The following is a 57,671-nucleotide window of genomic DNA, read 5'->3' on the forward strand; positions in this document are numbered from 1 at the left end:
GCGCCATGTGCCAGGGGCCAGGCGTCACGGTGGTTGCGTTGGTGCCGGTTGCCGGGCCGGTACCGCCGCCGATCATGGTGGTCACGCCGCTCATCAAGGCTTCTTCGATCTGCTGCGGGCAGATGAAGTGGATGTGCGTGTCGACGCCGCCCGCCGTGAGGATCATGCCTTCGCCAGCAATGATTTCAGTGGAGGCGCCGATGGCGATGGTCACGTCGGGCTGGATGTCCGGATTGCCCGCTTTGCCGATGGCCGCAATGCGACCGTTCTTGAGGCCCACGTCGGCTTTGACGATGCCCCAGTGGTCGACGATCAAGGCGTTGGTGATCAGCGTGTCGACGACTTCGGCGGCGAGTAACTGGCCTTGGCCCATGCCGTCACGGATGACCTTGCCACCGCCGAATTTCACTTCTTCGCCGTAAGTCGTGAAGTCTTTCTCGACCTCAATCCACAGCTCGGTGTCGGCCAACCGTACCCGGTCGCCCACGGTGGGGCCGAACATGTCGGCATAGGCTTGTCTGGAAATCTTCATGGCGATTCCTTGAATTCAAAAAGTGCAGTGCTGAAACGCGGACTGTAGGAGCGTGCTTGCCCGCGATCGGCTGCGAAGCAGTCGCAAAATCAGTGAACACACCGCCGCAGGAAAGTCGTTCCGACTTTATCGCGGGCAAGCGCGCTCCTACCGGGGTTAGAGATCACCCATCACTCGCCCGGCAAAGCCGAACACCCGGCGATGCCCGGCCAGATCCACCAATTCCACATCCCGCGACTGCCCTGGCTCGAAGCGCACGGCGGTGCCGGCCGGAATGTTCAGGCGCATGCCGCGGCTGGCGGCGCGGTCGAAGGTGAGGGCGTCGTTGGTTTCAAAAAAATGGAAATGCGAGCCGACCTGAATCGGCCGGTCACCGCTGTTAGCGACGTTCAGGCTGATGGTCCTGCGCCCGGCATTGAGTTCGATTTCACCGGGTTGAATCTGGTATTGGCCAGGAATCATGCGGGTTGTCCCAAGGTCTTGAAGTAGATAGCGGTCGGCGTATAACGGCCGTCCGGGCTTTGGCAGTAGTTGGGCAGTTCGCCGACGCGGGTGTAGCCCAGCGAAAGATAGAATGCTTCGGCGGGTGATCCGGCTTCAGTGTCGAGAAACAACAAGCCGCGCTTGAGCTGACGCGCCGCCTGTTCCAGCGCTTGCATCAATTGCTGCCCCAGGCCGCGCCGTCGCGCTTCTTTGAGCACCATCAGTTTTTGCACCTCGGCACGGTTCAGGCCATTGGCCTTCTGGCAAAGAGCGAGCTGAGTGCTGGCCAGTACCTGCTCATCCTCAACCACAACCCACAACAGCAGGTTGCCGTTGGCGACGTCTTCCCGAAGTCCGTCGCACCAGGCGTACGCGTCTTCGAGGGTCAAGTCGGCCATGAAACCCACCGATGCGCCGTTGTTCACAGCGTCCAGCAGTAAGGTCGCCAGTCCGTGGCGGTAGTGAGCAAAACTTTCATCCGTGACGCGGCGTAGCTGGGCAGGATTCATGATCGCCTCTCAGTTGGAAACGGGAGCTTGTGACGGTGGGGCCGATGCGCCGGGTGACAAATCCAGTTGCATGAATGTCAGGTCCAGCCAGCGTCCAAATTTAGTGCCGACCTGTGGCATCTGGCCGGTCGTGATGAAGCCCAGTCGTTCATGCAGGCTGATAGAGGCCGCGTTGCCGCTTTCAATCGCCGCGACCATGATGTGTTTGTCGCACAGGCGAGCGCGGTCGATCAGAGCGTTCATCAACTTGGGGCCGAGGCCTTTGCCGCGCTGATCGGCGCGCACGTAGACGGAATGCTCTACGGTGTGACGGAAGCCTTCAAAAGGGCGCCAGTCGCCAAACGACGAATAACCCGTGACTTGGCCGTCATCATCAATGGCGACCAGAATCGGATAACCCTGAGTCTGGCGCGCATCGAACCAGGCCTGACGATTGGCCAGATCTACCGGTTGCTCGTTCCAGATCGCGGTGGTGTTAAGCACTGCGTCGGTATAAATCGCCAGGATGCCCGGCAGATCAGCCGGGAGGGCGTCGCGAATCGTATGGCTCATGATCAGTTCCAGAGTCTCGTTCGGGGTCAGGCGATAGGCTGGTGCACGGTGACTAGCTTGGTGCCGTCCGGGAAAGTCGCTTCGACCTGAATTTCAGGAATCATTTCCGGGATGCCTTCCATGACCTGTTCGCGAGTCAGCAGCGTTGTGCCGTAGTGCATCAGATCCGCGACGGTTTGCCCGTCGCGCGCGCCTTCAAGCAACGCCGCCGAGATGTAAGCCATGGCTTCCGGGTAGTTGAGCTTCACGCCACGGGCCAGCCGCCGTTCGGCAACCAGGCCTGCGGTGAAAATCAGCATCTTGTCTTTTTCGCGTGGGGTGAGATCCATGTGGGTTCCGTGTGTAAAAGTTTGATTTGCCAGTAATCCCTGTGGGAGCGAGGCTTGCCCGCGATATGGTCACCGCAATTCTAAATTGAATCGCGTCCAGCCTTATCGCGGGCAAGCCCAGCTCCCACAAAAAACCGTGCTCCACAGATTTGCATCAAGTACTCCAGATCCTCGGCGCCACCGCTTCGCGGCCCAGCATCGCCGGGCGCAGCAATTTCCATAATTCGATCATCCAGGCCCGGGCATGCAGCGCCTCATCAGCCAGACAACGGGCAACCAGCAAACCGGGCAGTTGAGTCAGATCACCGCGTACCGGATTGGGCACCGATCGGCAGGCCTCAAGCAATTCGCTGTCAATGTCGCCGGTGACCAGCAACGTGCCAAATACGGTTTTGCCATCCAGACCAATCGGTGACTGGAGCAAGCCGTCGCCACCGATGATGCGTTGCCGTTCATGCCACAGCAACTTGCCGTCGCGGCGCACATCCAGATGCGCCTGGAAATGCCCGGTCTCGAAGCGCTCGCCGCTCGCCGGTCTGCCCAGCGCCACGACGTCCCAGTACAGCAGCCGCGCATCGCCTTGCAGATTGATGCGCGTGGTCAGTTCGGCCTGTGCGGCACTGAACACGATGGTTTCCTGCGGCAGCCATTCCAGCGTCGCACCGGGCGCGACAGTCAGGTCAAGTTGCTGATACGCCGGACCAGCCGCGCGATACCACTTGGCTGCGCCGGGGCTGGTCAGTTGTGCCCAGGCATCAGGGCCAACGCTGGCACTGATGTCCAGTCTGTCGCCGCCGGCAATGCCACCGGGTGGATGAACAATAATGTGCTGGCAAACTTCCGGGCCTTCGGCGTACAGGTGTTTTTGTACCCGTAACGGCCCTTTGTGGCGGCGTTGGGTGGGTCGCGTGCTGTCGCCAAAACGCCCATAGCCCAGCTCCAGCTCGGCATGCCAGCTGGGCGTGAACAGCGCGGTGTGGGCGGGAAGATTCATGTGATCGCTTTCATACTTTAGGAAAACAGCAGTTCTGGAAGACTGCACCTTAACGGAATACCGCTCAGATGGTCACCAGACCACGCACGCCTTCGGCTTCCATATTCTCGCCCCGGCCTTGCTGAACGATCTCGCCACGGGACATCACCAGATACTGGTCGGCCAGCTCGGCGGCGAAGTCGTAAAACTGTTCAACCAGCAGGATAGCCATGTCGCCTCGCTCCGCGAGCTTCTTGATCACCACGCCGATTTCCTTGATCACCGACGGCTGAATGCCTTCGGTGGGCTCATCGAGGATCAGCAAGCGTGGACGGCTGGCCAGCGCACGACCAATCGCCAGTTGCTGTTGTTGACCACCGGACAGATCACCGCCGCGTCGATGCTTCATCTGCAGCAACACAGGGAACAGCTCGTAAATGAATGCCGGGACTTCCTTTGCTTCAGAGCCCGGGAATCGCGACAGCCCCATCAACAGGTTCTCTTCCACGGTCAACCGGCCAAAAATTTCCCGGCCCTGTGGCACGTAAGCGATCCCGGCATGCACCCGTTGATGAGGCTTGAAACCGGTGATCTTCTTGCCTTCCCATTGCACTGCGCCTTCTTTTGCAGGCAGCAGGCCCATGAGCACCTTGAGCAAAGTGGTTTTGCCCACGCCGTTACGGCCCAGCAGGCACGTTACTTCGCCGACCTTCACATCAAAGGACAGCCCGCGCAGGATGTGGCTACCGCCGTAGTACTGATGGAGCTTTTCGACCTGGAGCATGTTCGTTTCCCAAGCAAATGGATAACGGTAGGAGCGAACTTGTTCGCGAGGCGTCAGATCAGGCAACGACTGTGGATCTGAAATCGCCTCGCGAACAAGTTCGCTCCTACCGGGGAGCTCTAGCGCCCCAAGTAGACCTCAATGACCCTTTCATCCGCCTGCACATCCGCCAGCGAGCCTTCGGCCAATACGCTGCCCTGATGCAGTACGGTCACGTGGTCGGCGATCGAACCCACAAAGCCCATGTCATGCTCGACCACCATCAACGAGTGCTTGACCGCCAGGCTCTTGAACAGCTCGGCGGTGAATTCGGTTTCGGCGTCGGTCATGCCTGCGACTGGCTCGTCGAGCAGCAGCAATTGCGGATCCTGGACCAGCAACATGCCGATTTCCAGAAACTGTTTCTGACCGTGTGAAAGCAGACCGGCCGGGCGCTGCATGGACGATGTCAATCGTATGGTTTCCAGTACTTCGTCGATGCGGTCGCGTTGTTCGCCGCTGAGTTTCGCCCTCAGGCTGGCCCACACCGATTTATCAGTCTTCTGCGCCAGTTCGAGGTTTTCGAACACGCTCAAGGCTTCAAACACAGTGGGCTTCTGAAACTTGCGTCCGATGCCCGCCTGAGCAATTTCCACTTCGCTCATCTGCGTCAGGTCCAGGGTTTCACCGAACCAGGCCTTGCCGTGACTTGGGCGAGTCTTGCCGGTTATCACGTCCATCAGCGTGGTCTTGCCCGCGCCATTGGGGCCGATGATGCAGCGCAGTTCGCCGACGCTGATGTACAGATTCAGGTCGTTGAGTGCCTTGAAACCATCGAAACTGACGCTGATGTCTTCCAGCGTAAGGATCGTGCCGTGGCGCGTGTTCAGCCCTTTGCCGACGCTTTGCCCCAGGCCAATCGCATCGCGACTGGTGCCTGCATCAGCATTGGGGTCGAGAATAGGTTCGAGCATGAATGCCGGTGTCGGAGTGGTTTTCATTGTTCGCCCCTCTTCTTGAGCAAACCGATCACGCCTTTAGGCAGATACAGCGTGACGATGATGAACAGCGCGCCGAGGAAGAACAGCCAGTACTCCGGGAAGGCTACGGTGAACCAGCTCTTCATGCCGTTCACGAGGCCGGCACCCAGCAGCGGGCCGATCAGCGTTCCGCGCCCGCCAAGTGCTACCCAGACGGCGGCTTCAATGGAATTGGTCGGTGACATTTCGCTCGGGTTGATGATGCCGACCTGCGGCACATACAGCGCGCCAGCCAAACCACACAGCACTGCGCTCAATACCCAGACAAACAGTTTGAAACCACGCGGGTCGTAGCCGCAGAACATCAGGCGGTTTTCGGCATCGCGCAGGGCGGTCAGCACCCGGCCAAACTTGCTCTGCGCCAGACGCCAACCCACATACAGGCTCGCCACCAGCAGGATCACCGTCGCCAGAAACAGCGTGGCGCGGGTGCCTTGAGAGCTGATGCTGAAACCGAGAATGCTGCGGAAGTTGGTGAAGCCGTTGTTGCCGCCAAAACCGGTTTCATTACGGAAGAACAGCAACATACCGGCGAAGGTCAGGGCCTGGGTCATGATCGAGAAATACACGCCTTTGATCCGCGAACGGAAGGCGAAGAATCCGAACACCAGCGCCAGCAGACCCGGCGCCAACACTACAAGACACATGGCCCACAGGAAGTTATCCGTACCTGCCCAATACCACGGCAGTTCGGTCCATGACAGAAAGGTCATGAATGCGGGCAAGCCATCGCCCGCGGCTTCGCGCATCAGGTACATGCCCATGGCATAACCGCCGAGTGCGAAGAACAGGCCATGGCCCAGGGATAGCAAACCGGCGTAACCCCAGACCAGATCCAGTGCCAGCGCGACGATGGCGTAACAGAGAATCTTGCCCACCAGCGTCAGGGTGTAGGCCGACACCTGAAAGCTGTTATCGGCAGGCAGCAAGGACAGCAGTGGCATCGCCAGCAGAATAGCCAGCACAATAATGCCAACTGCCACAGTACCCTTGGGGCCGACTTTTTGCGCGGCAGTGACCATCAATGGTTGATTCATCAGTCGATCACCCGTCCTTTCAATGCGAAGAGGCCTTGCGGACGTTTCTGGATAAACAGAATGATCAGCGCCAGGATCAGGATCTTGCCCAATACAGCGCCGATTTGCGGTTCGAGAATCTTGTTGGCGATGCCCAGACCGAAGGCCGCCATGACGCTACCGGCCAGTTGCCCGACACCGCCGAGCACCACCACCAGGAACGAGTCAATGATGTAGCTCTGGCCCAGGTCCGGGCCGACGTTGCCGATCTGACTCAGGGCTACGCCGCCCAGCCCGGCAATGCCGGAGCCGAGCCCGAAGGCCATCATATCGATGCGCCCGGTCGGCACGCCGCAGCAGGCGGCCATGTTGCGGTTCTGGGTCACTGCACGCACGTTCAGGCCCAAGCGGGTTTTGTTCAGCAGCAGCCAGGTCAACACCACCACGAATAGCGCAAACGCAATGATCACGATGCGGTTGTAGGGCAGTACAAGATTGGGCAGTACCTGGAACCCGCCAGAGAGCCATTCAGGGTTGGCCACTTCAACGTTCTGCGCGCCGAAGGCCAGACGCACGGCCTGTATCAGCATCAGGCTGATACCCCAGGTGGCAAGCAGGGTTTCCAGTGGTCGGCCATACAGATGGCGGATCACCGTGCGCTCCAGTGCCATGCCGATGGCCGCCGTAACGAAAAATGCCACTGGCAAGGCAATCAGCGGGTAATACTCGATAGCACCCGGCGCATAGCGCTGGAACATCAACTGCACGACATACGTGGAGTACGCCCCAAGCATCAGCATTTCGCCGTGGGCCATGTTGATTACGCCCAGCAAGCCGAAGGTGATTGCCAGACCGAGCGCTGCCAGCAGCAGAATCGAGCCCAGCGACATCCCGCTGAATGCCTGACCGAGTAACTCGCCCACCATCAGCTTGCGTTTGACTTGAGCCAGGCTGGTTTCGGCCGCGATACGCACGCTGGCGTCAGTTTCGACGCCTGGTGCCAATAAAGTTTCCAGACGAGTGCGGGCCAGCGGATCACCGGTTTCACCGAGCAGGCGCACGGCCGCCAGGCGGACGGTCGGGCTGGAGTCAACCAGTTGCAGATTGGCCAGTGCCAGTGTGAGTGCGTCGTGGACGTCATCATCTTTCTCATCGGCCAGTCGCACGCTCAGGAATGGCAACTGAGCAGGGCGGGCTGATTTTTGCAATTGCAGCGCCGCTGACAGACGCAGCTTTGCATCCTCAGACAGCAGTTGGTGGCTGGCCAGTGCGGTATCGACCAAACCACGCAAGCGGTTATTCAGGCGCAGTTTGCGCGGCTCATCGGTTGTTGGCGTATCAGCATCGACCGCGACGTATTTGTCGCCGGTTTCGATAAATGCACGTTTGCTGCTGTCAGCAGCGACTCGGCCTTCCTGCAGGGCATTGATCAAATCAATGCGTTCCGGAATGGGCTGGGCGGCCCATCTCTCAAGGAGTTCGGCCTGTTGTGCGGAACTGGCCGCCACGAAATCACCGGCATCGCTGGCCTGTGCCGCCATGGGCAGCAGCAGGGCGAGGGTGAAGATGAAGCGGTACAGAATGTTGGGCATGGCGGGTGTCCTGAAAGGCGTCCAGATCGGGTGGATCTGGTGATCCCTGTAGGAGCTGCCGAAGGCTGCGATTGCGGTGTGTCAGGGGAACCCTATCGCAGCCTTCGGCAGCTCCTACAGAAGATGTGTTCGACCGCACCATAGCGGCGGTCGAACATCCAGCGTGTTAGTTACTCTTCACCGCATGATCCGGCTTCTTGTCGTTACCCGGGATGTACGGGCTCCATGGCTGGGCGCGGATCGGCTCTTTGGTCTGCCAGACGACGTTGAACTGACCGTTGTCCTCGACTTCGCCGATCATCACTGGCTTGTGCAGGTGATGGTTGGTTTTGTCCATGGTCAGGGTGAAGCCCGATGGCGCGGCGAAGGTCTGGCCTGCCATGGCTTCGCGGACTTTATCCACATCGGTGGACTTGGCTTTCTCGACCGCTTGCGCCCACATATGGATGCCCACGTAAGTGGCTTCCATTGGGTCGTTGGTCACGGCTTTGTCTGCACCCGGCAGGTTTTTCTTCTTGGCGTAGGCTTTCCAGTCAGCAACGAACTTGGTGTTAACCGGGTTCTCTACGGACTGGAAGTAGTTCCAGGCGGCCAGGTGACCCACCAGCGGTTTGGTGTCGATACCGCGCAGTTCTTCTTCGCCCACCGAGAACGCTACAACCGGAACGTCGGTAGCCTTCAGGCCCTGGTTGGCCAGTTCTTTGTAGAACGGCACGTTGGAGTCGCCGTTGACGGTCGAGATAACAGCCGTCTTGCCGCCCGCAGAGAACTTCTTGATGTTGGCAACGATGGTTTGATAGTCAGCGTGGCCGAACGGGGTGTAGACCTCTTCGATGTCCTTGTCCGCTACACCTTTGGAGTGCAGGAACGAGCGCAGAATCTTGTTGGTAGTGCGTGGGTAAACGTAGTCGGTGCCCAGCAGGAAGTAACGCTTGGCTGCGCCGCCGTCTTCGCTCATCAGGTACTCGACCGCAGGAATCGCTTGCTGGTTAGGCGCTGCGCCGGTGTAGAACACGTTGGGCGACATTTCTTCGCCTTCGTATTGAACCGGGTAGAACAGCAGGCCGTTGAGTTCTTCGAACACCGGCAGCACGGATTTGCGTGATACCGAGGTCCAGCAGCCGAACACCACGGCAACCTTGTCCTGAGTCAGCAACTGACGACCTTTTTCAGCGAACAACGGCCAGTTGGACGCCGGGTCAACGACTACTGCTTCCAGCATCTTGCCGTTGACGCCGCCCTTGGCGTTGATTTCATCGATGGTCATCAACGCCATGTCTTTGAGCGATGTTTCGGAGATAGCCATGGTGCCCGACAGCGAATGCAGAATGCCGACCTTGATGGTCTCGGCAGCTTGAACGGTCCATGTAAGGCCCATGGCCGCGATGGACGCGGACAGGGTAAACGCTTTGATCAGACTGCGACGCTTCATTGGGCTAGCTCCGTTATTGGTATTCGATATTGGTATTCGATGGGGCACACGAGATAACGCATATCTGATTGCTGTTTAGCAAAGGCTGGGCCAAGGCGCGAAATAGCGCGCCTGAACGGGAAGTTGTCTTGTTGGACAGGAATGTTGCGCACCAGTGTGGAACTTGTCCTGCGCACTGGTGCGTGGCATTGCGCCTTATTGGTGCTTGATCGTCAGAGCATCAGTTCGGTATTGCCGGAATAAAGATCAAACATTTTTTCCGGAATGGCGGCCGGGCTTTTGAAGTAAACGTAAAAACGCTTGCCTACCAAGCGGCTTGCCACCAGTTGCAACGGCGTGGAAGGCGCAATCGCTACGTGGTCTCCCAGAAAGCTGGTGAACAGGTTTTTCTTCGGCACAGACTCATTGAAAATGACAAATACGGTGCTGTCTTGACTGCCGGCCGCCTCGCGGATGAATCCGTCGCGGCTCCACTGCTCGCTGCTCCAGCGGCTGACAGAAGCAGACTGAATACCGTTATCGACGAACACCTGTCCGATCTCGGTGGTCAGTTTTCGCAGCCCGGCGGCGCTGACCAATGCTGCGCGATAAGCCCGCCCCTGATATTCGTTGAGGCAATAGAACTCGTTCAGAAAACGAAGGGTCCACGGTGTGCGCATTCTCGCGCGCAGCAGGCTGTTGATGGGCTGCGAGCCGCCTTCACAGTAATCCAGTATTTCAGGCAGTTCGCTGGCGTTGGAGGTTTGTGCCAGACGCAGATAGTTACGATTGAATGCCAGTTTAGAGACGGTGCTGACCTCCTCCGCCGAGCTCGGCCAATCCCTTGTCACATCGCCCAGTTCCCGATCCGACTGCCTCAACAGCAGGCTGCTTATCCGGGTGCGCAGGGTTTCTATTTTGCTCCAGACGCCCGGGCTGGATTCCACGGCGTAGGCGCGCTCTGCAATCAGCAAGTCGGGATTAGTGACGTCTACCCGATAGAGCCGACAGTGGCCGAACAGCCAGGGCTGACGTTTGATGAAGTATTGCTGCTCGCCTATCTGGACAGCGTGGAACTGGTTAGCATCGTAGGGCACAACGGCGTCAAGGTCTGTGCGTTGCGATGTAGGGCTGGATGATTCCAGATAACCGATCTGCTCCTCACCTTCAGAAGTGGTGCGCTGTACCAGTGGCGTGGCTGATCGCAGATCCTCCAGCGGCGTGAAAGGCTCGCGATTTATGACCCAGCGACCCAGTGCAGCAGCGCCAAGGTAGCCAACCGCACACAACAACTCGAAGGCAGCACCATGGTAATCACCTTCTCTGAGATGTTGAAAAGCCTCCCAGAGTTTGAACAGCCCTACACCCGCCGCCAAGGCAATGAGTACCGGTGATGGAATGAACAGCATGGCAATATTCAGCGCGATGCTGCCAAACAATGAACCGTGTTTTTTTATCACCTCGGGCCGGAAGTGAAGCTCATGCCTGCGGGTATGCTTGAGGTCGTGATGGGTCATGAGGTAGTCCTCGCCCTCATCAATGTAGTCAGGTTCGCCAAAAATAAAGCTGGGCAGTTTGGCTGGCGCTTTCAGGTGTTTGTACGTTTCCTGTGCACGAAAATGCTTGAGCCATTGCTCGTACTCTTCGGCGCTGCATTCAACCGGGCGACTTTCCTCGGGTAACTGGCGTAGCAGGTATCGGGTGAAGTCGGGATGATCCAGAAACTGCTCACGCATGGCCTTCTCGTTGGGGTACCAGCGAAATACCCGACTGTCCGGGGCATTGAGGGTGCACAGCAACATCGGATGATCGGCGGTTGAGCCTTGCGGTGCGATACGCATGACGTCAGGGATCGGGTGTTGCTCAAGGATCATGAAGTCTAGGTTGATCGTTTTGCCATCGACCTGCTGCCGGGTCTCGACGCAGGGGTTATCAATGATGACCTTCATCCACGCCCTGGCCGCGTCGGGTAGCGGGTCAGCCTGAGCCTGTACCTGGTCCATGCGCAGTTGGGCGATGGCGAGGCTTCTCACGTTCTCAAGCCAGGCTATTTGATGAGTTCCCTGAGGTTGCGGGCCATCGGGTATGTTTTTGCACAGATGATGCAGCTGGATGATCGATTTACTGTAATCCTGCGCGGCAGCCACCCAGCGTTGCTGGTGCTCGTGGCTGACTGTTGACCACCAGTGCGGCATGTTGCCAGCGATCAGTCGATGGTCGTTGCGATCAAGCATCAGCGCATTGTCCAGATGCGCAGCCTGCGCAAGTCGCTGCGGCAGGGTGCGCGCAAACTGATCTGCGTCCGTCTTCAGCGCTTTTGCCTGGCCTAACAGATAACTGAAATCGGCCTGTTGTCTGGCTAACTGTTGGTCAAACAACACCTGCAGTACCTCGCCATGCATGACCGACAAGCGCCACATTGGGGCTTTGGTCGGGAATGTGAGGACTTTAGCCCGAGACGCGGCGGTGAGGTTTTGCAGTACAACCTGTTTTTGTATGGCGTCACTAAAGCGCATCTCCAGCGAGTGGACCATCGCTGCAATATTTGCAAAGCCTTCCAGGCCTTGATGTTCAGTACGCAGCAACACCTCCCCCAGACTGCTGTCATTCAATGCGGGCGGGACCAGACTATGGGTGTGCGTGAGGACAAACGCCCCGGGGAAAATGTGCACTTCGCCTTGGCCATCTATCAGTGACAGTTGAAAGGCCCCGTATTTCTGGACGTTGTCGCCATCGGCGGTACGTGGCCTGTTGAGTTGATCTTCAAGCATGGCGTGCTGGCTAATAGTGAGCAGGTTTTGCTCGACTGCCGCTTCGGACTCCAGCCGTAATGCTTTTTTGCGCTCGGTGATGAATCGCTCGCGTCGGCTGATGCCCTTGTCCAGGTAGCTCCAGTAGTCAGCCAATTGCTGGCGATAAGCAGGCTCAAGGGCAATGTTGAAGTGCTTGTATAAATCCAGAATATGCTGGCATTCGAGATGCGCGATTTCGTCGGATCCAGCCACTGTGTCGGCGGCTTTGTAGAAGCCTGCGTGGGCCGACAAATCGAAACTCTTGCGACCCAGAGCATGATCGAGGAGCGTGGCTCGAACCGGTTCCGAATACCGGAACTGACGCAGTGAGCGTTCGATGGTGGGGTGGTCTTGTACGGGTAACTGGGTGAAAGGCGGGATCGTCAGGCTTTTCAGCATGTAGGACGTCAGCCAGGTGTGGTTGATGTCGATGCTGACGCCAGGGTGATCGCGCTTGAGCAGGCGCAGAAACTCCTGTTCGGCGACGGTACGCAAATCGGGTGGGTACGCCGCGTTGCTGGCAGCGGATGAAGCAGATTGAGTCGTCATGATTCCGTTTCGTTTTGTGAAAGATGCAGCTCACGAAATCGGATTTAGGGGAGGGTGTCTGTCGGCTGGAGGGCTTTTCTTGTTGGGGTTATTCTGGAATGGTTGTAGGCGTTCAGCGGTTTAAACGCAGGAAATTAGACTGTCCTTGGCACCGCGCTGTCTCGCGGCAGATATTGGACCTGTAGATATTGGACCTGTAGGAGCTGCCGCAGGCTGCGATGGCGGTACATCAGATGGAATGCTTCGCAGCCTTCGGCAGCTCCTACAAAGGTCGTGCACATTCAGCAATATGAATCTGCCTGGGGTGCGCCTGTCAGTGACTGTGCGCGGATGCCCCAGGCGGCTGCTTCAGCACTTCGACCTCTACCGTGACCGCACCTGACTTCTCGAAATGCAGGGTCAACGGGAAGCTTTTACCCTCCGTAAGCGAAGCCTTGTCCTTCAGGTCCAGCAGCATCACGTGATAACCCATTGGCGCGAATACGGCGTCGCCACCCGCCGGGACTTCCACGTTTGGCACTTGCTGCATCTTCATCAAACCGTTGGCGTGAACATGTTCGTGAAGCTGAGCCGTGCCTGCGATGGGCGTGTCTACGCTGAGCAGGCGGTCTGCGCTCTGCCCATTGTTGTGAATGACAAAATAGGCCGCGACGTTGGGCGCATTCGGCGGCAGCTCCATTGACCATGGGCTGGCAATATTCAGCTCGGCGGCGCGATAGTCATTGGCGTTGGCGTAACTCACTGGCAGCAATAATGCGGTCAGCATGAGCAGGTGCTTCAACATTAAAGAGACTCCTGTCGATTGAGCTGCCATTTAGCCTGAACAGCCTGGCGATGTAAAAAGCCCGGAATGTGGCGCGGTGCCGCGCTGTCGCAAAGCAACGTAGGACCTGCAGGAGCGCGCTTGGTCTGGGCCGCATCCGGACGATAACGTCAGCACAGCCGATATATTTAGTGACTGACACACCGAATCGTGGGCAAGCGCGCTCCTACAGGTAAAAAGCATTTCAAATCAGATGTTTGAAATTTTTTTGATAGATGCATTCTATTCTGACCTGCGAACGCAACTCATATGGGCCGGTACATCCGCAGCCTTTGTATCGTCTGGGTTGCCGTGTTCCCGAATAAATTCAGTCCTACAGAATCAGCATCAGAGCTGATACTGATCCAGCGCCTCAAGCAATGCCGCCGCAGAACCAAACTCCCGATCCACCTGCGGTAACTCCGGACGCTGGAGTATCAACACCGGCACTTTCAGTTCCCGCGCGACTTCCAGCTTGGCTTCGGTCGCATCGCCACCGCTGTTCTTGCTGATCAGCACATCAATGGTGCGCCGCTGAAAGAGCGCGCGCTCGTCCTCAAGCAGAAACGGACCACGCGCACCGATGACTTCGCAGCGCTCGTGCTGCGGCACGTCGCGCAGGGTATTTTCGAGGGCGCGTAACGTCCAGAACTGATGTGTGGGGATTTCATCCAGATGCTGCAAGGGTTCACGACCCAAGGTGAACAATGGACGCTTGAAGGGCTGCAGCGCTTTGATCAGCCCGGCCCAGTCCGCCACTTCGCGCCAATCGTCGCCCGGTCCCGGTTGCCAGGCGGGCCTGCGCAATGCCCAGCACGGCACGTTGGCGAGCCCGGCGGCGCGGGCCGCGTTCTGGCTGATTTGGGCCGCGTAAGGATGGGTCGCGTCGACCAGTAAATCGATGCCTTGCCCGGTAATGAACTGCGCCAGCCCTTCAGCGCCGCCGTAACCACCGACTCGCACTTCACAGACAAGATCAGTCGGTACCCGGCCTACGCCTGCAAGGCTGTAAATATGCTGCGGCCCCAGCGTGCGGGCGATGGCCAGTGCGTCGGTCACTCCGCCAAGCAATAACACGCGCTTCAAGCACTGACTCCGGCTGTTCCGACGATGCCGCCCTGACGATCAATCGCGAAGACTTCCACTTCAACCTGCGATGGCACAACGCTGCGGGCGAAGTCCAGTGCGTGCTGGCAAACGATGTCACCCAGCGGCACCTCTGCTGCCGAGCACATCGCCAGAGCCTGCTGGCTGGTATTGGCTTCGAGAATGGCCTGCTGCAGTGCTTCATCGGCTCCGCCATCCGCCGCCCAGCGCGCCAGTTGCGGCAGGTCGATGCTGGAATGACGGCTGTGCAGGTCCATATGTTTTGCAGCCAGTTTGCTGATCTTGCCGAACCCGCCGCAGATACTCAGTTTGGCCACTGGCACCTTGCGCAGGTGTTTGAGCACAGCCCCGACGAAGTCGCCCATCTCGATCAAGGCGATGTCCGGCATCTGATAGAAGCGGCGCATGGTGTCTTCGCTGGCGTTGCCCGTACAGGCAGCAATGTGTTGATAGCCGTTGGTTTTGGCGACGTCGATGCCCTGGTGAATTGACGCGATGTAGGCCGCGCAGGAGAACGGCCGGACAATGCCGCTGGTGCCCAGAATCGACAGCCCGCCGACAATTCCGAGGCGCGGATTCATGGTCTTCAGCGCCAGGGCCTCACCGCCTTCGACATTGACCGTGATTTCAAAACCGCCGGTGTAATTGAGCTCGTTGGCCAGCGCTTGCAAGTGTTCGATGATCATCATCCGCGGCACCGGATTGATCGCCGGCTCACCTACCTTCAGTACTAGGCCCGGTCGCGTAACGGTGCCTACCCCCTGACCTGCGATAAAGATTACCGTCGCCACATCCAGCAGCCGCACCCGGGAAAAAACCAGTGCGCCATGGGTGACGTCGGGGTCGTCCCCGGCATCCTTGATAGTACCGGCTTCTGCACCGTCCCCCGCCAATCGGCAGAACTCCAGGCGCATTTGCACGTGCTTGCCCTTGGGCAGGACGATTTCCACCGCATCGTTGACTTCACCGCCCAACAACAACCGCGCCGCCGCCAGACTGGTGGCGGTTGCGCAACTGCCGGTGGTCAGGCCACTTCGCAAGGGGGCGGGTTGTTCTGCGGTTTCGTTACGCATCAGGGTTTGACCACATCCAGCAGAGTGATAGGCAGAGCCTGACGCCACGTATCGAATTCGCCCAGCGGTTTGGCGTGGGCGATGTGGATACGGGTCAGTTCACCGCCATGTAGATCACGCCAGGCCATCAACGTTGCTTCGCTTTGCAATGTGACGGCATTGGCTACCAGACGGCCGCCGGAACGCAGTTGCTGCCAGCAGGTATCCAGCACGCCGGGGCGGGTCACGCCGCCGCCGATAAAAATCGCGTCGGGACGTTCCAGCCCGGCCAGCGCCTGAGGCGCACTGCCGCGCACCAGTTGCAGGCCCGGCACGCCTAGGGCATCGCGATTGAATTCGATCAGTTGCTGGCGGCCTTCATCGGCTTCAATGGCCAGGGTTCGGCAGGTGGGGTGGGCGCGCATCCATTCGATGCCGATAGAGCCGCAACCCGCGCCGACGTCCCACAACAACTCGCCCGGCACCGGGGCCAGGCGTGCCAGAGTGATCGCCCGCACATCGCGTTTGGTCAGTTGGCCGTCATGTTCGAAGGCTTCATCGGGCAAACCAGCCAACGGCGAAAGACGCAAGGCGCTGGCATCGGCACGGCAATCGATTGCCACTACATTCAGCGCGGCGATTTCGGGGTTGGCCCAATCACTGGCCAGCCCGTCCACGCGACGTTCGGCCGGACCGCCCAGATGCTCAAGCACGGTCATGTGGCTTGGGCCGAAACCACGTTCACGCAGCAAACCGGCAATCGCCGCCGGGCTGCTGCCGTCATTACTCAGAATAAGCAGGCGCACACCGTGATGGAACCGGGCATTCAACGCGGCCAGCGGTCGGGCCACCACGGACAGCGTGACCACGTCCTGCAACGGCCAGCCCAAACGGGCCGCCGCCAGTGAATAGGAGGAGGGCGCAGGCAGGATCAGCATTTCTTCGACAGGCACAACACGCGTCAGGCTGGCGCCTACCCCAAACAGCATCGGATCGCCGCTGGCCAGCACGCACACCTCAGCGCCGCGTTGTTCAAGCACTGGATTCAGAGAGAAGGGGCTGGGCCAGGCGCGGCGTTCAGCCTTGATGCAAGGCGGCAGCAACTCCAGCTGACGCGGCCCGCCAAACACCTGATCGGCCCGCAATAGAGCGTGCCGGGCGTTCTTGCCAAGGCCTTTGTAGCCGTCTTCACCAATTCCCACGACCGTCAGCCAGGGCGACATTTGCGTACCTCAATCCGATCTTCCGACAGAGCGGCTTTTCATGCCTGCGGACAAAGCAGGCATAATACCGCGCCTGATAGACACAAGTGCCTATTCAAACCAATTGATGGTGATCCATTGACCGAGCCGAAGTTCGCTCGCACGCCTCTAACGTCCTTACGCCCCTCGGCTTGTCCGGGGTTGCTGCGTATCGTCCCGGCACTGGATGGCGGCATCTGCCGGATCAAACTGGCAGGCGGCTCGCTCAACGCGGCTCAGGCTCATGCCGTTGCACAGGCGGCGCACGCCTACGCCCATGGGGTGATCGAAGCCACTAATCGCGCCAACCTGCAGATTCGCGGCATTGGTGAGCAACAGGCGCAACTGATCGACACGCTGCTCGCGGCCGGGCTCGGCCCGAACAACCCCGACAGCGATGACGTGCGTAACCTGATGCTCAGCCCCGTGGCGGGCCTTGACCCGCAGATGCTGCTGGACGTGCGACCTTTGGCCGCGCAGATTCTGGCTGCGCTGGAAAGCAATCCGCGCTTTCATGACCTGTCGCCCAAGTTCGCCCTGTCTCTGGACGGCGGCGAAGGTATGGTGATGCTCGAACACCCCCATGATCTGTGGCTGTCGGCGTTCAACGTGGACGGCGATATCATGCTGGGCTTCGGTCTTGCGGGTTGTCCTGCTCAAAGTTCGCCCTTGGCAGCGGTTCCGGTGGCTAGCGGGCTGGAGCTGGTATTGGCGGTTCTGGAGCTGTTTCTGGATCTGGCGCGTCCCGAGCAGGTGCGCATGCGACATCTGTTGGAGGAAGTTTCGGCGCAGCAATTGCTTGAACAATTACAGCTGCGTCTGAGTGTTGAACTGCGAGCTGATCAAAAAGTGACCACCTGGCGTCGTCCTGCAATCAGCCCGAACCAGCACTTGGGAATTTATCCACAGCGGCAAACCGGCCTGGTAGCAGTAGGCGGTGCTGTGCCATTAGGGCGCATTGATCCGGCGATGCTGAACGCTGTTGCGCAACTGGCGACCGGGTTCGGCGATGGCAGCTTGCGCCTGACCCCTTGGCAAAGCGTGCTGTTGCCGAATATCCCGAGCGGACAGGGTGCACAGGTGCTGTCGGCGTTGCAGGACGCCGGGCTGTTGTGCTCCGCCGATCAGCCGTTGGCACAGATCATCGCCTGCACCGGTTCGACCGATTGCGCCAAGGGACTGGCTGACACCAAGGCCGATGCAAGGTTGCTGGCCGGGCAATTGCAACGCAGCGGAGTCAGCCGACCAGTACATCTTTCGGCCTGCAAGCGTTCGTGTGCAGCGGCGCATCGGGCCTCGGTGACGTTACTGGCGGTTTCTCCCGGCCACTATGACCTTTATTTTCGCGATGCAGCGCAGCCCGGTTTCGGTGCCCTGCAAGCGCGTGACCTCACTATTGAAGCAGCCGGCGCATTGTTGATCGCCGACTCACGGAGCAGTACCCATGATTGATTACATCCGCGATGGTCAGGAGATTTATCGCAACTCCTTCGCGATCATTCGTGCGGAAGCGCGCCTGGATACGATCCCTGCCGACCTGGAAAAACTCGCCGTGCGCGTGATCCATGCCTGCGGCATGGTTGAGGTCATCGAAGACCTGCGTTTCTCGGAAGGTGCTGGCAAGGCCGGGCGCGACGCGCTGGCCGCTGGTGCGCCGATCCTGTGTGATGCGCGCATGGTGTCCGAGGGCATCACGCGTACTCGCCTGCCTGCCAACAATCAGATCATTTGCACATTGCACGATGAGGGTGTGCGGGAGTTGGCTCTGGAGCTGGGTAACACTCGTTCCGCCGTAGCGCTGGAGCACTGGCGTGAACATCTTGAGGGCAGCGTCGTGGTGATCGGCAATGCGCCGACCGCGTTGTTCTATCTGCTGGAAATGCTTGATGCGGGCGCGCCTAAACCGGCCTTGATTCTCGGCTTCCCGGTCGGTTTCGTCGGCGCGGCCGAATCCAAGGCCATGCTTGCCGCCGACAGCCGTGGCGTACCGTTCGTGATCATGCAGGGGCGTCGTGGCGGCAGTGCCATGGCCGTGGCTGCCCTCAACGCACTGGCCACGGAGATCGAATGATGCAGGCACGCGGTCGATTGATTGGCCTGGGCGTCGGCCCTGGCGACCCCGAGCTGATTACCGTCAAAGCCCTGCGCTTGCTGCGTGAGTCGCCAGTGGTCGCGTACTTCGTGGCCAAGGGCAAGAAGGGCAATGCGTTCGGCATCATCGAAGGTCATTTGCAGGACGCCCAGACCTTGATGCCGCTGGTCTACCCGGTGACAACCGAAGCGCTGCCTGCGCCGATGTCCTACGAAAAAGTCATCAGTGATTTCTACGATGAGGCCAGTTTCGATGTGGCGGCCCATCTGGACGCTGGTCGTGACGTGGCGGTGATCTGCGAAGGCGATCCGTTCTTTTACGGTTCCTACATGTACCTGCATGACCGCCTTGCCGATAAATACGAAGCTCAGGTCATACCGGGGGTCTGTTCGATGCTGGGGGGCGCATCGGTGTTGGGCGCGCCGCTGGTGTATCGCAATCAGAGTCTGTCGGTCTTGTCCGGCGTGCTGCCCCATGAAGAACTCAAGCGCAAACTGGCCGATGCCGACGCAGCGGTGATCATGAAGCTGGGTCGCAACTTTCCAAAAGTCCGCCAGGTGCTGGAAGAATTGGGCCTTGCAGAGCGGGCGCTGTACGTTGAGCGGGCGACCATGGCCAACCAGAAAATCGTACCGCTGGATGAAGTGGTGCCGATGTCTTCGCCGTACTTCTCGCTGATCATTGTTCCTGGCGAAAGGTGGCGGGGCTGATGACGCACAACATTCCAGCCATTGTGATTCTGGGCAATGGCAGCCTGGCGACTGCCCGACGCATTCAGCAGCTCTATCCGGACTCGCTGATTTACGGCTTGATTGATCGAGTACAGGACGCGGACCGGACCTACAGCGAGTTTGGTGCAACCTTGCGTCAGTTCTATCAACAGAACACGCCGATCATTGCCCTGTGTGCGGCGGGTATCGTGATTCGCACCCTTGCACCTTTGCTGCTGGAAAAAGGCGCTGAACCCGCCGTGCTTGCCATCGCTGAAGACGCTAGCGCCGTTGTACCGCTGCTGGGCGGCCTCGGCGGGGTCAATGTCATGGCCCGGGAAATCGCTGCCGGTCTGGGTATCGCGCCTGCGATCACCACCAGTGGCGAGCTGCGTTTCGGCACGTGCCTGCTCAATCCTCCAAGTGGCTATGCGCTGGGTGATCTGGAACTGGGCAAGCGTTTTGTCTCTGATTTGCTCTCCGGAGAAAGCGTACGCATTGAAGGTTCTGCGCCCTGGCTGGCCGATGCAAAACTGCCGGAGGACGAGCGGGCGCAATTGGCAATTCACGTCAGCTGCACCGAGCGTGAGCCGTCGGCCCATGAACTGCTGATCTACCCGCGCAGCGTAGCGGTGGCTGTAACGGTAACCAGCACTGAGCTGGCTGTTGGCATCCGCGCTGCGCTGCACGATGCGGGTATCGCTATTCAGTCACTGGCCTGTCTGTTGGCGGCTGATTCACAGATGGCCGACCCGTTGCTGCATCAGGCTGCCCGCGAACTGGACGTGCCACTGCGTTTTGTTCCTGCGGCTTCAGCGGTTGATATGGCTGCGCAAGCCGTGCCGCAACTGCTGCCGCCGATCAGCGTCAACGAGGGGTTGGCAATTACTGTCGCCCCTCAACCGCTGGATGTTGAAAAGATTGGCAAGGGTCGCGGCAGGCTTGCCGTTATCGGCCTTGGGCCGGGTGCCGCAGAGCTGATGGTGCCCGCCGTCAAGGCCGAACTGGCCCGGGCCAATGACATCCTGGGTTACGAAACCTATGTGCGCATGGCCGGGCCGTTTCGGGCTGATCAGGTCAGGCACTGCACCGATAACCGTGAAGAAATGCAGCGCGCCCGACATGCCTTTGAACTGGCAGCTTCCGGGCGCTCAGTCGTGGTTGTGTCGTCCGGCGACCCCGGTGTGTTTGCCATGGCCGCAGCGGTGCTGGAAGCGCTGCACGAATCGACCGATGCCGATTGGCACAACGTCGAGCTGGAAATCCTGCCCGGAGTCTCCGCGTCGCTGGCAACCGCCGCTCAGGCAGGGGCGCCGTTGGGCCATGACTTCTGCGTGATGTCGCTCTCGGACAATCTCAAGCCGTGGGACATCATCGAAAAGCGTCTGGATCTGGCCTCTCAGGCTGATCTGGCGCTGGCCTTCTACAACCCGATTTCCCGCTCCCGTCCCTGGCAGCTGGGGCGCGCGCTGGAAATCGTGCGCCAGCATCGCACGCCTGAAACGCCCGTCACGCTGGGGCGAGATATAGGCCGACCGGGGCAAACCTTGCGGATTCTTACGCTGGGCGAGCTGACACCTGATCAGGTGGACATGCGCACCATGGTGCTGATTGGCTCTTCGACGACCTGCACATTTGCCCGGGCAGATGGCAGTCAATGGGTTTACACGCCCCGTTGGTATGGCGAAAAGCCGACTGGCTAGCGCAGGCATTCGAGTGGGCAGCATCCCGGTTTGTATGCTTCCAGCACACAGGATCGGGAGCTGCCGACAGCAGCTTCCTGCTCGTCAGATCACCTCCTGAAGCAGCAGGCGCTATCTTTCAGTGCCCGGACTACTATTTCCCATTTCTATTATGTATTCATTTCGTGTAGGAATATACGACTTCTGACCGGCTTTCTATAACTTGTCCTGTCCGAAAGTTATTTTGTGGAAGTAAGTATCTAGTCTCCAAGCCCTGTTTGCTGCAAGTTGCCAATGTAATAAATTATGTGTCATGGATGATCGACAGTTGCTATCGGTAAATGACTTGCCTAGGCTGAGCGTGTGGTCTTGATGTTGCGGATGTTATGAGTTTGACCATTTGATTTGTTACCGCTTCTGAAAGGACATCCCATTATATTTATTGGCTTTATGTCGATGAGGTGAAATTTGACCTTGTCAGTCCGCATGGCCTGAATACGAACTCGTGGACGAGTCGTTAACTAAAAGGAATTTTTTATGAATGATGCATTGGACTTTCGTGAAAGTCCGGCTGAACGGATCAGTTTTGTACAAGGGCTGGACTTCGATACTGCTTCACCGGTCGCCATGAACCGTACACGAATGACGCGGACGCTGGACCTTGATCCAAAGAACGATGAAGCGGCCGTGGTTGCCAACACTATTCTGGGGTTCGTCGCGGGGATGTCGCGAGAAAACAAGGATGCCGTGAAAAAGACGGTATTGCTGGCGGTGCTCGTTGCCGACAACGCATTTGGTCTGGAGCGCGGGGGCGAAAACTGGTTCAACAAATTTTACAGCGTCATGAATGGCGTGGGCTGGGTTCCGGAACACTGGGATTACGCTCAATACCGGACGACCGATCAGCGCTTCACCATGGAGCAGGTCGGGCTCAAAATTCTCGGTTCGGCTATTGCCACCATGGCAGGCTCAGGTCCAGCCGCAATGATATTGGCCAAAGTTGCAAAGGACGCTATCGAGGCGCTTCAAGTCAGCAACGAGCCAGTGGAACTGTTCAAAAGGCATACCCGCGACTACGACAAAGGAAATTTCTGTATTGGCTCGTGTATTGAATCTCAAGGGGAAGTTTATTTTGCATTAGGTGCGCTGCGTTGCAACGTGCGGATCAATACGGTCGACGTGTTGTTCACGGAGTGGCATAACTCCACGATCAATATTTCTCGCGGGGAGGCTGCCTGGATTCTCGATCAGGAAGAGTACAGCTTCCACCGTGGGGCTATTGTCAGCAAGTTGCGTGACAAAGCAACGCGCGATATTGCCAGCTATCCGATCTGAAGTTATCAAGGGGGGTGTGAGCCCCCCGTCTATTTTATATTCAGGAGGAATGCCATGTGTGATATCACACTGGATGCTTATGTTAATGCCCGGGATTTTATAATGTTCGACCGGCGGGTTGAATCGACCGTGAAGTCGGATATTCTTGCGTCGACACTTTATACGCAACTTGCAGCCGATAACAAAGTACCGAGCGTTTCCGATTATTCCAGGTGGCGGCAAACTTACCTGGACGCAATGACCACCTTTGGCTGGCGGTTATCCACCAGCAAGGCGTATAGCCATGCGCCGGATACTTCAGTCGGGTTTAGCGTCTGGACGCTGATCACTGATATTTTTGCGCGGTCATGCGTGGCCAGGTTACCTGATGCCGCGCCAGGTCTGGCTGCTCTGGCCAGCCCGTTGCTGGCGCAGATGAGGCAAAGGGAGGGGACCGCTCGCATCGCTCATACAACACCGATCGGGTTGTCCAGCCAGCAGGTTCAGGTCAGCTTTGTGTCTGCAGAGCACATCCTGTACTCGGTATTGGTTTCGATTAATACAACGCAACCTCTTGATGACCATCCGCTGCTGAAGTCGCTTGATCCAGCGCTCATTGTCGGTGCCATTGATGTCATGTTCTTTTCCGCAGAACTGCTGGATATCCACTACGAGATGTACCGGGACGCTTTCGAATCGGCCTTGGCTGAGAGAAAGAAGACGCTGACTGTAAGAGTAGGGGTGGGCGATGAGTGAGATGACATCGAGTGTCGTAGTCGCTGGCAGTAACCTTATTTCCTTCATGGCAGGGCTCACGCGTGAAGAAAAGAAAGATGTCTCGGATTTGCTGAGGTACGCCGACTACTTTGCCAGCCAAACCTACGACCGCAGTGAGTTATGGACCAGCTGGATGGGGTACTACCGTAACCGACTGGAGAAATTCAGCACGGTAAAGGCTCGCATTGTAAAAGAGCCCATGGTGATAACCGACGCTGAAGAGCTGGAGCAGATCACCGCCAGCGTCGTAGGGACGGCTGGCTCGTCCAGCCTCGCCAGGCTGATGCAACACAGCCTCAGGACGGTCAGAATCGACAAGGACGCTCAATTGTTTTTCCAGCATGGCCGGGGCAGTGGTCGTCTGCGTACGTTCCAAGTGGTTGGTTGCGAGAAGACGCCTGCCGGCCAGATCTTGATCGTGCTGTGCGCCTTACACGCCAATGCTTACACCGAGGTGGATATTCTGGGCCTTTCCGAGCGGATCCAGCGCGACATTGTGCTGCGTATCAGCGGCGGAGTGTATGAGTTGGATCGTGAGCAATATGCGATGCAGCGGGAAAGCATCACGTCGAAACTGAGGTACGTCACCCGCCTTGCAATTCAGGACATATGATCAAGGCACGAGATAGCCGCGAACGCCGGTAAAGATAATCTGCGCGGCCAGCGCACAGACAAACAAACCCATCAACCGGCTGACGATCTGCAAGCCTTGTTCGCCCAGAATGCGTTCAATGTTGTTGGCCAGGTACAGCACCACGCCAACAGTGAGACTGGCCAGGGCAATACTGACAATAGCTGTCAGCTTGTCATCCCAGTGAGGCTGGCTCACGCCCATCACCAACAGCGCACCAATAGTACCGGGGCCGACAGTGAGCGGAATTGTCAGCGGGACGATGGTCACGTCCTGCTGAACATTGTCGGTCTGTACCGCCGATTTGCCTTGCGCCATGCCCAGCGCCGAAATGAACAACACGCTGCCCGCGCCAATCCGGAAGGCATCAACGGTGATGCCGAATACACTGAATATCACTCGTCCAAACAGATACAGCAGCACGCTGGAAATCAGGGTTGCCAGCGCCACCTTCCACGCCAGACGTCGTTGCTCTTTGCGGGAGTGGCCACGCGTCAGGCTGATGAAGCAGGACAGGACGAAGAACGGGCTGTAAAGCACCAGCATCTTCAGATAAACGCTGAACAACACATGGAGCATGGCTTGGGCTCGGCAGCAGATAAGACGGGGCGAGTCTATCAGGGCGCAATAGACGTCGATGACAACAGATCAGTTTTGTTGGTACAAGTCACCGGCCGAGGTCAGCGTACGAACCTTCTCACGTTGTGCGACCCAGTGCTCCACCAACTCGCGCAGTTGCGACAACTCCACAGGTTTGGCCATGTGTCCATCCATGCCCGCCTGACGGGCGCGATCCTTGTGTTCGGTAAGAATGTGCGCAGTCAACGCTACCACCGGTGTTCTGACCCGTTGATTGCCGACTTCCCAGGCCCGTAGCTGTTCGGTGGCAGAGAAGCCATCCAGAATTGGCATCTCGCAGTCCATCAACACCAGGTCATAGCGCTGGGCCTTCATTGCGCGCAATGCCTCTTCGCCGTTGCTGGCGGTGTCCGGGTTCAGGTTGAGTTTGCCCAGCATGCCGCGAATCACTTTGGTGGAGATGTTGTTATCTTCTGCGACCAGAATGCGGAAGTCGCTGGGTACCTTGACCGGTATGTTTTGGATCGGCGTCACCAGATGCGCCGTTGCACCCTTGTTCAGTTGGGTGAGTTCGTCCGCCAGCGTGGTCTTGAGGGTATAGCCTGCAACGGGTTTGGCCAGAATTCTTTTGATTCCCGCGTTGCGGGCGATAACCTTGCTCGGCGCGTTGCTGATGCCGGTCAGCATGATCAGCAGGATGTCGTGGTTCAGGCTCGGATCTTCCTTGATCTTGGCCGCCAGTTGCATGCCGGTCATGCCGGGCATGTTCTGATCCAGTAGCACCACATCAAAGTAATCCCGCAAATGTGCCTTGGTTCGCAACAGAGCCAGCGCTTCTTTGCCGGACGACACGGCACTGACGTTCAAGCCCCATGCGCTGCATTGCTGGACCAGTACCTTGCGGCAGGTTTCGTTGTCATCGACCACCAGCACGCGAGCGCCCTTGAGCGGGCTGTCGAGATCCAGTGGCGGCTGCTCCAGACGATCAGCATCCAGTGGCAGGCTCACCCACAGGGTGCTGCCGTGAGTGCCGCCGGACTGGATACCGAATTCGCCGCCCATCAGTACGATCAACTGGCGAGCAATGACCAGGCCCAGATGCCCGCCCAGTTTGCTGGATGCCATGAAATTCTTGCTATGCAGTTCTGCGTGAAGCAGTGCTTCGCGCTCATCGCTGGAGAGTGCTTCGCCGCTGTCCTGCACGGCAATGCGCAGGCGAGGTTTACCGGCGCGTGAGTCGAGTGCGACCACCACCAGAATTTCGCCCTCGTCGGTTTTCTTCAGGGCGTTTTCCAGCAGGCTCAAGACGGTCTGGCGCAAGCGTGTCGGGTCGCCGCTGATGACACGAGGCACTTGTGGCTGAATCAGGCTGATCAGCTCCACCTCTTGCTGCTCGGCCTTGGCGCGGAAGATATTCAGGCAATCTTCGATCAGTGCGCTGAGGTCGAATTGCACATCATCCAGCTCGATCTGGCCCGATTCGAGTTTGGTGATGTCGAGAATTTCGTTGATCAGGCTGAGCAGCTCGTTGCCTGCGCTGTGAATCGTCTGCACGTAGTCGCGCTGTTTGACCGACAGCGGAGTGCCCAGCAGCAGTTCGGTCATGCCCAGCACACCGTTCATAGGCGTGCGGATTTCATGGCTGATCTTGGCTAGAAACTCTGCTTTGGCGTTGATTTCTGCAGTACTGGCGGCCTTGTCACGGCTGATGCTGAAGTTATCTTCGGTGAAGCTGCGGTGACGCTCGCTGATTGCCACGCTCATCAACAGGCCGCTGAAGCAGAACACCGCCAGCAGTGTGAGGATCAGCCATTGCGGGGAAATCCAGGTCAACCACAGCAGCGCGGGCAGAATGACCAGGCAGCCAATGTTGAAGGTCACCATCGATAGCACGAACAGGCGGGCGGGCCAGTAGCCTTTTTGCCAGTGGTAAGCAGAGACGAACAGAATGCCCACGGTCGCGAGTGTCACCAGTCCAAACGTGATCACGTTGAGTGGCAGCGTGTCGACGAACAGTATCAGCAGGCAGCCCAGAGCTATGACCACCAGACTGCCCATCAACAGGCGATTGAGTGCGACGACATTGCGATGGGCAAAGAAGGAGTGCGCGTACATCAGGCCCGCGAGTGCTGCGAACAGCAGGGTCAGATGCGCCGCGGGTGTCTGGGCGATGTGCCAGGTCTTGAGCCATGGGGTCAGCAGGTTGAGCAGGAGGGCCGCGCTGAGCGCCAACAATCCTTCGCAGCTTGCGAGCCACAGGTTGCTGCGTGAGCGTGTATGAGCGTAACGCGTCAGATTCTGCAGAATCAGCATGCCCAGCGAGCCAAACAAAAGGCCGAACAAAAATGGCTCGCGCTCATCGGCGGCGCTGTTGATTGCCGGTTGCAGGCTGATATTGGGGCGAAGTTGCTGAGTTGAGACCAGCCGCAGATAGATATCCACAGGGGCGTTACTTTGCGGGATTGGCAGCATGAAGTCGCTGGACCGCAGGACATCACTCTGAGGCGCGACGCTGTTGCCGGTGCGCGTATGGTTGAGCAGTTTGTCGCCTTCAAGGACATAGAGGTCCAGGCTGGCAAGGTCTGGCGCGAAGATGCGCAGGAGCTGTTCGTGATCGCCGGGTTGCAACTGATAGTGCAGCCACAGAGCGCTATTGCGATCGGCCGCGGTGACCTGATCAAGGTCAGTCGGGCTGAGCTGGTTCTGATAACGGGCCGAACGGACGTCGCTCAATTGCAGGTTTGCCTGCGTGTCGAGCAATGTTGACCAGCCCGCACTTGGCTGGGCATGCGCCGACAGCACGAAGAGCAGGGTCAACAGCCCTACAGTTAAACCTTTGGCAATCCTGAGCCAGCGCACGTTGAGATCCCTTCGTAAGATGAATGCCCGATCACTCTAAACTCTATTTTTAATCTTTGCGTGTAGTCCTGTGAGGGCCGGCCGGACCCGACAGGCCGGGAGAACGCTGTTGCGCTCGTCCCGGCCTGTCGAAGCCTGGCTGAAGGCTTATTACAGGTCTTCACCACGCTCGCGGGCAATGGCGCGATAGCCGATGTCACTGCGATAGAAGCAACCTTCCCAATCAACCTTTGCGGCCAGAGCATAGGCGTGTTTTTGAGCATCGCCCACTGTTTCGCCCAATGCAGTCGCACAAAGCACGCGACCACCACTCGTGACTACCTGACCGTCTTGCAGTGCTGTGCCTGCGTGGAACACTTTACCCGGCAGTTGTGCGGCGTCATTCAGGCCTTTGATCGCTGCGCCTTTGGCGTAATCGCCAGGGTAGCCGCCAGCGGCGAGGACGATGCCCAGACTCGGGCGTGGATCCCACTGAGCTTCCACTTTATCCAGCGCCTGGGCCAGAGCAGCTTCCACCAGCAACACCAGGCTCGATTGCAGACGCAACATCACCGGTTGGGTTTCCGGATCGCCGAAGCGGCAGTTGAACTCGATAACCTTCGGGTTACCCGCCTTGTCGATCATCAGCCCTGCGTACAGGAAGCCGGTGTAGACATTACCTTCGTCAGCCATGCCGCGCACGGTTGGCCAGATGACCAGATCCATTACGCGCTGGTGAACCTCGGCGGTGACGACCGGGGCAGGGGAGTAAGCACCCATGCCGCCCGTGTTCGGGCCACTGTCGCCGTCGCCGACGCGTTTGTGGTCCTGGCTGGTGGCCATCGGCAACACGTTCTTGCCGTCAACCATCACGATGAAGCTGGCTTCTTCGCCATCAAGAAACTCTTCGATGACAACCCGCGAACCGGCTTCGCCGAACGCGTTACCAGCCAGCATGTCGCGCACGGCGTCTTCGGCTTCGGCCAGGGTCATGGCGACGATTACGCCTTTGCCTGCAGCCAGGCCGTCGGCCTTGATGACAATCGGAGCACCTTTTTCGCGCAAGTAGGCCAGCGCAGGCTCGATTTCAGTGAAGTTCTGATAGTCGGCAGTCGGGATCTTGTGACGAGCCAGGAAATCCTTGGTGAACGCTTTCGAGCCTTCCAGCTGAGCAGCGCCAGCAGTAGGGCCGAAGCAGTCGAGATTGCGGCTGCGGAACAGATCAACCACGCCGGCAACCAGTGGCACTTCCGGACCGACGATGGTCAGTGAGACGTTCTTTTCAGCGAAATCCGCCAGTTGCTCAAGGGCCAGCACGTCGATGGCGACGTTCTCGCACTTCGCTTCGATAGCGGTCCCGGCATTGCCCGGTGCAACAAAAACCTTCACGACGCGTGGGTCCTGAGCGACTTTCCACGCCAGAGCGTGTTCGCGGCCACCACTGCCAATGATTAATACGTTCAAAGAAAGACTCCTTCGGAGAAGCTGCAAGCTAAAAGCGGCAAGTAAAAGCAGATTGTGCGGCTTTTAACATGGCTCATGGCTTTGAATTAGTAAGGCTGCAAGGGCGGGCAAGAGGATCGAAAATCTGCTTTTGCTTGCCGCTTGCAGCTAGAAACTTGCCGCTGACACTTTAGTGTCTGAAATGCCGCATCCCGGTGAACACCATGGCGATACCGGCTTCATCAGCCGCCGCAATCACTTCGCTGTCACGCATCGAACCGCCCGGCTGGATCACCGCAGTGATGCCCACCTTGGCGGCGTTGTCGATGCCGTCACGGAACGGGAAGAATGCGTCGGAAGCCATGACCGCGCCCGCTACCTGCAAACCGGCGTGTTCGGCTTTGATTGCCGCGATGCGGGCCGAGTTTACGCGGCTCATCTGACCTGCGCCGACACCGATGGTCTGGCGATTCTTGGCGTAGACGATGGCGTTGGACTTGACGTATTTGGCCACTTTCCAGGCGAAGATCAGGTCGTGGATTTCTTTCTCGCTTGGCGCACGTTTGGTGACCACTTTCAGGTCATCAGCGGTGATCATGCCGATATCACGGCTCTGAACCAGCAAGCCGCCATTGACGCGCTTGTAGTCCCACGCGGCGCCGCGTTCGGCGGCCCATTGGCCGGTGCTCAGCAGGCGCACGTTGGCTTTGCTGGCAACAATGGCCTGTGCTTCGGCGCTGACGCTCGGGGCAATGATTACTTCAACGAACTGACGCTCGACGATGGCCTTGGCCGTTTCGGCGTCCAGCTCACGGTTGAAGGCAATGATGCCGCCAAATGCAGATTCGGTGTCGGTCGCGTAGGCCAGTTCGTAGGCCTGACGAATGCCGCCTTCGTTGTCCAGCGCGACTGCAACGCCGCAAGGGTTGGCGTGCTTGACGATAACGCAGGCTGGTTTGACGAAGCTTTTCACGCATTCCAGTGCAGCGTCAGTGTCGGCCACATTGTTGAACGACAGTTCTTTACCCTGTAACTGGGTTGCAGTGGCGATACCGATTTCAGCCGGGTTGGCTTCAACGTAAAACGCCGCGCTCTGGTGCGGGTTCTCGCCGTAGCGCATTTCCTGGGCTTTGACGAACTGGCTGTTGAAGGTGCGCGGGAATTCGCTGCGGCCTTCGGTGCTCAGGGTCTCGGCCTTCTGGTCAATGCTGCCCAGATAGTTGGCGATCATGCCGTCGTAAGCCGCGGTGTGCTCAAACGCCTTGAGCATCAGGTCGAAACGCTGTGCGTAAGTCAGACCGCCAGCCTTGAGGCTTTCCAGTACCTGACCGTAATCGCTGGCATTGACCACGATAGCGACATCTTTATGGTTTTTTGCTGCAGAACGGACCATGGTCGGACCGCCGATGTCGATGTTCTCGATGGCAGTCGGCAGGTCGCAACCCGGTTTGGCAACCGTGGCCTGGAATGGGTAGAGGTTCACTGCAACCAGATCGATCGGGTTGATGCCGTGCTCGCTCATGATGGCGTCGTCGATGCCGCGACGCCCCAGGATGCCGCCGTGGATTTTCGGGTGCAGGGTCTTGACCCGGCCGTCCATCATTTCTGCGAAGCCGGTGTAATCAGCGACTTCTACCGCTGCGACGCCATTGTCCTGCAACAGCTTGAAGGTGCCGCCAGTGGACAGGATCTCAACGCCAAGGGCTTCCAGTTCACGGGCAAATTCAAGGATGCCGGTCTTGTCGGAAACACTGATCAAGGCGCGGCGAATCGGCAGGCGGGTAGTCTGGTCGGTCATTTCAATTTCCATCAAGGCAAAAGCAAATGGATTCAGCAAAAAAGGCGACCTCGATAAGGGTCGCCTTTTTTGTATGGAATGCTTAAAGCAGGTCGTACTGCTTGAGTTTCTTGCGCAAAGTGCCGCGATTCAGGCCCAGCAGTTCTGAGGCCTTCGTCTGGTTTCCCTTGACGTAGTTCATCACGCACTCGAGCAGCGGGGCCTCGACTTCCGACAACACCAGGTTGTAGACATCAGTGACGGAAGCGCCTTCAAGGTGGGCGAAATAATTGTGCAGCGCCTTCTCAACGTTGCCGCGCAGGGTCTGGCCCTCTTCGCTCGGCGTGTTGAGGTGCTGTTTCAAATTGACGTTGTCGCTCACGGGTGTCGTTCCACTCACTAAAGTCTCAGTCATCATCGTCATGCGGCCACCTCTTCTTCTTGCCCTGTTTTCGGGCTTTTGTAGCGTTCGCTGAAGAACTCGCGAACGTTGGCGCACTGTGCTTCTGTATCTTGCAAACGATTGAAGTGGGCGCGAAACTCCCTGGCGCCCGGCAAGGTTGCGAGATACCAGCCAACATGCTTGCGTGCTATTCGCACGCCCAGCACATCGCCGTAGAAAACGTGAAGCGCTGCCAGATGCTCTAGCAGAATGCGTTCCACTTCCTCCAACTGCAGCGCCGGCAATATTTCGCCAGTGCGCAGGTAGTGTTCTATTTCGCGAAAAATCCACGGACGCCCTTGAGCAGCCCGTCCAATCAACAATCCATCGGCACCGGTGGCTTGCAGCACATGCCGGGCTTTCTGGGGTGAATCAATGTCGCCATTGGCAAACACCGGAATCGAAATGGCCTGCTTGATCGCGGCAATCGTGTCGTATTCGGCTTCACCGGTGTACAGGTCGGCGCGGGTCCGTCCATGAACGGCCAAGGCCTGAATGCCTGCCTGTTCGGCGATTTTCGCCACTGTCAGGCCGTTCTTGTTGTCCCGGTCCCAGCCGGTACGAATCTTCAGGGTGACCGGCACATCGACTGCGGCGACGACGGCCTGCAGGATCTCGCTCACCAGTTGTTCGTCTTTCAATAACGCTGAACCGGCCGCCTTGTTACAGACCTTCTTGGCCGGGCAGCCCATGTTGATGTCGATGATCTGTGCGCCCAGTTCGACATTGGCGCGCGCTGCATCGGCAAGCATCTGCGGATCACCACCGGCGATCTGTACCGAGCGTGGCTCGGGATCACCTTCGTGGATCATGCGCAGGCGCGATTTGCGACTGTTCCACAGGCTCATGTCACTGGTGACCATTTCCGACACCACCAGACCTGCGCCAAGCTGGCGACAAAGCTGACGGAAAGGCTGGTCAGTGACGCCCGCCATAGGAGCGAGAATCAAGCCGTTCTGCAATGTATACGGACCGATGCGTACCGCCGACATAGGTGTGCCTGTTGTGGGGCCGAATCATGGCAAACCGTGTGTAATGTGTTATCTACACGGTCCGTTCGAGCCCGGCCTGACAAGTGCTTGCGCGCCTTTCAGACCGAATCCAGAGTAAGAAAAAGGGTTGGCATGATACCCGCTCTCGATGACTGGATAAAGGCTGAATTGGATAAAATCTGAACAGTTGTTGCCGGGCAGATCACGGTTTTTCGGTCGACTGCACTGCCGTTACGTGCTGCTGGCGATTTTTGGGGTGAATAGCGTCCGATCAGCGGCTGTTCATTTCGTCGTTCGTTGTAGCTGGACGATTACTCGGGCGAGCGGAAACTGAGGCTGTAGTTCACGGCTTTGGCGCCCGGATCGAGGATGTCCAGCGCGATATGAATCGGCGTCTGCGGTGGCATCTCTTCTTTCCCGGCGATTTCGCCGCTCAGGTATTCAGCGGGTTTGAAGCGACGACTGGCAATCAACTGACCGCTGGTGTCGGCGAAGCGCAACTCCAGCAGCGGGAATGGCTGAGAAAATGGCGCGCGGTTGTAGATGATTGCATCAACGACCAGCGCGCCTTTGAACTCGGGATGGCTGCGCACTACCAGATTGCTGCTCTTGAGCTGTTTGATATCGACCTTGGACGGGACCTTGCAGTCGATCTGCGGGCAGATCATCTGGAACCATGGCCGGTACTGATCCTGGCGTGCCAGCTCGTCGAAGTGATACCACACGTATTGCCCGGCCAGTCCGACCAGGGCGATCAAGGTGAGCAGGGTCCAGACCAGTTTGCGGCCCCATCGGGATTTGGGAGGCTGCCAGTCCAGTTGCAACGGATCGTCGGTCAGGTCCAGCAGCGCCTGATCCCGCACGCCGGGCTCGGTGCGATCGCGGCGTGAACGAGGTTCCGGTTGCGGCTCGTCCAGCTCCTCGTCACTGTCGTTATCCAGCGCCGAAAAGCGTTGCTGCTTTTCATTGCCCGGTGTCTTGCGTGGAGCTGGAGCGGGGGCCGTCGGTTCGTCGTCATCCAGATGACTGTCGATGAGCGAAAACGACGGTTCGGTCCTGCCATCGCGGGAATCGGATTCTGTCTCCGAGAGGATTTCGGGTTCCGGAATCACTTCAGCGTGCAATTCGGGCAGCTGACTGACGTCGTCATTGTGCAGGCTGTCGACCCAGTCATCAGAGTCGGTCTGTGCGCCGTCGCGACGCGCGGACAGTGCCGAGTCATCGTTGCGGGACGACTCCCTGCCAAACGTCTCGGGTAACTGGATTTCACGCTGTTCAAGACGGGCGAGTTCTTCGTCCAGATCCAGATTGTCCAGATCCATGGCGTTGCCGCGCCATGACTGCGGAGCCTGAGCGGGCTCGGATGCTGGTGGCTGAGTTGCAACCACCTCGCTTTGCACAATCGGCAGTGTTTCAACGACTACCGGAGCAGAGGGAGCGGGCGTTACCGGCAATTCTGCCTGTTGCGGAGCTGGCTGCTGATTGCTGCGCTGTTCCAGCAGTTGCTTTGCAGCATTGAAAACCTGCAGGCAGGCACCGCAGCGCACCACGCCGCGTGCCACGCTCAACTGTGCGTGGCTGACTCGGAAACTGGTCTGGCAGTGCGGGCACTGAGTGACAAAACTGTCGGTCATGCGGCTATCCGGTTAAAGCGGCTATTAACTAACGGCGACGGCCAGTGATGCGAACCCAGCCATCACGGTTGGCGATCGGATCCAGCTCGAAGGTGTCGGCATAGGCAGCGGCAACTTCTTCGCCCTGTTCGGCAAGAATGCCGGAAAGCGCCAGGCGACCACCGGTTTTAACCAGTGTGGCCAGTTGCGGCGCCAAGGCGACTAGCGGACCGGCAAGAATGTTGGCGACCAGCACGTCGGCCTGTTGTGGCGGCATGTCTTCAGGCAGATACAGCTCGAAGCGCTCCGGCGCAATATTGTTGCGACCGGCGTTATCGCGTGATGCTTCCAGTGCCTGCACGTCGATGTCGGTGCCCACTGCCTGCTTCGCGCCCAGCAGTAGGGCGGCGATGGCCAGAATGCCTGAGCCGCAACCAAAGTCCAGCAGGTCGCAACCGTTCAGGTCCTGGCCGTCGAGCCATTCCAGGCACAGCGCGGTGGTCGGGTGGGTGCCGGTACCAAACGCCAGACCTGGATCCAGCAGCAGGTTGACCGCTTCGGGCTCCGGCGCGGCGTGCCAGCTTGGCACGATCCACAGACGTTGACCGAAGCGCATCGGCTGGAAGTTATCCATCCAGCTACGCTCCCAGTCCTGATCTTCGATGACTTCGCTCATGTGCTCCGGCAGCTCGGCGTCGGTCAGCAAACGCAGGTGCGCCAGAACGTGCTCGGCGTCAGTGTCGGCTTCAAACAATGCCAGCAGATGCGTGTGGGACCACAGCGGCGTGGTGTTGAGTTCCGGCTCGAAGATCGGCTGATCTTCAGCGTCCATGAACGTGACCGATACGGCGCCGACTTCGAGAAGGGCGTCTTCGTAGGTTTCGGCTTGTTCAGGACTGATGGCGAGACGGACTTGCAGCCAGGGCATGGCGGGTTACCTTCGAATGAAAAATGATTCTGCAATTGCGTGCAGCGGGAAACGCGCAAGTTTACTGCGCCGCGCCACAAACAACAAAGCCGCTTTGAAAGCGGCTTTGTTGTTCTGGAGCAAGGAGGCTTATTGATTGGCCAGCTTGTGTTCCAGGTAGTGAATGTTGACACCGCCTTCGCAGAAGCCTTCGTCACGGGTCAGATCACGGTGCAGCGGAATGTTGGTCTTGATGCCGTCGACCACGATTTCGTCCAGAGCGTTGCGCATGCGGGCCATGGCCTCATCGCGGGTTGCGCCCCAAGTGATCAGCTTGCCGATCAACGAGTCGTAGTTCGAAGGAACCTTGTAGCCGCTGTACAGGTGCGAATCGACCCGCACGCCGTTGCCGCCTGGCGCGTGGAAGTGCTTGACCATGCCTGGGCTTGGAATGAAGGTTTTCGGATCTTCAGCGTTGATCCGGCATTCCAGCGAGTGCCCGTGAATGACAACGTCATCCTGGGTAAACGACAGTTTGTTGCCGGCGGCGATGCTGAGCATCTCCTTGACGATGTCGATACCGGTGACCATTTCCGAAACCGGGTGCTCTACCTGAACGCGGGTGTTCATCTCGATGAAGTAGAAACGACCGTTCTCGTAGAGGAACTCGAACGTGCCAGCGCCACGATAGCCGATGTCGATGCATGCTTTTACGCAGGCTGCGAACACGTCTTTACGGGCTTGCTCATCGATGAACGGTGCCGGCGCTTCTTCCAGAACCTTCTGGTGACGACGCTGCAGGGAGCAGTCACGGTCGCCCAGGTGGATCGCATGGCCCTGACCGTCGGAAATAACCTGGACTTCCACGTGACGCGGGTTGGTCAGGTATTTTTCCAGGTAGACCATCGGGTTGCTGAACCAGGCAGCCGCTTCAGCGCGAGTCTGCTTGGCCGCTTCGATCAGGTCTTCTTCCTTGTGCACAACGCGCATGCCGCGACCACCGCCACCGCCAGCGGCTTTGATGATCACTGGATAGCCCACTTCGCGGCCAATACGCAGCGCGGTTTCTTCGTCTTCCGGCAACGGGCCGTCAGAACCAGGAACAGTCGGTACGTTGGCGCGCTTCATGGCGTCCTTGGCGGAAACCTTGTCGCCCATCAGGCGGATGGTTTCAGCTTTCGGGCCAATGAACGCGAAGCCGGATTTCTCTACCTGTTCGGCAAAGTCGGCGTTTTCCGCGAGGAAACCGTAGCCTGGGTGAATCGCTGTAGCGCCAGTCAGTTCTGCAGCAGAAATGATGGCCGGGATGTTCAGGTACGACAGGTTGGCTGGCGCCGGACCGATGCAGACAGTTTCGTCCGCCAGGCCCAGGTGCATCAGCTCACGGTCTGCCGTGGAATGGACCGCGACGGTCTTGATGCCCAGTTCTTTACAGGCACGCAAGATGCGCAAGGCGATTTCGCCGCGGTTGGCGATCAGGACTTTTTCCAACATCGCAGGCTCTCCCCGGTTCAAACGATGGTGAACAGCGGCTGGTCATACTCAACCGGCTGACCGTTTTCTACCAGGATCGACTCGATCACACCGCTGACTTCAGCTTCGATGTGGTTCATCATTTTCATCGCCTCAACGATGCAGATGGTGTCGCCTTTCTTGACGGTCTTGCCGACTTCAACGAACGCTGGCGAGCCAGGCGCTGGAGTGCGGTAGAACGTACCTACCATTGGCGATTTGACAACGGTGCCGTTCAGTTTCGGTGCCGAAGGTGCTTCAGCAGCGGCAGCAACCGGAGCAGCAGGCGCTGCAACTGGCGCGGCTACCGGGGCAGGCGCGTAGTACGGTTGTGCTGGAGTCTTGCTGTGACGGCTGATCCGTACGGATTCTTCGCCTTCACGAATCTCCAGTTCGTCGATGCCGGACTCTTCCAGCAGTTCGATCAGTTTCTTGACTTTACGGATATCCATTAATCATCAACTCCCAAAGGTCGGTCAGGGGTAAAAGTTGTTAGTGGTTCGGGTCATGCAGCGCAGCCTGTGGCTGTGCGGTCATGGCTTCGAACTGACGGCCAATTGTTCCAGGGCGGCTTCAAGGGCCATTCGGTATCCGCTGGCGCCAAGGCCGCAAATCACCCCTACAGCAACATCTGAAAAGTAGGAGTGATGACGGAAAGCTTCACGTTTGTGCACGTTCGAGAGGTGCACTTCGATGAATGGGATGCTCACTCCCAGCAACGCGTCACGTATTGCAACACTCGTATGCGTAAAAGCGGCCGGATTGATCACAATGAAATCCACGCCCTCATCACGGGCAGCATGGATACGATCAATCAATTCGTACTCGGCATTGCTTTGCAGATACATCAAATGGTGGCCGGCATCGCGCGCCCTTTTTTCCAGGTCCTGATTGATCTGGGCCAGAGTCACTGCGCCGTAGATCCCCGGTTCACGGGTCCCGAGCAGGTTCAGGTTAGGGCCATGCAGTACCAGAAGAGTCGCCATCGGATGATCCTTGTTATGGTTACGAGCATCAAAGCCCGGCGACTATGCCGCAAACATCCATGTACTGTCCAGTTAACTGCAATAGCTCGCACGATTACCGAAGTTCGCGAAAAGTTTGTGACTCAACGATTAGATTTGGTCATTTGCTCTAATCAGCCGCTCTACAAGGCCTTTCGCGTCTATTTCGCCGACGACGCGAACATCGCTGCGCTCCTCGCCATTTTTGCCGAAGATCAGCAACGCAGGCGGGCCAAACAGCTTGTATCGATCCAGCAGGGCGCGTTGTTCGGCGTTGCTGTCAGTCATGTCAAAACGGATCAGGCGATAGCCTTTAAGCTGGGCGATTACATCGGGATCCGGCAGCACTTCATGCTCGATGACCTTGCAGCTGATACACCAGTCCGCGTACCAATCGAGCAACAAAGGCTGACCTGCATTTTTTGCTTCGCTCAACACCCGGTCCAGTTCGGCTGCACTGGTGATGGTCTGCCAGTTGGAGGTATTAGCGGTCGCGGGACCGTTGTTGCTCAGTGTTGCCTGTGGTCGGCCCAATGGGCGGGTTGGGTCGGTCTGACCGCTCCACGCGCCGAACCAGCAGGTCAGCGCATAAACCAGCAAAAAAAGCCCCAGCAGTTGCGCCAGACGTTGGCGAGTGCTTTTCGGACCAAACTCCAGCGTGCCCAGAAACAGCGCGACGCCCGCCGCCAGCAGGCCGGTCAGCAGCAACGTGATCTGGCCCGGCAATACGCGACTGAGCAAGGCGATAGCCAGGCCCAGCAGCAACACGCCGATGGCGTTTTTAACTGTCACCAGCCATGGGCCGCTTTTCGGTAGCCAGGTCGCGCCGCCGGTTGCGACCAGCAGTAATGGAGCGCCCATGCCCAGGCCTAGCGCGAACAGCTTCAACGCACCGCCCAGCGCGTCGCCGCTGGCGCTTATATAAAGCAGCGCACCGGCCAGCGGTGCAGACACGCAAGGTGAAACCAGCAGGCTGGAAACCACACCCAGTACCGCCGCGCCCCACAACGAGCCGCCTTCGGTCTTGCCAGCAATGCGATCGAGTCGGTTACTGAGGGCTTGGGGCAGACGCAACTCGAAAGCGCCGAACATCGCGATCGCAAAGATCACGAAGAACAACGAGAACGGCACAAGCACCCAGGCAGATTGCAGTCGCGCCTGTAAGTTAAGGCCTGCACCGAACATACCCATCAATGCGCCAAGGGCGGCAAAACTGATCGCCATTGGCAACACGTACGCCAGCGACAGGCTCAAGCCGCGCAGCCCACCCACCTGACCACGCAAGACCACGCCGGACAGAATCGGCAGCATAGGCAAAACGCAGGGGGTGAAGGTCAGGCCGATGCCGGCGAGGAAGAACAACGCCAGCTCTTTCCAGCTCCAGGCGGTAGCGGCTGACGGTGCAGGGACGGTGCTATTAGCCGCTACGGCGGGATCACCGATGCTCAGTCGCTCGGTTTCAGGTGGATAACACAGGCCTTTGTCTGCGCAGCCCTGATAGGTCACCACCAGCGTGAACGGTCGGTTGTCACCCGGTTTGCGTGGCAGGTCGATGTCGAGAATGCCGTGGTAAACCTCAACGTCGCCGAAATATTCGTCGTGCTTCTTCTCGCCATCCGGCAACTGCGCAGCGCCCAGGCCGATGTCTGCGGGTTCGGTGCGGAACTGAAAACGATGGCGATAAAGGTAATAGCCTTCGGTGGCGACGAAACGCAGCTTGATCGACTCGGGAGTGGTGTCGATCAGATTCAACTGAAATGCCTGACGGACGGGCAGGAAATCCTTGCTGTTATCCAGCGCCGCGCCACCCAGCGTGGCATTCGGACGGCTGTCCAGCAGGCCAGCCCCCGCAGCGGGCATGGCGAGGATCAACAGCATCAGGCAGAGCAAACGGCGCATGGCAGTCTCGAATCGCAAAAGTCCGCGCATGATAGCGGAGTGTTTCAAGGTGTGCAGGGATGGGGTTTGTAAGAGAGGGTTTCCGAGGGAGTGGGCCATCAGGCACGGCGCTGACGCGCCCACCTATATATCTGTAGGAGCGCACGAGCACCGCGAGGCCGCGATAGCGGTTCATCAGACAGGACGCCATCGCTGCCTCGCGGTGCTCGTGAGCTCCTACAGAAAGTTATTTAAAATCAGGTAGTTGCGTTTTTATGATGAAAACGTTCGCCCGCCATGAGCTCAGGCCTTGTCAGCCACGCTCAGCAGCATCGAGCTCTGCTTCGCGTCATATTCCAGGAACACGTGATTACGGCCGGCATGCTTGGCCCGGTACAGCGCTTCGTCGGCGCGAGAGGCCAGCAGCAGGCTGTCGTCCTTGTCACCCATCTCCACAACGCCAGCGCTGAAGGTGCAGAACAGGTCAGCTGGTTGCGCGGGGTAATGGATTTCAGCAAAGCGACGGCGGATTTCATCCAGCGTGAAGTGGGCGCTCTGGATATCCGTGTCAGGCATCACGATGGCGAATTCTTCTCCGCCATAACGGCCAATGTAGTCGGTCTTGCGCAGTCGCTGTTTGAGGAACAACGCCAGGCTCTTGATCACCCGGTCGCCCATGGGGTGACCATGGCTGTCGTTGACCTTTTTGAAGTGGTCAATATCCAGCATCGCGAAGCACAGCCGCTGATTTTCCCGACGGGCACGGAAGCAGCAGTCTTCGAGCAATTGCAGAATATGGGTGTGGTTATACAGGCCGGTCAGGCTGTCCCGAACCATGCGCGCCTTGAGATTGCGCGCCCGCGCAGCACGGTTGCGCACGGTGGTAATCAGGTGGCGCGGCTTGATCGGCTTGGTCAGGAAGTCATCGCCGCCTTCGCTCATCGCATCCAGCTGCTTGTCCAGATCATCTTCAGCAGACAGATAAATGATCGGGACACTGACGTAGCGGTCGTTATGGCGGATCACTTTGGCCAGTTCGGTACCGGTACAGCCCGGCATGTACATATCGAGGATGATCAGGTCCGGCTGGAAGTCAGCGAGTTCAGCCATGGCCTGAATCGGGTCAAGCAATGTACGGGTCACGATCCCGGCACTGTTGAGCAGGCGCTCGGTGTGCAACGCCTGGGCGCGGGAGTCATCGATAATCAGCACTTTGTAGGGCTCGTACTGCGCCACGCAGGTGAGGATTTCGATTTTCTCCAGCAGGCTTGAAGCTTCCAGCGTACCGGTCAGAAACTCCTCACCACCGGCACGCACAGCGGCCAGACGTGTCGGGGTATCCGTTTCGTGATGACTGAAAAAAATCAGCGGCAGTTTCTGTTCAAGCCCCTGCTGGACACCCGCCGCCAGTTTCAGGCCTTCGCCCGGGCCGCAGAAATCCACATCGATCACGATGGCAGAGGGATGACGATTAGCCATGGCTGTCTGGAAATCACTTAGACCGTCCAGCGCCTGAGCGTACAGCCCAAAAAAGTCCAACTGCTTGCTCAAGCGCTCGGCTCGTTCGAAATCCTGCAGCGCGATATAGATAGGCTTGCGCAATGGCGGTAGCGAGGTTTGCTCGAAGCGATCGCCATGACGCAGACCTGTGCGGGACAGCCGCTGCATCAAACTGTTGAGTTCAGTAATCAGGTTGCTGGTTAAACGTCCACGATTCGCTTCGACCGCTTCCAGTGACGCATTGATGGCTTGCGCCAGCTCGATATGCTCGATTTGCTCAAAACGATCGGCAAAACGCAGCAGACGCTGATTGGCATCCTGAAATTCCGCCATATCTGTCGCAGACCACTCGCCCTGCTGCAGTCGCTGCCAAGCCTCAAGAATCTGACGTGCCTGATGAATGACTCGCTGAGCGAAGTGATGTTTGAGACGATCGCGATTTGGATCTGCTGGCTCGGTCATATCGGGCTACGTGTGTGTTCTCTGATAGATCACTGCTGGCGCTATGCTACCACCTACTTTCCGCCTAGCACGTACCCCAAGTCAAATAGTTGGCAACATTTAGATGACTGGACGGTTTTTGCCCCTCAACGCCCGGTTGTGGCGCTCCATTTCTCGGTTTTTGCAGGCAATGCTTCTCGCCCCGGCAGCAGACTTGGCATATCCCGCAGCCTGATCCACGGCTCATTCTGCCAATGAATAACGCTTAGCTCGCCATCCTGCCATTGCAGTCGTGCGGGCGTCGGGCTGTTGTGGTGTGAATGAAGGCGCGCGACGAACAGGGCGGGCATGACTTCGTGGGTGATCCACTGGCGCAACTGGCTGTTGGCCGGGTGATGGTGGTGGACCAGCAAGGCATACGCGGCAGACTCGCTGACCATGAGCATTTCCTGGGCTTCATCGTAGTAGTTCAGGTTCAGGGTGCAGCGCTGGTCGGGGTCGAGTTTGCGAACCAGACGGTTCTCAAGAAACAGGCCCATCAAGCGGCCCAGGTCACGGGCGCAGAACCAGGCTTGCTGCTCCATGATCAGGGCATGCAGGTGACGTTTCTGATGGGTGAAGCGTAGGGGTTCGAAAGGCGTGTCCATGCTGTCTGTCCTTGTTATTAGCTGAAGGCGTCGGGAGCTAAGAACACCCAATCTAGTGCCGGCATATTCCCCCGGAGGGTCTTTTATTAGCCGACTCCCGACATGACAGACGAACAGACGCATTAAACGGCTGCGCTAAGTGACCTTAGCGCAGGCGCAAAAAAACCGCTGTCTATCGTGGCGGGTGTACGGATTGTGAGTTCTTAGGCTCAGGGCCGGAATGATCAAAGAGCGGCCGTTTTGGGTCAATGGCCAATGCTGTAGGACATTTCTGCTTTTGTTGTGGTTGTTTCATAGGCAACAACACCAACCCCTGTAGGAGCTGCCGAAGGCTGCGATGGCGGATTTTCAGGAAGATTGCTTTCGCAGCCTTCGGCAGCTCCTACAGATTCTGTGTTTGCCGGGCGACTGCGGTGTGTCAGACACAATGCCATCGCTGCCTCGCGTTGCTCGTGAGCTCCTACAGGTGGGTGTTAACGTTTGGCGATTCAGATGAACCCCTCCAAAGCGATGGGATTTTATGTCCTGTATTGCTGCCAATAATTCCTCACCTATATTCCGTTTGGCATCGCGTTCTATCAGTTCTTTCTCAGTTAGGGGCATGACGTGCCTTAATCTTGCTTTCTGCTTTTGTCGTGGTCGTTTCGAGTGCGGCAAACACCAACCCCTGTAGGAGCTGCCGAAGGCTGCGATGGCGGTGTTTCAGGAGGATTGCGTTCGCAGCCTTCGGCTACTCCTACAGATTTTGCATTTGCTGGGTGACCATCCTCAACAAAACCTCCCACCCTGACATACCTGCAAAAGGCACCTTGCTGTAAGGTTGCGGTCAGAGCACTGAACCCCGTGATTGAAAGGACATAGCCATGCTGGATTGGAAGAACCGCGCAGGCAGCGCGAAAGAGCGCGTCGATGAACCGGCTTCGGTCAAGCGCCGCGGGTACCTGGGTGGGCTGTTTTACAGCCGTGCGCTGGGTGCCGTGGTTGCGATTTACCTGGTGGTCACCTTGCTGATCGGCTGGTACTGGAGCAGTGAACCGGCGTTGTTCCCCGTCCAGCAAAATGCTCAAGCTGCGGCCGAGCGTGAAGGCAAGCAGATGGTGATTGGCTACACCACTGTCGAAACCCTTAAGACCGTTGTAAACACTCTGCTTGAAAAGCGTGGCGGTTACCTGTCCAACGACCGCCTCCCGCCTGGTCTGTGGCTGGACAATATTCCTAGCTGGGAATACGGCGTGATGTTCCAGGTGCGAGACTTGAGCCGTGCCATGCGTAAGGATTTTTCCCGTTCGCAGTCGCAATCGGCTGAAGACGGTGATCTGGCCCGCGCTGAGCCGCTGTTCAACTTCAGCAACAACAGCTGGATTCTGCCTTCCAGTGAGTCCCAGTACCGCGAAGGTATTGCGGCACTGAATCGTTACGAAGCGCGTCTGTCCGACCCGAATTCAAAAACTGCGCTGTTCTATGCGCGTGCTGACAACCTCAGCAACTGGCTGGGCGACGTCAACACCCGTCTGGGCTCGCTGTCGCAGCGTCTTTCGGCCAGCGTTGGCCGTGTGAAACTCAACAGCACCTTGAAAACCGAAGCAATGGTTGCCGTGAAGCCGGGCGAAGTGCCGCAGGTTGACGAAGAAATCGTTGAGACGCCATGGCTGAAAATCGACGACGTGTTCTACGAAGCACGCGGTCAGGCTTGGGCGCTGTCGCACTTGCTGCGCGCCATCGAAGTTGATTTTGCCGACGTACTGGCCAAGAAAAACGCCACCGTCAGCGTGCGTCAGATCATTCGTGAGCTGGAAGCTTCCCAAGAACCGCTGTGGAGTCCGATGGTGCTCAACGGGAGCGCGTTCGGTGTGTTGTCTAACCACTCGCTGGTCATGGCTAACTATATTTCCCGCGCTAACGCCGCTGTGATCGACCTTCGTCAACTGCTGTCGCAGGGCTGATCGATGTCGTTCTCATCCACCGAGGCTGCGCACCGCGCCGCCTCGGACGCTGAACTGATCGCCTGGGTTGACGAGCTGGATCAGCCACTCGGGGGCATGGTCCGCTCGCAATTGCGTGAAGCCGGTCTGATCGGGCGTGGCACTTATATTCTGCTGTTCAATTCTGCAGGCGAGTTGTGCGTGCATCGCCGTACCCTGAGCAAAGCCATTTATCCCGGTTATTGGGACGTGGCGGCAGGCGGTATGGTGCAAGCAGACGAGAGCTACGCCGAGTCAGCTGCACGGGAGCTGGCCGAGGAATTGGGCGTCAGTGGCGTGCCTCTTACCGAGCATGAGCATTTTTTCTTCGACCAACCGGGCAACCGGCTTTGGTGCGCGGTGTTCTCGGCGGTCTGGGACGGGCCTTTGACGTTACAGCCCGAAGAGGTGCTGGAGGCGCATTTCATTCCTGTGGATGAAGCCCTGCGCGAAGCCGAACAAAAGCCGTATTGCCCGGACTCGGTGGCGGCGTTGAAGCGGTATCTCGAGAGTGGTCTGTAGTTCCTGCACAAGATTCTATGTCTGCCTGGATATTTCTTTGTGGTTGAACCAACGCTATCGCGAGCAAGCTCACTCCTACAGACGACCACAAACACCTGTAGGAGTGAGCTTGCTCGCGATAGCGTCGGCTCATGTCACATAGAATCTCAGACAAAACACAGTCATTTCCAAGGCGGCGAGTTGACGGCCACGTCGCAAATGTTGAGTAAATTGGCGCACATTGGCCCTTAGCAACGGGGCTTTTTGCCGTTACACTGCGCGACCTTTTCAAGCTGGCCGGGGTTTTCCGTCCAGCTGCGCTGCCCCTGCCTGAGTGGGGCTTCGCGGCCGACCCTTTATGGATGTCGACCAATCTTCAGTCCTCAACAAGAGGATTTGCGGTGGCTAAAAAAGCCTCATCCTTCGCCGCCCTGGGTGGCCTGGTATTTTCCACCGACGCGGGACGGCATTGTCCCGACTGTCGTCAGCCCGTTGATGCCTGCATCTGCAAACAGACGCTTATTCCCGAAGGGGATGGTATCGCCCGTGTGCGCCGCGAAAGCAAAGGCCGTGGCGGTAAAACGGTGACGACTATCACCGGCGTGCCATTGCCTGAAGACGGCCTCAAGGATCTGGCCAAAACCCTCAAGCAACGATGCGGCACCGGCGGAGCGCTCAAGGACGGGGTGATCGAGATTCAGGGCGATCACGTCGAACTGCTGTTGGCCGAGCTGATCAAGCAGGGCTTCAAGGCGAAGAAATCCGGCGGCTGATGGCACGGCGGACCGCATGCAAACTCTGGCTTGCATCGCGGGTCTATTCTCCATCAGTGCCTGGCACCAAACCGTCACTTGCACTCTTTACACTGCGCCCAGCCTGTCTATGGCTGGCGCTACCTGACTTTTTTATAGGGGACTTCGATGTCCGTACGACGCACACGTAAAGACGATGGCAGCCAATGGACCGTTGCGGACAGCCGCAGCGTCTACGGGATCCGCCATTGGGGCGCTGGTTATTTCGCGATCAACGAAGCGGGTCGTGTAGAAGTTCGTCCGAACGGGCCGGGCAGTTCGCCTATCGATCTTTACGAGCAGATCGACCACTTGCGCAAGAGCGGGCTGAGCCTGCCGCTGCTGGTGCGTTTTCCCGATATTCTGCAAGACCGCGTACGTCAGCTGACTGGCGCGTTCGACGCCAATATTGCGCGTCTGGAGTACCAGAGCCAGTACACCGCGCTGTACCCGATCAAGGTGAACCAGCAGGAGGCAGTGGTTGAAAACATCATCGCCACTCAGAACGTGTCCATCGGTCTGGAAGCCGGTTCCAAGCCGGAGCTGATGGCGGTGCTTGCACTGGCTCCGAAAGGCGGCACCATCGTGTGCAATGGTTACAAGGACCGTGAGTTCATCCGTCTGGCGCTGATGGGCCAGAAGCTGGGCCACAACGTGTTCATCGTGATCGAGAAAGAATCCGAAGTTGAACTGGTGATCGAAGAAGCCGCCGAGCTCAAAGTCGCGCCGCAGGTGGGCTTGCGTGTTCGTCTGTCGTCCCTGGCTTCCAGCAAATGGGCCGATACCGGTGGTGAAAAATCCAAGTTCGGTCTGTCCGCTGCACAGTTGCTGTCGGTCGTTGATCGCTTCCGCAAAGCGGGTCTGGATCAGGGCATCCGGTTGCTGCACTTCCATATGGGTTCGCAGATCGCCAACCTTGCTGACTATCAGCACGGTTTCAAGGAAGCGATTCGCTACTATGGCGAACTGCGCAACCTCGGCCTGCCGGTTGATCACATCGACGTGGGCGGCGGCCTGGGTGTCGATTACGACGGCACTCACTCGCGCAACGCCAGCTCCATCAACTACGACATGGACGATTACGCCGGTGTCGTCGTGGGCATGCTCAAAGAGTTCTGCGATGCGCAGGGCTTGCCGCACCCGCACATTTTCTCCGAAAGCGGCCGCTCGCTGACCGCTCACCATGCAATGCTGGTCATTCAGGTCACCGACGTCGAGAAGCACAACGACGAAGTCCCGGTGATCGAAGACAAGGAAAGCCTGCCGGAAACCCTGCAATGGCTGGTCGATCTGCTCGGCCCGACCGATATCGAAATGGTCACCGAAACCTACTGGCGCGCCACTCACTACATGAGTGACATCGCGACCCAGTACGCCGATGGCAAGATCTCCCTGCCGCAAAAAGCCTTGGGTGAGCAGTGCTACTTCGCCGTTTGCCGTCGCCTGCACAACTCGCTGAAAGCGCGTCAGCGTTCTCATCGTCAAGTGCTGGACGAACTCAACGACAAGCTGGCCGACAAGTACATCTGTAACTTCTCGGTATTCCAGAGTCTGCCGGATACCTGGGCCATTGATCAGGTGCTGCCGATTATTCCGCTGCACCGCCTGAACGAAGAGCCGCTGCGTCGTGCTGTGCTGCAAGACCTGACCTGCGACTCTGACGGCAAAATCAATCAGTACGTGGATGAGCAGAGCATCGAAACCAGCCTGCCGGTGCATGGCCTGAACGAAGGCGAAGACTATTTGCTGGGCGTGTTCCTGGTCGGCGCGTATCAGGAAATTCTGGGCGACATGCACAACCTGTTCGGTGATACCGACTCGGTGAACATCTACCAGAACCCGGACGGCAGCGTTTATTCCGCTGGCATCGAGACTCACGACACCATCGAAGACATGCTGCGCTACGTGCACTTGTCGCCGGAAGAACTGATGACCCATTACCGGGACAAAGTCGCCAGCGCCAAAATCACCCCGCGTGAACGCACTTACTTCCTGGACGCATTGCGGTTGGGGCTGACGCGGTCTTCTTACCTTTCCTCCTGATGTGACGTCGGGGCTAACTTGGCGGCTATCCTCTGAGTTGACCCCGGTCCTGTAGGAGCTCACCGAGGTTACGAGGCCAGCGATGGCGGTTTGTCTGACACTCCGCCATCGCTGGCCTCGTAACCTCGGTGAGCTCCTACAGGTCCAGCCTTTGCTGCACGACAGCGTGGCCTTCAAACTAGAGGGCTAAGTCTTCTGTAGCGCATTCGGGCATCGGTTACCTCTTCTCCGCTCCACTTTCCTATTCTTCTGTAGGCAACGTCCTATTCTTCTTTTCGCTCTCTACCCAGGGTGTCTTCTCGGCCAGAATCCACGGCCGAGTCCCCGTAGAGAACCCGTCCATGTCTGGCCCCGCTGTCGTCCATCACTTCAATCTGGATATCGCCCCTCTGTTTCGGCGGTTGCAGGTGCTGTCGTTCACCGGTACTGAGGCCATCAGCGAGCCCTTTGTCTTTGAGCTGGAAGTGCTGATCGACGAACCGTATCTGGATCAGCAAAGCCTGATGTATCGCGCTGCTTTCCTGAGTTTTCAAGACGACAAAACCGGTGTGCACGGGCAGATTCACAGCGTCATGCGCAGCCACTTCAAACCTGGTCCCGCGTGTTATCGCCTGTCCATCGGGCCTCGCCTTGCGTGCCTGGGGCAGCGTTATACGCCGCGGGTGTTTCAGCAAATGAGTACGCCACAGATCATCAGTCGGTTGCTGATGGAACATGGTATACGCGAAGACAGCTACCGCTTTGATCTGCGGGCCGAGTACCAAGAGCGCGACTTCTGCGCGCAGTACCGGGAATCCGATTTGCAACTGCTGCAGCGGTTATGCGCGGAAGAGGGCATTCACTACCATTTTCACCATTCCAGAAAAGGCCATGAGCTGGTCTTTGGCGATGGCTTGCGGGTGTTTCGTCGTACCTCGACAGCCAACTATCAGCAGGTGCCAATGCAGGCTGGCGTTATCCGTTTTGCAGTGACGGAAGGTGGCGAGCAATCGGATCGCACGCGCCAGAAGGGCGAAGGTGAAAGCACGCTGCCCTTTGTTTCGGCAGGACACTTGCTACCGCTCATGGGGCTGCCGCAGGAAGAACTGAATCATCTGTGGCTGGTGACGGGCGTGGTGCACCGCGGCTTTGATCCCCGGCAACTGAGCAGCGTGACCACCGTCCAGAAGGGGATGTATATCAATCATTTTCAGGTCGCGCCGTGGGAGTCGGGTTTCAAACCGCCGCCTCTGCCGCGAGCCTGTGTTGCGGCGGTCCAGTGCGCTTATGTCATCGGCGCGGCAGATGAGCTTGTCAGCGCTGACTCCAAAGGACGGGTCAATGTGCAATTTGACTGGAGCTATCCAGGGCAGGGCGGTGAGGGCGGTGACTGTTGGTTGCCGGTGGCTGCGCATCTGAGCAAGACCTTGCGTGGCGGCATGCCGGTGGTGGTGAGTTTTATCGAGGGTGATATGGATCGGCCACTGATCAGCGCCTGCGTGTGGCAATCCACGGATGCCATCGCCGATCCACCGCAAGCGTCATCGCCGCCTGAAAAGCTTGAGGTGAATCTGGGGCCCATGACAACTGTAGGTGACAGGTCATGGATCCAGATCGAAGGCGGCTCGCGGATCAGCTATCAGCAAGGCTGCGAATTGTCCTTCACCGTCGGCGACAGTACGCTGAGCATCGACGGCGCAGGGGTAAAGCTGAGCAGCCCGCAAATTCTGCTGACCGCCGGGGTCAGGCCTGATGCTGATCCGGAGCGCTGAACCAGGCCCCGCGCTTGCTCAATTGCCAAGTCACGAACCCCAGGGTCAGCGCCCGCAGCAGCATGAAGAGCAGCAGGGTCAGCCACAGGCCATGGTTGCCGAAGCTTTGCAGCCCATAGGCAAAAGGTGCAACCAGCAGCATATTGACCAGCATGGTGTTGCGCATTTCACGGGCGCGGGTCGCACCAATGAACAAGCCGTCGAGCAGGTAGCTCCAGACCGCCAGCAAGGGCAGCGCGGCCAGATAGGGCAAGTAGATAAACGCTGTCTCGCGCACTTCAACGATATCTGTCTGCAGGCTGATGAACAGATGGCCTGCGACCATGAACAGCAACGCGAACGCTATGCTGGCGATCAACGACCAACCTCCGGCGACCGTCAGCGAGCGGCGCAATGCGAGCTTGTTTTTGGCCCCGATGGCGTGCCCGCACAGCGCCTCAACTGCATGGGCCAGCCCGTCCAGCGCGTGTGCGGTCAGCAGCAGGCCGTTGAGCAGCAGCGCATTGGCGGCCACCGTGGCATCGCCAAGCCGTGCGCCCTGGACAGTAATCAGAAAAAACACCGATTGCAGCACCAGGCTGCGGATGAAGATATCGCGGTTCACGGACAGTAATGGCCGCCAGTTTTCCCAGCGCTTGAGGGCGGGCCACAGCACCTGGCCCGGCCAGGCGAGCAGGGTTTTCCGGGTCAGTGCCAGACCGAGCAGCGCGCCGGTCCACTCGGCTACGACCGAAGCACGGGCCGATCCGACCACGCCCCAGTCCAGCCCAAGTACGAACCAAAGGTTCAGGGCGATGTTGACCAGGTTGGTGGTTAACAGAATCATCAATGGTGCGCGAGCATTCTGTGTGCCTAGAAACCAGCCGACCAGTGCGTAACCGGCCAAGGCTGCGGGCAAGCCCAGAAGCCGGGTGTGGAAGAACGCTTCAGTCAGTTGTTGCAGGTCGGCGGATGGCTGCATGAGGCTCAAAGCCAGATGGCTGAACGGCAGGCCAATCACGCCGAGCAATAGCGCCAGCCCCATCGCCAGCAACAGGCCTTGCAGCAGGATCTGACGTAACGCCGAACCGTCATTGCGCCCGGCAGCCTGGGAGGCAAAGCCGGTAGTGCCCATTCGCAGGAAGCCCATGCTCCAGGCGAGAAAGGTGTACAGCGTCGCACCCACGGCCACGGCACCCAGTTGATGGGCGTGGGGCAGATGGCCAATTACCGCGCTGTCGACCAGCGCCACCAGCGGTACGGAGATATTCGACAGAATCATCGGTGCGGCCAGCGCCCAGACGTTGCGATGGGTCGCGCGGTCGCGCCAGTCGTTGAGCAGGTTTGACATGAAAGCTCCCGGACAAGGCGGGCATTGTAGAGTGAACCGAGCCCCAAAAGGTGGTTGAGTGACACAGCGCCAGCCGGTACAGACTGTGTGAAAACCCTCAGACAAAAACAAACTGCGCGCGCTCACGTGAAATCTTTAAAAGTTTGTGTGGGTCACAGACCTCAAACTCACGTAGGAGCGCGGTTTTTTGAGCGTTTTTTAGCCAGCTAATTGGCTCGTGAGGTTTTCACACAGCCTGGGTAGGAGCGAACTTGTTCGCGAGGCGTCATGCCTGACTCACTGCGTAAACCCTTTCGCCAACAAGTTGCCTCCTGCCTGACACGGCACCAACCCTCTCGCAGGCAAGCACCGCCCCACACTGAAGCCTGCGACCCTACAATCTCTGTCCTCTTTTCCTACGCAGCCCCCTGAGAACAAAGTCTCAAACCGGCTGTCTATTCTCGCGCTCTGACCTCTGCGGTCATTTGCCTGCTATATAGTTACCCTCTCTCAACCTGCCCCGATGAGTGCCCCATGTTTAACAAAGGACTGTTTCTGGCTTGCGCGCTTGTGCTGCTGAGCGCCTGTGATTCTTCTGCTCCGGACAAACCTGCCCCGGCTTCACAGCCTGTCGCGGTGGAGTCGAGCAAGCCCAAGCCAGCGGTGGATCTTCCCGCGTTGAGCAAACGTTACGAGGGCCGCGACCTTACCGTCGTGGACGTTTCGGAGATTCAGGTGGACGGAGCGAGCACCTTGTCGGTGAGCTTTTCCGTGCCACTGGACCCAGAGCAGAAGTTCGCTGAAAAACTGCATCTGGTGGACAGCAAGAATGGCAAGGTCGACGGCGCATGGGAGCTGTCCGACAACCTCATGGAACTGCGTCTGCGGCATCTGGAACCCAAGCGCAAACTGGTTCTGACCATTGATGCCGGTCTCGTCGGCGTCAACAAGGCGAAACTCGCAGCGGAACTCATCAGCCGCCTGGAGACCGCCGACCTGCAACCGACCGTCGGTTTCGCCAGCCGTGGCAGCCTGTTGCCGACTCGCCTGGCTGAGGGTTTGCCGGTCATCGCGCTGAACGTCGACAAGGTCAATGTCGAGTTCTTCCGGGTCAAGCCCGATGCGTTGCCAGCCTTTCTCAGTAGCTGGCGCGGCGGATCGAGCATCGAGTATTACGAATCCAAAGAGCTATTGGACAAGGCCGATCTGGTTTACGAAGGCCGCTTCGACCTGAACCCGGCGCGCAACACCCGGGAAACCCTGTTGTTGCCGATTGCCGGGATCAAAGCGCTGCAAGGCCCAGGGGTTTATCTGGCGGTGATGCGCGCTTCTGGCACTTACACCTACGCCAATCCCGCCACCCTGTTCACCCTCAGCGACATCGGTTTGTCGGTGCATCGCTACGCCAACCGTCTGGATGCGTTCACCCAAGCCCTGGAGGGCGGCAAAGCCCTGAGCGGAGTAGAGCTGGAGCTTTACGACAGCAATGGCAAAGTTGTGGGGCAGGCGAAAACCGATTCCTCCGGCCATGCCGAATTACCGCTGCCGGCCAAGGCTGCCGTGCTGCTGGCGCATAAAGACGAGCAGACGAGCATGTTGCGTCTGGACAGCTCGGCGCTGGATCTGGCCGAGTTCGACATCACCGGGCCGCAAGCCCACCCTTTGCAGTTCTTCATCTTTGGCCCACGGGACTTGTATCGCCCGGGGGAAACCGTGCTGCTTAACGGCTTGCTGCGCGATAACGACGGCAAAGACGTAAAACCACAACCGATTACCGTCGAAGTACGTCGACCAGACGAGCAAGTCAGCCGCAAGTTTGTCTGGGAGGCAGACAAGTCGGGCTTGTATCAATATCAGCTGCAATTGGCAGACGAGGCCCCAACAGGGCGCTGGCAACTGGTGTTCGACCTGGGTGACGGCAAGCCTCAGCTGTATGAATTTCAGGTCGAGGACTTCCTGCCGGAACGACTGGCGCTGGAAATCAAAGGCAGCGAAACACCCATCGCAACGACCGACAACGCGGTATTCGATATCACTGGTCGTTACCTCTACGGTGCTCCGGCGTCTGGCAATAACCTGACCGGTTTGCTCTATGTGAGGCCGTTGCGTGACGCGGTGCCGGGCTTGCCGGGTTATCAGTTTGGTTCGATTACCGAGCCGGAGCTCAAGCAGGATCTGGAGATCGAAGCCAGCACCCTGGACGCACAGGGCAAGTTGAGCCTGGATGTTGAAAGCACATGGTCGAACGCGAAATCGCCGGTGCAGTTGATCCTGCAAGCCAGCCTGCAAGAGTCCGGTGGACGGCCGATCACTCGGCGTCTGGTGCAGCCGGTGTGGCCTGCGGAGCAGATGCCGGGCCTGCGCCCTTTGTTTGGCAGCAGTCCGGGCGGTAACGATGAATACGATGAAGCCAGCGGCATGCCCCAGACCGATGGCGATGGCCCGGTTGAGTTCGAAGTACTGGTCGCCGACTACGCAGGTAACAAGCTGGCCGCCGATAACGTCAAAGTCCGGCTGGTTCGTGAGCGTCGTGACTACTACTGGAACTACTCGGACAGCGAAGGCTGGAGTTATCACTTCAACGAGAAATTCCTCAATCTCAACGAAGAAACCATCAACATCAAGCAAGGCTCAACCGCCAAGGTCACGTTCCCGGTGGAGTGGGGCCCGTATCGGGTTGAAGTCGAAGATCCTCAAACCGGCTTGATCAGCAGCCTGCGTTTCTGGGCGGGTTATCGCTGGCAGGACAACGCTGAAGGCGGTGCGGTGCGTCCCGATCAGGTCAAGCTGGCGCTGGATAAGCCGGGTTACAACGATGGTGACACGGCCAAAGTAACGGTCACGCCGCCTGCAGCAGGCAAAGGCTACTTGCTGGTTGAGTCCAGCGACGGGCCGTTGTGGTGGCGGGAGATAGACGTGCCTGCCGAGGGCAAGACTTTCGAAGTGCCGCTGGACAAGCAATGGGCGCGGCATGATTTGTACGTGAGTGCACTGGTGGTTCGTCCCGGTGAGCGCAAGGCAAACGTCACGCCTAAACGTGCCGTCGGCGTGCTGCATCTGCCGCTGGATCGCTCGCCACGCAAGCTGGCGCTGACCGTGACTGCTCCGGAAAAAATGCGCCCCAAACAGCCATTGAAACTCAAGGTTGCGGCGAAAAATGCCGATGGCAGCGTGCCGAAAGAAGTCCACGTGCTGGTGTCTGCGGTGGACGTGGGCATCCTCAATATCACCCGTTACTCCACGCCGGATCCATTCGCCAGTCTGTTTGGTCGCAAAGAGTACGGTGCGGATCAACTGGATGTTTACGGGCAACTGATCGAAGCCGGTCGCAACCGCCTGGCAAGTCTGGCCTTCGGTGGTGACGCCCTGGCGAAGGGCGGCAAGCGTCCTGATACCTCGGTGACGATCGTGGCTCTGCAAAGCGCGCCAGTGACGCTCAACGAGCAGGGCGAAGGTGAAGTCAGCGTCGACATCCCGGACTTCAACGGTGAGTTGCGCATCATGGCGCAGGCCTGGACCGGTGAGCGCTATGGCATGGCCGAAGCGAAAACCGTGGTGGCCGCACCGATTATTGCCGAGCTGTCGGCACCGCGTTTCCTTGCCGGTGGTGATCAGACCACGGTAGCGCTGGACCTCTCGAATCTGTCCGGTCAGGCACAGAAACTCACGGTGCAAGCCACCGCTGAAGGTCAGTTGAGCCTCGCCAATGGCGCGCTCAGCCAGAGCGTGCAACTGGCCCAGGGTCAACGTACAACGTTACGCATTCCGGTGCGCGCCGAGGGCGGGCTGGGGCAGGGCAAGTTCAAAGTCGTGGTAAACGGCTTGGTGTTACCGGGCGAAAATCTGCCGCCGTTCTCCCGCGAGTGGACTATCGGCGTGCGTCCGGTTTATCCAGCGATGCTCAAGCATTACCGTACAACGCTGAACGAGCAGCCGTGGAGCCTGCCTGAAGGCGCGCTTGATGCGTTCGAACCTGCCGGTCGCGAAGCCATGCTGTCAGTGTCGAGCCGTCCGCCGCTTAATCTGGGTGAGCAGATTCGCGCCCTGGAAGCCTACCCTTATGGCTGCCTCGAACAGACCGCCAGCGGGCTTTATCCTTCGCTCTATGCGGATGCCGCCACTCTAAAACGCCTGGGTATAAAGGGCGAAGCCGACGCGGTGCGCAAGCGCAAGGTCGAGCTGGGCATCGAGCGGCTGCTGGGCATGCAGCGGCATAACGGCAGCTTTGGGCTATGGAATGCTGATGGTGAGGAAGAATACTGGCTGACGGCTTACGTCACCGACTTCCTGCTGCGTGCCCGTGATCAGGGTTTTGCAGTGCCGCCTGATGCGCTGAAAAAAGCCAACGAGCGCTTGCTGCGTTATCTGCAGGAGCGTAACCAGATCGAAGTCAGTTACAGCCAGAACGCCGAGCACACACGTTTTGCCGTGCAGGCTTACGCAGGACTGGTGTTGTCCCGTAGTCAGCAAGCTCCGCTGGGCGCCTTGCGCAGTCTGTTTGATCGTCGCACCGATGCCCGCTCCGGTTTACCGCTTGTGCAACTGTCGGTAGCGCTGGAGAAGATGGGCGACAAGCCGCGTGCTGATCAAGCCATGCTGGCGGGGCTGGCAGCAGGCCGCAAAGGCAACGAATGGCTGGCTGATTACGGCAGTCCGTTGCGTGATCAGGCGTTGATCCTGGCGCTGCTTGAGGAAAACAATCTGGCCGCTGACAAGCGCGACCAGCGCCTGTTTGCCCTGGCCGATGAAGTGGCCGCAAGCCGCTATCTGTCCACCCAGGAGCGCAATGCGCTGTTCCTCGCGGGACGCGATCTGTTGGGCAAGCCGGAAAGCAAATGGACTGCGACGCTTCATGCGGGCGCTGAAAGTCGCGAGCTGAGTAACGAGCAGCCAGGCCTGAAGCTTGACGGGCCACTGCTGGCTTCGCCGATGTCGGTACAGAATCAGGGCAGTGCGACGCTTTATCAGCAACTGACGCTGTCGGGTTATCCAACTCAGGCACCGGTGGCTGGAGGCGAGAACCTTAGTATCCGTCGCGAGTACCTTGGCCTTGATGGCGAACCTGCCAACCTCAACGCGTTGAAAAGCGGCCAGCTATTGCTGGTGCACATCGAGGTCAAAGCCCAGCAACGGGTTCCTGATGCACTGGTCGTGGACCTGCTGCCTGCCGGGCTTGAGCTGGAAAACCAGAATCTGGCGCAAAGCGCTGCCAGCCTGGAAGACGCCAGCGAGTCCGTGAAAGAGTGGCGTCAGTCGATGGAGAATGCCGGTATCAAACATCAGGAATACCGCGGTGACCGCTTCGTTGCTGCGCTGGATTTGAACGGCTACAACACGGTGCACCTGTTGTATCTGGCTCGTGCCGTAACGCCGGGTATCTACCGTGTACCGCCGCCGCAAGTGGAGTCGATGTATCGGCCGAACTGGCAGGCGCTGGGTGAAGCGGCGGCGCAGATGGTGGTGAAGGGTAAGTAAGTACGCAAATCCCGGTAGGAGCGCGCTTGCCCGCGACGGCGTCAGATCAGTCAATAAGTTTTCGCCTGATATGCCGCAATCGCGGGCAAGCGCGCTCCTACAGGTTAGGGCGCATCAATGAATAATCCAGCTCAGCAACCACAGGCCCAGCACCAGCCAGATGATGCCCATGATGATTGAAGCGCGCATAAAGGCGCGGATCGCCGAGTACAGGAACAGCAAACCGACGATCAACGCCAGGATGCTGACCAGTGAAGTATCCATGCCCAAAGTGCGGGACAACCCATCAACAAAATTTCCGCCTGCGCTGGCGAAGAGATTGAAGAACCATTCCAGTCCATCGACGATAAAGCGGATGACCGCGCCGAGCGCCTGGCCCAGCCATTCGAAAAAGCTTTCTACCTGCATATGTGCGTCCTGATGAAGGTCATGGGAAAAGGCGACTGTTCGCTTTGGCTATCAATTGGCACGGCGAGTTCCGTGGAGTGTAAGGGCGTTTTGCCTTGAAACAGGGAATATTGTCACGATTCTTCAAGCGCAGATCCTCTGTAGGAGTGAACTTGTTCGCGAGAGGGCAGTTGGGCTCTGCATCTCCATCGGCTATTCCAAAGTCCTCGCGAACAAGTTCACTCCTACAGGGGCTGCGTTGGCTTTTCGGCAGCGTGCTGCTGATCATCACCCTGATCTGGCTCGCCGACCGCCTCTGGCCGCTGCCATTACCCAAGGACGATCTGGCCCGCGTGGTGCTGGCCGAAGACGGGACGCCGCTTTGGCGTTTCGCCGATGCAGACGGGGTATGGCGTTATCCGGTGTCGATCAATCAGGTATCGCCGTATTACATCGAAGCATTGCTGACTTACGAAGATCGCTGGTTTTACAGCCATCCCGGGGTCAATCCGCTCTCGCTGGTGCGGGCGACGTGGCAGAACCTCAAGGGGGCGCGGGTAGTGTCGGGCGGCAGTACGTTGTCGATGCAGGTCGCGCGGTTGCTCGACCCGCATGCGCGTACCTTGCCCGGCAAGGTGCGACAACTGTGGCGCACGATGCAGCTGGAATGGCACCTGTCCAAGGATGAGATTCTTGCCATCTATCTCAATCGCGCGCCGTTTGGCGGCACGTTGCAGGGTGTTGCCGCCGCCAGTTGGGCCTATCTGGGCAAGTCTCCGCAACAATTGACCCGCTCCGAAGCGGCGATGCTGGCGGTGTTGCCCCAAGCGCCGAGTCGCCTGCGGCCTGATCGTCATCCACAACGGGCGCAACTTGCACGGGACAAGGTCCTCAAACGTCTGGCGCAATTTCAGGTCTGGCCGCAACGGGCAGTAGATGAGGCTCTGGAGGAGCCGTTATTGCTGGCCCCGCGTCAGGAGCCAAGCCTCGCTCCACTGCTGGCGCGGCGTTTGAACCGGCCCGACAGCCCGCCGTTGATTCGCACTACGCTGGATGCCGGACTACAGCGTCGTCTTGAAGATCTGCTGCTGGGCTGGCGTGCCCGATTGCCGGAGCGCACCTCGGCGGCGATCCTGGTGGTCGAGGCGCAAAACATGGCGGTACGCGCATACGTTGGTTCGGTGGACATCAACGATGCCAAACGTTTTGGCCATGTGGACATGATCAGCGCCCTGCGTTCGCCTGGTTCGACCCTCAAACCGTTCCTTTACGGGCTGTCGATGGATGCGGGGCTGATCCATTCGGAATCCCTGATGCAGGACGTACCACGCCATTACGGTGATTACCGGCCAGGTAATTTTGCGGCGGGGTTCAGCGGGGCGGTGGCCGCCAGTTCAGCGTTGTCGATGTCCCTCAACTTGCCCGCGGTACAACTACTGGAAGCCTACGGACCGAAACGTTTTGCCGCCGAGTTGCGCAACGGCGGCGTGCCGTTGACCCTGCCGCCGCTGGCCGAACCCAATCTGGCGATGATCCTCGGCGGCGTTGGTAGCCGTCTGGAAGACCTGGTCGGTGGTTACAGCGCTTTCGCGCGGGGCGGGCGCAGCTCTGATATCCGCTTGCAACCCGATGCGCCGCTGCGGGAACGACGCATGATGTCACCGGGCGCTGCGTGGGTTATTCGCAAGATCCTCAGTGGCCAGTCGCGCCCGGATCTCGATCCTCATGCAGAGCTGGTGCAGCGGCCACAGCTGGCCTGGAAGACCGGGACCAGTTACGGTTTTCGTGACGCCTGGGCCATTGGTGTCGGGCCGCGTTTTCTGGTCGGGGTGTGGATCGGTCGTCCCGACGGCACGCCGGTGCCGGGGCAGTTTGGCCTCGCTTCGGCCGCGCCGTTGATGCTGCAGGTTCATGACGTGCTGGCCAATAGA

General features: G+C 58.5%; 46 protein-coding genes (2 of these 46 cut by a window edge). 14 read left to right on the forward strand and 32 right to left on the reverse strand.

The features are described 5' to 3' along the window. The 16 genes from ureC to cbiE form a co-directional block, all read right to left on the reverse strand. Positions 1 to 532: the 5' portion of an urease subunit alpha gene (ureC, locus tag RX972_RS06110; protein WP_027902529.1), read on the reverse strand. It extends 1,169 nt beyond the left edge of the window; only the first 532 of its 1,701 coding nucleotides appear in the window; its start codon is at positions 530 to 532; its stop codon lies off the left edge, out of view. A 156-nt stretch (positions 533 to 688) separates the two neighbouring features. Continuing rightward, the gene (locus RX972_RS06115) at positions 689 to 994 is read right to left on the reverse strand and encodes an urease subunit beta (RefSeq protein WP_027902528.1); all 306 of its coding nucleotides are present in this window, start codon (positions 992 to 994) and stop codon (positions 689 to 691) included. After that, positions 991 to 1,524, reverse strand: a complete 534-nt coding sequence (locus RX972_RS06120; protein ID WP_231667692.1) for a GNAT family N-acetyltransferase — start codon at positions 1,522 to 1,524, stop codon at positions 991 to 993. Before RX972_RS06120 ends, RX972_RS06115 begins: the two co-directional genes overlap by 4 nt. A gap of 9 nt (positions 1,525 to 1,533) precedes the next feature. Continuing rightward, positions 1,534 to 2,076, reverse strand: coding sequence for a GNAT family N-acetyltransferase (locus tag RX972_RS06125; protein ID WP_231677164.1), 543 nt, complete (start codon positions 2,074 to 2,076; stop codon positions 1,534 to 1,536). Between the two features lie 26 nt (positions 2,077 to 2,102). Beyond that, entirely contained in the window at positions 2,103 to 2,405 is a 303-nt protein-coding gene (locus RX972_RS06130) for an urease subunit gamma (RefSeq protein ID WP_027902525.1), read from the reverse strand. Between the two features lie 154 nt (positions 2,406 to 2,559). Further along, positions 2,560 to 3,399: an urease accessory protein UreD gene (locus tag RX972_RS06135; RefSeq protein ID WP_316873355.1), complete on the reverse strand. Its 840-nt coding sequence runs from the start codon at positions 3,397 to 3,399 to the stop codon at positions 2,560 to 2,562. A gap of 64 nt (positions 3,400 to 3,463) precedes the next feature. Continuing rightward, positions 3,464 to 4,162: an urea ABC transporter ATP-binding subunit UrtE gene (gene urtE / locus RX972_RS06140; RefSeq protein ID WP_316873356.1), complete on the reverse strand. Its 699-nt coding sequence runs from the start codon at positions 4,160 to 4,162 to the stop codon at positions 3,464 to 3,466. Between the two features lie 119 nt (positions 4,163 to 4,281). Further along, positions 4,282 to 5,142 (reverse strand): urea ABC transporter ATP-binding protein UrtD, encoded by an 861-nt coding sequence (gene urtD / locus RX972_RS06145; RefSeq protein ID WP_027901343.1) that lies wholly within the window; start codon positions 5,140 to 5,142, stop codon positions 4,282 to 4,284. Further along, entirely contained in the window at positions 5,139 to 6,218 is a 1,080-nt protein-coding gene (urtC, locus tag RX972_RS06150; protein WP_316873359.1) for an urea ABC transporter permease subunit UrtC, read from the reverse strand. The genes urtD and urtC overlap by 4 nt, the downstream gene beginning before the upstream one ends. Then, positions 6,218 to 7,789 carry an urea ABC transporter permease subunit UrtB gene (urtB, locus tag RX972_RS06155; protein ID WP_316873361.1) on the reverse strand — a complete coding sequence of 524 codons (1,572 nt, stop codon included), beginning with the start codon at positions 7,787 to 7,789 and terminating at the stop codon, positions 6,218 to 6,220. Before urtB ends, urtC begins: the two co-directional genes overlap by 1 nt. 166 nt (positions 7,790 to 7,955) lie before the next feature. After that, on the reverse strand, positions 7,956 to 9,221 hold the full coding sequence (urtA, locus tag RX972_RS06160; RefSeq protein WP_027901346.1) for an urea ABC transporter substrate-binding protein: 1,266 nt from the start codon (positions 9,219 to 9,221) through the stop codon (positions 7,956 to 7,958). A gap of 212 nt (positions 9,222 to 9,433) precedes the next feature. Then, positions 9,434 to 12,541 carry a hypothetical protein gene (locus tag RX972_RS06165; RefSeq protein WP_316873364.1) on the reverse strand — a complete coding sequence of 1,036 codons (3,108 nt, stop codon included), beginning with the start codon at positions 12,539 to 12,541 and terminating at the stop codon, positions 9,434 to 9,436. A 313-nt stretch (positions 12,542 to 12,854) separates the two neighbouring features. Next, the gene (locus tag RX972_RS06170; protein ID WP_316873366.1) at positions 12,855 to 13,325 is read right to left on the reverse strand and encodes a copper chaperone PCu(A)C; all 471 of its coding nucleotides are present in this window, start codon (positions 13,323 to 13,325) and stop codon (positions 12,855 to 12,857) included. A 366-nt stretch (positions 13,326 to 13,691) separates the two neighbouring features. Beyond that, positions 13,692 to 14,429 (reverse strand): cobalt-precorrin-6A reductase, encoded by a 738-nt coding sequence (locus RX972_RS06175; protein WP_316873367.1) that lies wholly within the window; start codon positions 14,427 to 14,429, stop codon positions 13,692 to 13,694. Next, on the reverse strand, positions 14,426 to 15,523 hold the full coding sequence (locus RX972_RS06180) for a cobalt-precorrin-5B (C(1))-methyltransferase (protein ID WP_231667698.1): 1,098 nt from the start codon (positions 15,521 to 15,523) through the stop codon (positions 14,426 to 14,428). The genes RX972_RS06175 and RX972_RS06180 overlap by 4 nt, the downstream gene beginning before the upstream one ends. Then, the gene (gene cbiE / locus RX972_RS06185) at positions 15,523 to 16,725 is read right to left on the reverse strand and encodes a precorrin-6y C5,15-methyltransferase (decarboxylating) subunit CbiE (protein WP_316873370.1); all 1,203 of its coding nucleotides are present in this window, start codon (positions 16,723 to 16,725) and stop codon (positions 15,523 to 15,525) included. The genes RX972_RS06180 and cbiE overlap by 1 nt, the downstream gene beginning before the upstream one ends. A gap of 117 nt (positions 16,726 to 16,842) precedes the next feature. Between cbiE and cobG the strand changes: the two genes are divergently transcribed. The 7 genes from cobG (at position 16,843) to RX972_RS06220 (ending at position 23,931) form a co-directional block, all read left to right on the forward strand. Beyond that, positions 16,843 to 18,195, forward strand: coding sequence for a precorrin-3B synthase (cobG, locus tag RX972_RS06190; RefSeq protein WP_316873372.1), 1,353 nt, complete (start codon positions 16,843 to 16,845; stop codon positions 18,193 to 18,195). Beyond that, positions 18,188 to 18,814 carry a precorrin-8X methylmutase gene (locus RX972_RS06195; protein WP_027901353.1) on the forward strand — a complete coding sequence of 209 codons (627 nt, stop codon included), beginning with the start codon at positions 18,188 to 18,190 and terminating at the stop codon, positions 18,812 to 18,814. The genes cobG and RX972_RS06195 overlap by 8 nt, the downstream gene beginning before the upstream one ends. Further along, positions 18,811 to 19,545 (forward strand): precorrin-2 C(20)-methyltransferase, encoded by a 735-nt coding sequence (locus RX972_RS06200; RefSeq protein WP_406643954.1) that lies wholly within the window; start codon positions 18,811 to 18,813, stop codon positions 19,543 to 19,545. Before RX972_RS06195 ends, RX972_RS06200 begins: the two co-directional genes overlap by 4 nt. Next, positions 19,545 to 21,248: a precorrin-3B C(17)-methyltransferase gene (gene cobJ, locus RX972_RS06205; RefSeq protein ID WP_316873374.1), complete on the forward strand. Its 1,704-nt coding sequence runs from the start codon at positions 19,545 to 19,547 to the stop codon at positions 21,246 to 21,248. Before RX972_RS06200 ends, cobJ begins: the two co-directional genes overlap by 1 nt. A 516-nt stretch (positions 21,249 to 21,764) precedes the next feature. After that, complete coding sequence (locus RX972_RS06210) at positions 21,765 to 22,562, forward strand: hypothetical protein (RefSeq protein ID WP_263270094.1); 798 nt, start codon at positions 21,765 to 21,767, stop codon at positions 22,560 to 22,562. Between the two features lie 54 nt (positions 22,563 to 22,616). Beyond that, positions 22,617 to 23,297, forward strand: coding sequence for a hypothetical protein (locus RX972_RS06215; protein WP_316873378.1), 681 nt, complete (start codon positions 22,617 to 22,619; stop codon positions 23,295 to 23,297). Beyond that, complete coding sequence (locus RX972_RS06220) at positions 23,290 to 23,931, forward strand: hypothetical protein (protein ID WP_263270098.1); 642 nt, start codon at positions 23,290 to 23,292, stop codon at positions 23,929 to 23,931. The genes RX972_RS06215 and RX972_RS06220 overlap by 8 nt, the downstream gene beginning before the upstream one ends. Here RX972_RS06220 and RX972_RS06225 read toward each other — a convergent pair whose 3' ends face one another. The 14 genes from RX972_RS06225 to RX972_RS06290 form a co-directional block, all read right to left on the reverse strand. Beyond that, complete coding sequence (locus RX972_RS06225) at positions 23,932 to 24,528, reverse strand: MarC family protein (protein WP_027901358.1); 597 nt, start codon at positions 24,526 to 24,528, stop codon at positions 23,932 to 23,934. Positions 24,529 to 24,597: 69 nt separating this feature from the next. Further along, positions 24,598 to 27,387 (reverse strand): response regulator, encoded by a 2,790-nt coding sequence (locus RX972_RS06230; RefSeq protein ID WP_316873380.1) that lies wholly within the window; start codon positions 27,385 to 27,387, stop codon positions 24,598 to 24,600. A 150-nt stretch (positions 27,388 to 27,537) separates the two neighbouring features. After that, complete coding sequence (gene purD / locus RX972_RS06235) at positions 27,538 to 28,830, reverse strand: phosphoribosylamine--glycine ligase (RefSeq protein ID WP_099267827.1); 1,293 nt, start codon at positions 28,828 to 28,830, stop codon at positions 27,538 to 27,540. Between the two features lie 169 nt (positions 28,831 to 28,999). Continuing rightward, the gene (purH, locus tag RX972_RS06240) at positions 29,000 to 30,607 is read right to left on the reverse strand and encodes a bifunctional phosphoribosylaminoimidazolecarboxamide formyltransferase/IMP cyclohydrolase (protein ID WP_316873384.1); all 1,608 of its coding nucleotides are present in this window, start codon (positions 30,605 to 30,607) and stop codon (positions 29,000 to 29,002) included. A gap of 82 nt (positions 30,608 to 30,689) precedes the next feature. After that, entirely contained in the window at positions 30,690 to 31,010 is a 321-nt protein-coding gene (gene fis, locus RX972_RS06245; protein ID WP_027901362.1) for a DNA-binding transcriptional regulator Fis, read from the reverse strand. Beyond that, the gene (gene dusB, locus RX972_RS06250; protein ID WP_027901363.1) at positions 31,007 to 32,020 is read right to left on the reverse strand and encodes a tRNA dihydrouridine synthase DusB; all 1,014 of its coding nucleotides are present in this window, start codon (positions 32,018 to 32,020) and stop codon (positions 31,007 to 31,009) included. The genes fis and dusB overlap by 4 nt, the downstream gene beginning before the upstream one ends. A 311-nt stretch (positions 32,021 to 32,331) precedes the next feature. Beyond that, a complete protein-coding gene (locus RX972_RS06255; RefSeq protein ID WP_316873387.1) occupies positions 32,332 to 33,654 on the reverse strand; it encodes a DUF3426 domain-containing protein in 1,323 nt (440 codons plus the stop codon). Between the two features lie 28 nt (positions 33,655 to 33,682). Further along, positions 33,683 to 34,561 carry a 50S ribosomal protein L11 methyltransferase gene (gene prmA / locus RX972_RS06260; RefSeq protein WP_027901365.1) on the reverse strand — a complete coding sequence of 293 codons (879 nt, stop codon included), beginning with the start codon at positions 34,559 to 34,561 and terminating at the stop codon, positions 33,683 to 33,685. Between the two features lie 129 nt (positions 34,562 to 34,690). Next, on the reverse strand, positions 34,691 to 36,034 hold the full coding sequence (accC, locus tag RX972_RS06265) for an acetyl-CoA carboxylase biotin carboxylase subunit (protein WP_027901366.1): 1,344 nt from the start codon (positions 36,032 to 36,034) through the stop codon (positions 34,691 to 34,693). Between the two features lie 17 nt (positions 36,035 to 36,051). Beyond that, positions 36,052 to 36,504: an acetyl-CoA carboxylase biotin carboxyl carrier protein gene (accB, locus tag RX972_RS06270; protein ID WP_027901367.1), complete on the reverse strand. Its 453-nt coding sequence runs from the start codon at positions 36,502 to 36,504 to the stop codon at positions 36,052 to 36,054. Between the two features lie 81 nt (positions 36,505 to 36,585). Then, positions 36,586 to 37,038 (reverse strand): type II 3-dehydroquinate dehydratase, encoded by a 453-nt coding sequence (aroQ, locus tag RX972_RS06275; RefSeq protein WP_122708699.1) that lies wholly within the window; start codon positions 37,036 to 37,038, stop codon positions 36,586 to 36,588. Between the two features lie 129 nt (positions 37,039 to 37,167). Further along, the gene (locus tag RX972_RS06280; RefSeq protein ID WP_316873391.1) at positions 37,168 to 38,955 is read right to left on the reverse strand and encodes a protein-disulfide reductase DsbD; all 1,788 of its coding nucleotides are present in this window, start codon (positions 38,953 to 38,955) and stop codon (positions 37,168 to 37,170) included. 282 nt (positions 38,956 to 39,237) lie between these two features. Then, positions 39,238 to 40,896 (reverse strand): PleD family two-component system response regulator, encoded by a 1,659-nt coding sequence (locus RX972_RS06285; protein WP_316873393.1) that lies wholly within the window; start codon positions 40,894 to 40,896, stop codon positions 39,238 to 39,240. A gap of 125 nt (positions 40,897 to 41,021) precedes the next feature. Further along, the gene (locus tag RX972_RS06290; protein WP_316873395.1) at positions 41,022 to 41,522 is read right to left on the reverse strand and encodes a Bro-N domain-containing protein; all 501 of its coding nucleotides are present in this window, start codon (positions 41,520 to 41,522) and stop codon (positions 41,022 to 41,024) included. 863 nt (positions 41,523 to 42,385) lie between these two features. Between RX972_RS06290 and RX972_RS06300 the strand changes: the two genes are divergently transcribed. From RX972_RS06300 to RX972_RS06320, 5 genes are all read left to right on the forward strand, one after another. After that, positions 42,386 to 43,465, forward strand: coding sequence for a DUF2333 family protein (locus RX972_RS06300; protein ID WP_255882027.1), 1,080 nt, complete (start codon positions 42,386 to 42,388; stop codon positions 43,463 to 43,465). Positions 43,466 to 43,468: 3 nt separating this feature from the next. Then, the gene (locus RX972_RS06305) at positions 43,469 to 44,005 is read left to right on the forward strand and encodes an NUDIX hydrolase (protein ID WP_263270120.1); all 537 of its coding nucleotides are present in this window, start codon (positions 43,469 to 43,471) and stop codon (positions 44,003 to 44,005) included. A 380-nt stretch (positions 44,006 to 44,385) separates the two neighbouring features. Beyond that, positions 44,386 to 44,757 carry a translation initiation factor Sui1 gene (locus RX972_RS06310; RefSeq protein WP_027901373.1) on the forward strand — a complete coding sequence of 124 codons (372 nt, stop codon included), beginning with the start codon at positions 44,386 to 44,388 and terminating at the stop codon, positions 44,755 to 44,757. 147 nt (positions 44,758 to 44,904) lie between these two features. After that, the gene (gene speA, locus RX972_RS06315; RefSeq protein ID WP_316873403.1) at positions 44,905 to 46,818 is read left to right on the forward strand and encodes an arginine decarboxylase; all 1,914 of its coding nucleotides are present in this window, start codon (positions 44,905 to 44,907) and stop codon (positions 46,816 to 46,818) included. A 341-nt stretch (positions 46,819 to 47,159) separates the two neighbouring features. After that, positions 47,160 to 48,569, forward strand: a complete 1,410-nt coding sequence (locus RX972_RS06320) for a contractile injection system protein, VgrG/Pvc8 family (RefSeq protein ID WP_316873404.1) — start codon at positions 47,160 to 47,162, stop codon at positions 48,567 to 48,569. Here the strand turns inward: RX972_RS06320 and RX972_RS06325 are convergent. After that, complete coding sequence (locus tag RX972_RS06325; protein ID WP_122708692.1) at positions 48,541 to 49,899, reverse strand: MATE family efflux transporter; 1,359 nt, start codon at positions 49,897 to 49,899, stop codon at positions 48,541 to 48,543. The genes RX972_RS06320 and RX972_RS06325 overlap by 29 nt on opposite strands. 513 nt (positions 49,900 to 50,412) lie before the next feature. On the opposite strand from RX972_RS06325, the gene RX972_RS06330 reads away from it, so the two are divergent. After that, positions 50,413 to 55,353, forward strand: coding sequence for an alpha-2-macroglobulin (locus tag RX972_RS06330; protein WP_316873407.1), 4,941 nt, complete (start codon positions 50,413 to 50,415; stop codon positions 55,351 to 55,353). 114 nt (positions 55,354 to 55,467) lie between these two features. On the opposite strand, the gene RX972_RS06335 is transcribed toward RX972_RS06330, so the two are convergent. After that, positions 55,468 to 55,761: a hypothetical protein gene (locus RX972_RS06335; protein ID WP_027898425.1), complete on the reverse strand. Its 294-nt coding sequence runs from the start codon at positions 55,759 to 55,761 to the stop codon at positions 55,468 to 55,470. Between the two features lie 233 nt (positions 55,762 to 55,994). On the opposite strand from RX972_RS06335, the gene pbpC reads away from it, so the two are divergent. Further along, positions 55,995 to 57,671: the 5' portion of a peptidoglycan glycosyltransferase PbpC gene (pbpC, locus tag RX972_RS06340; RefSeq protein ID WP_316873449.1), read on the forward strand. Its footprint extends 636 nt past the window's final position; only the first 1,677 of its 2,313 coding nucleotides appear in the window; its start codon is at positions 55,995 to 55,997; its stop codon lies beyond the right edge, outside the window.

The organism is Pseudomonas syringae group sp. J309-1, from assembly GCF_032582135.1.
Lineage (GTDB): Bacteria > Pseudomonadota > Gammaproteobacteria > Pseudomonadales > Pseudomonadaceae > Aquipseudomonas > Aquipseudomonas quasicaspiana.

What these genes read in the sequence shown, in the direction of transcription:
- RX972_RS06115 (WP_027902528.1), bottom strand. Translation starts at nt 994, where the DNA reads ATGATTCCTGGCCAATACCAGATTCAACCCGGTGAAATCGAACTCAAT.
- RX972_RS06120 (WP_231667692.1), bottom strand. Translation starts at nt 1,524, where the DNA reads ATGAATCCTGCCCAGCTACGCCGCGTCACGGATGAAAGTTTTGCTCAC.
- RX972_RS06125 (WP_231677164.1), bottom strand. Translation starts at nt 2,076, where the DNA reads ATGAGCCATACGATTCGCGACGCCCTCCCGGCTGATCTGCCGGGCATC.
- RX972_RS06130 (WP_027902525.1), bottom strand. Translation starts at nt 2,405, where the DNA reads ATGGATCTCACCCCACGCGAAAAAGACAAGATGCTGATTTTCACCGCA.
- RX972_RS06135 (WP_316873355.1), bottom strand. Translation starts at nt 3,399, where the DNA reads ATGAATCTTCCCGCCCACACCGCGCTGTTCACGCCCAGCTGGCATGCC.
- urtE (WP_316873356.1), bottom strand. Translation starts at nt 4,162, where the DNA reads ATGCTCCAGGTCGAAAAGCTCCATCAGTACTACGGCGGTAGCCACATC.
- urtD (WP_027901343.1), bottom strand. Translation starts at nt 5,142, where the DNA reads ATGAAAACCACTCCGACACCGGCATTCATGCTCGAACCTATTCTCGAC.
- urtC (WP_316873359.1), bottom strand. Translation starts at nt 6,218, where the DNA reads ATGAATCAACCATTGATGGTCACTGCCGCGCAAAAAGTCGGCCCCAAG.
- urtB (WP_316873361.1), bottom strand. Translation starts at nt 7,789, where the DNA reads ATGCCCAACATTCTGTACCGCTTCATCTTCACCCTCGCCCTGCTGCTG.
- urtA (WP_027901346.1), bottom strand. Translation starts at nt 9,221, where the DNA reads ATGAAGCGTCGCAGTCTGATCAAAGCGTTTACCCTGTCCGCGTCCATC.
- RX972_RS06165 (WP_316873364.1), bottom strand. Translation starts at nt 12,541, where the DNA reads ATGACGACTCAATCTGCTTCATCCGCTGCCAGCAACGCGGCGTACCCA.
- RX972_RS06170 (WP_316873366.1), bottom strand. Translation starts at nt 13,325, where the DNA reads ATGTTGAAGCACCTGCTCATGCTGACCGCATTATTGCTGCCAGTGAGT.
- RX972_RS06180 (WP_231667698.1), bottom strand. Translation starts at nt 15,523, where the DNA reads ATGCGTAACGAAACCGCAGAACAACCCGCCCCCTTGCGAAGTGGCCTG.
- cbiE (WP_316873370.1), bottom strand. Translation starts at nt 16,725, where the DNA reads ATGTCGCCCTGGCTGACGGTCGTGGGAATTGGTGAAGACGGCTACAAA.
- RX972_RS06195 (WP_027901353.1), top strand. Translation starts at nt 18,188, where the DNA reads ATGATTGATTACATCCGCGATGGTCAGGAGATTTATCGCAACTCCTTC.
- RX972_RS06200 (WP_406643954.1), top strand. Translation starts at nt 18,811, where the DNA reads ATGATGCAGGCACGCGGTCGATTGATTGGCCTGGGCGTCGGCCCTGGC.
- cobJ (WP_316873374.1), top strand. Translation starts at nt 19,545, where the DNA reads ATGACGCACAACATTCCAGCCATTGTGATTCTGGGCAATGGCAGCCTG.
- RX972_RS06210 (WP_263270094.1), top strand. Translation starts at nt 21,765, where the DNA reads ATGAATGATGCATTGGACTTTCGTGAAAGTCCGGCTGAACGGATCAGT.
- RX972_RS06215 (WP_316873378.1), top strand. Translation starts at nt 22,617, where the DNA reads ATGTGTGATATCACACTGGATGCTTATGTTAATGCCCGGGATTTTATA.
- RX972_RS06220 (WP_263270098.1), top strand. Translation starts at nt 23,290, where the DNA reads ATGAGTGAGATGACATCGAGTGTCGTAGTCGCTGGCAGTAACCTTATT.
- RX972_RS06225 (WP_027901358.1), bottom strand. Translation starts at nt 24,528, where the DNA reads ATGCTCCATGTGTTGTTCAGCGTTTATCTGAAGATGCTGGTGCTTTAC.
- purH (WP_316873384.1), bottom strand. Translation starts at nt 30,607, where the DNA reads ATGACCGACCAGACTACCCGCCTGCCGATTCGCCGCGCCTTGATCAGT.
- fis (WP_027901362.1), bottom strand. Translation starts at nt 31,010, where the DNA reads ATGACGATGATGACTGAGACTTTAGTGAGTGGAACGACACCCGTGAGC.
- dusB (WP_027901363.1), bottom strand. Translation starts at nt 32,020, where the DNA reads ATGTCGGCGGTACGCATCGGTCCGTATACATTGCAGAACGGCTTGATT.
- RX972_RS06255 (WP_316873387.1), bottom strand. Translation starts at nt 33,654, where the DNA reads ATGACCGACAGTTTTGTCACTCAGTGCCCGCACTGCCAGACCAGTTTC.
- prmA (WP_027901365.1), bottom strand. Translation starts at nt 34,561, where the DNA reads ATGCCCTGGCTGCAAGTCCGTCTCGCCATCAGTCCTGAACAAGCCGAA.
- accC (WP_027901366.1), bottom strand. Translation starts at nt 36,034, where the DNA reads ATGTTGGAAAAAGTCCTGATCGCCAACCGCGGCGAAATCGCCTTGCGC.
- accB (WP_027901367.1), bottom strand. Translation starts at nt 36,504, where the DNA reads ATGGATATCCGTAAAGTCAAGAAACTGATCGAACTGCTGGAAGAGTCC.
- aroQ (WP_122708699.1), bottom strand. Translation starts at nt 37,038, where the DNA reads ATGGCGACTCTTCTGGTACTGCATGGCCCTAACCTGAACCTGCTCGGG.
- RX972_RS06280 (WP_316873391.1), bottom strand. Translation starts at nt 38,955, where the DNA reads ATGCGCCGTTTGCTCTGCCTGATGCTGTTGATCCTCGCCATGCCCGCT.
- RX972_RS06285 (WP_316873393.1), bottom strand. Translation starts at nt 40,896, where the DNA reads ATGACCGAGCCAGCAGATCCAAATCGCGATCGTCTCAAACATCACTTC.
- RX972_RS06290 (WP_316873395.1), bottom strand. Translation starts at nt 41,522, where the DNA reads ATGGACACGCCTTTCGAACCCCTACGCTTCACCCATCAGAAACGTCAC.
- RX972_RS06300 (WP_255882027.1), top strand. Translation starts at nt 42,386, where the DNA reads ATGCTGGATTGGAAGAACCGCGCAGGCAGCGCGAAAGAGCGCGTCGAT.
- RX972_RS06305 (WP_263270120.1), top strand. Translation starts at nt 43,469, where the DNA reads ATGTCGTTCTCATCCACCGAGGCTGCGCACCGCGCCGCCTCGGACGCT.
- speA (WP_316873403.1), top strand. Translation starts at nt 44,905, where the DNA reads ATGTCCGTACGACGCACACGTAAAGACGATGGCAGCCAATGGACCGTT.
- RX972_RS06320 (WP_316873404.1), top strand. Translation starts at nt 47,160, where the DNA reads ATGTCTGGCCCCGCTGTCGTCCATCACTTCAATCTGGATATCGCCCCT.
- RX972_RS06325 (WP_122708692.1), bottom strand. Translation starts at nt 49,899, where the DNA reads ATGTCAAACCTGCTCAACGACTGGCGCGACCGCGCGACCCATCGCAAC.
- RX972_RS06330 (WP_316873407.1), top strand. Translation starts at nt 50,413, where the DNA reads ATGTTTAACAAAGGACTGTTTCTGGCTTGCGCGCTTGTGCTGCTGAGC.
- RX972_RS06335 (WP_027898425.1), bottom strand. Translation starts at nt 55,761, where the DNA reads ATGCAGGTAGAAAGCTTTTTCGAATGGCTGGGCCAGGCGCTCGGCGCG.